Origin of the sequence: Paenibacillus sp. FSL R10-2199 (assembly GCF_038000235.1) — a bacterium.
In the GTDB taxonomy this organism is placed as follows: domain Bacteria; phylum Bacillota; class Bacilli; order Paenibacillales; family Paenibacillaceae; genus Paenibacillus_AQ; species Paenibacillus_AQ phytohabitans.
Genome location: NZ_JBBOBO010000001.1, coordinates 3,111,983 through 3,169,653, shown reverse-complemented (window position 1 = coordinate 3,169,653; position 57,671 = coordinate 3,111,983). Strand labels below are relative to the sequence as shown.

Here is a 57,671-nt window from a genome sequence, read left to right as displayed (position 1 = left end):
TAAAAGTGAATTTTATATGTTAATAGTTTAAATAACCTAAGCCGCAACTAAATTAGTTGTGGCTCAAGTTTACTAGGTCGTGTCTGAAAACTCTTCATTGAGTCAATTTGAAAATGGCAGCTACGTATACAAAAGCCAGGAATGACTTGGCCAACTTGTCGTAACGAGTAGCCACACGGCGAAAGTGTTTGATTTTATTGAAAAAGCACTCCACTAAGTGGCGTTCTTTGTAGCGGTACCAATCGACTTTCCATGGGTTTTGACTATTCGTTTTAGGCGGGATGGTGTAGGATGCCTGCTTAGCTGTAATCCAATTCCGAATCGCTTCTGAGCCATAAGCTTTGTCGCCAAGAATATGACTTCCTGTAATATCAAGCTTCTGAAGTAAAGCGATCGCTGGAACGGAATCGTAGACTTGACCACCCGTCAGAAGAAAAGCGAGGGGGTTTCCTAATCCATCGACGACGGTGTGAAGTTTGGTTGTCTTTCCGCCACGACTGACGCCGATGTGCTGATTCACTTCGTGTCCTGGGGCGTTTATTTAGCACCAGCACTATGTTGATGGGCTTTGACCGATGTAGAATCAATGCTCAAGTTTTCAAAGTCAGGTTCGACCTGAAGAGTTTGGAAGATCGCGACAAGCAGTCCGGTATCTCGCCACTTGCAGAAGCGACTGTAGACCGTTTTCCATGAACCATAGCGTTCCTCCGGTAGATCGCGCCAGGCAGCACCACTTCGAGCGATCCATAGAAAAGCGTTAAACATGGTTCTTTCACTTAATTTTGACGGACGTCCTGTTTTGTAGGGTGGAAACATGCCCTTAATTTGTTCCCACTGTTCATCGCTTATTTCGTACCGTCTTTGAATCATGCTTGACGCCCCATTCGTTTTCTCAAATCTTACCATGTTATTTAGTTTTCAGACACATCCTAGAAAACATTGAAAGACCGAATCTCCCTATCGCGTGATGTTTTTTGAAATGTTCATTTAAACTATTATTTATTGTTTGGTTTCAAATATATGTTCGAAAGTGGCTGTATTGTTCTCTATACCTTTTGATACCCACTTAAACAATAATCCAGAAGAAAGTAACAAAGAAACCGCACAGACTAAAGCAGTAATCGTTATGAGTCCCGCAGGTGTTGAAACAAATCTACTTGTTTTTCTAACAAAGAAAGCCGACACTCTTCCTCCCCTTGCTAAGTACTGATTAACAGCAAACATATGAATTAACAAATTCAGCAATAGCAAATTCGGAAATTGAATGAATACGAACCCTAATGCATAATAAGAAAATTCTAGGATTCCTTGCATACCCACTACACTTATAAACTCTGATATTGAACTAATCTGTGGCAATCCCGATAACTGACCACTCATAAGTTTCAAAGTAAAAAAATCTACTATTACTATTAAAAATGAGATTACTGTCCAATACTTGTTCAAATTATCGTATTGATTATCTAAGTAAAGCTTAATTGCAACTGTCACTGTACTTGCTAATCCCATAACAATAAAGCTTATAGTGTAATTCATTAAAACCACATGATATTTATAAAAGAAAAAAGCAGCTATCAAAGCAACAAAAAAGTAAATACCTAATGGAGTTTCATCGTCATTAGATTTGGAACTTGATTTACTTGTATTTGGGCTGTGATTAGAGGGGTAATGATTATGCGTGGTATTCATATTTTGAGTAATAATTTGTAATACTTGATTAATTCTCGTTCCATTATGGATATGAGGATCACTATTTTTGGGGGTGAATAATAATCCCAAAAATACACCAACAAAAGCAAAGACTATATCTTGGATAATTCCTGAAAAATGATTGACTATATAATCTGAAAGTGCAGACATGTTTTCCCTCCCTTTGCTATAAAAACAAATCCCCCACAAAAGTATGTGAGGGACTTATTTTCAACTAGCCTTGGATTCCTTCCGTATGGTTATAACGGATTGTGAAGAGAGGATCCAATTGGTAGGCAAACGTTACAGCTTTGCGATTAACATTAGGCATTTCATAGACAAGTTCCGTGATTTCAAGACCTTGCAAGTCACGCCCTTGCGTAGCTGTTGTATCAACCTCTACAAAGCGAGGGAGAACAACAGAAACTTCCACACGACTTCCATTAGGCATTCCAAGCCCATCAAAAGGCACACGAATCTGCAACTCATACGTGTTAGGAAGACCCTGAGTGGTGAATGGATAAATTTTATATTCATAAGTCAATTCGTATAGATTTACAGAGCCAGAAACGGGAACAAGTGTAGATTTTTTAAGGATTGAAAGAAGAAGAAGCTTGGCTGCATCTTCAAGAGTTCCGGCAGGGTTTCCATTAGCAGCTTCTTCTTGAATATCCTCGGTTCCTTGCAGCAGAGTACTCGCTTTAAAGGGAGTAACTTCAAGGTTTTGAAGACGAAGCAACTCCAAGATAGCTGGTGGTGCTGTCACACCACTCGGAACATAATATTCATCTGAAATCGGTTCATCAGTTTTAATGGTTGTCTTTACAAGAACCGTATCAAAAGCATTGCCATTGTAACGAGAAGTGCCATTAACAAAAATCATAACGTCTTGCAATTGAATGTTTGCCATGAGTGAAATCTCTCCTTTTGATTGAAAGAATTTCCACTTATCATAAGCAAGTCCGAATTATTGTTGAACCAATAAGTTCTTTATTATAGTATCCACAAATAACCATAATCACTCAAAAAAACATTGATTGATTATTACGTATACGCTATTATAAAGATACTAATTTGTTCATTTTCCACCTTAAGATGCGCTAACATCTTTTAGGTGCTTGGACTGAACCCCATGATAAGTGGTTGGTTCAAAACTCTTTTCTATTGAAGACTTCGTTGAGTCTTCTTTTTTTATTTCTCTTTTCTTACCCCTTTAAAAGGTTCAGGACTACTTGTTTTTTGGTCGAGTATGCGTCCAGTTGTTGTATCGCGTTTAGCCCAATTTCCATTAGGAGTTTGGAACTGACTGCGCTGCCGAACTTGTCCTACTCTCCCAGCACCAGGTTTGCCGTTTGTCGCCATATGTATCACCACCGCTCTCCGCTAAAGGCTGGGATATCTTGCCTAAATAAATACTAGCATATCCCCTTTTTCCATGTCAATACTATTTGATATGAATAGATAATAATGTTATCAACCCTTAACATTTACGGGTTTATAACCGATAAAAAGGGTGAATGAATAGTATTACACCACTATACATCTTTATTACTTAAATTTTTATTGATATAATATAAATATATTGACATTTCACTTTACTTTCGATTGTTTCATGGTTTGTGTCATTGACAAAACTTCGAGGTGAATAGATACTATAGATGAAACTATATTTTCTTTTACAGATTATAGTTTCTATAGATATATTAAAAACTCTCTTAAAAATAACTCAAAGGAAGCGATTAAAATGGGGAATAATTATGATGAACGAAGAATTAATTTATGGAGAAATAGGAAGAAGAATTCGTGAGGCAAGAGAAGAAAATAAGCTAACTCAAGAAGACCTAGGTAAATTAGTTAATTTAACAAGAACCTCTATTACAAACATTGAAAGAGGTAAGCAAAAGATTCCCATTGATAGTTTGTATTACTTTGCAAAAATTTTAAACGTCAATGTTTTTTCTTTGTTACCAAATGAAGGATTTCTCCTTAGTAATGTAGAACTACCTGGTAACGAAGAAGAATTACAACAATTTACTCCTGATGTTTTGAACTTCGCAAAAAAAGTATATGCTAATTCAAAGAAAGGTGAGGGAGAATCATGAGTGTTCGTACCGCTGAGAAACGTGCTGAAAAACTGTTGAGCGAGTATAGAGTCACTGCCCCTCCAATTAATGTAGAGTCTATTGCAGAAAAGCTAAGTATTGATATTCAGTATGAGCCTTTTGATGGTCAATTATCTGGAGTTTTAATTAGAGACAAAGATACTGAAACCTACGTAATTGGAGTAAATAAGAAGCATCCTATAAACAGACAAAGATTCACTATCGCTCATGAAATTGGTCACTTTTTATTGCACGGAGGACATAATACTCACATCGATACAGCTATAACAGTAAATTTCAGAAATTCACAATCATCTAATGGAACACGCAATGAAGAGATTGAGGCAAATGCATTTGCAGCCTCTTTATTAATGCCTGAAGAAATTTTAGAAGAATATATTGAAGAACACTTTGATGGTTATATTGATTATAATGATGACAAGCAAGTCCAAACTATTGCGGAAGATTTTGGTGTTAGCACACAGGCTTTAATGATTAGATTAGGAAAACTCAATTGGTTTGAATAATAATTAAAGAGAGAAGAACTATCAAAATTTAAAAATTGATGGTTCTTTTTTAATTTTTATAGACATTTTTTAGTGAATCTATGAATTGTCAGTGTATTGATACCAATATTTAAGATATCCTGTAATTTTTTTCTTTTTCCAGTGAATAAATCAAAAAAATTTTCTCCCATTGATTCTTTACTCTTACAGCTTCGTATCAATTCATCATATTCAATTATACTTTCATATCAATCCTAAATTCGATTAGTTGATTATTTACCATGAATACTCAAGTTTTCGCCTATCGCCTTGACAATGGAACACTTACAAAAAAGCTTCAGTTTATGGGGGACTATGGAGTAGAAATAGACAACAGAGGACGCCTCCATCAATAGTGGAAGAGCTACAAAAGTGAAGATGATTGGGATTTAGCAGAAGGGGTTTTCACCTGGAATACTAGTACCTTGACCGCATCAAATTTCAGGATACAAATGTTTCAATTTCCCTCTGGCCATTGGAGTGGTGAAGTGCCACTCCACGGATTTTTGTGCCTGATTCCGGTCGATTTCCCATGCCGTGATTTCGCGTTGCAATTGTTCAATAGAGCCAATGCGCCGATCCAGACATTGGATCGTCATCGAGCTCAGTTCAATTTCGGCCATGTTTAACCAGCTCCCATGCTTGGGAGTGTAGTGGATTTCTAGGCGTTTCGCTAAAGTTAAGGCCTGTTCTGGCGGAAAGGCTTCATACAACGAAGAGATCGTGTGCGTGTTCAAGTTGTCCATCACGAGCCGAACACGTTTCGCGTCTGGATAGTGAGCGTCCAGTAATTCCTGGATTTGAAGTGCCCAATCGACTTTGGTTCGTCTTTCGCTGGCCTGTACGTGACGCCATCCGGCTAACGGCTCCGTAAACAAAAACACACTACAGCTCCCCTTTCGCACGTATTCATAATCTTCGCGCTGCACTTGCCCAGGTTTAATCGGCTCGGATGGACGAGAATCGTCCAGAAGCTGAATCGGCTGTTCGTCCATACAGATCAGCGGAATTTCAGGATCGTAAGGCAAGGCATAGGTCTCCAAAACATCCTCCATTCGAGCAACAAATTCGGCGCTCGATTTCGGAGGAATGCACCATTGTTTCTTTAAGTGAGGCTTAAGTTTCGTTTTTTTAAAGTAGCTCGAATGGTCTCTCGTCCCACCGATTCCATGATATTTAGTTCGATGACTCGGTGCGTCAACAGACGAACGGTCCAGCGAGCATAGCCTTCAGGTGGCTCAGAACAGGCCAATGCTATGATTCTGGCCTCAAGTTCTCCTGTAATGATCGCAGGACTCCCTGGCTCCTGCCGCTTTTGATAACTCAGGGTAGCCTCCAAGCCGCGGGTACAATAACTTTTCACGGTATGGTGGATCGTAACGTCACTGACACCTACTCGCTGAGCAATCTCCATCTGCTTGGGAATGGCTCCTTGACTTTCATCGACCAACATGAGGATGAGACAGCGATTTCGTATTCCCCGAGAAGTCTCCTTCGTATGAAGTAGCTGCTGGATCCGTTCGCGTTCTTCGTCGTTCAGTTCAACTACATATTTTTTGTTCATTGGTAAGCCCCCCCATTTTGACTCTATATGGAGAGCTTAAAGGTAAAATTATCCTTGGTCAAGGTACTAGGATGTGTCTGAAAACTAAAAAACATGGTAAGATTTGAGAAAACGAATGGGGCGTCAAGCATGATTCAAAGACGGTACGAAATAAGCGATGAACAGTGGGAACAAATTAAGGGCATGTTTCCACCCTACAAAACAGGACGTCCGTCAAAATTAAGTGAAAGAACCATGTTTAACGCTTTTCTATGGATCGCTCGAAGTGGTGCTGCCTGGCGCGATCTACCGGAGGAACGCTATGGTTCATGGAAAACGGTCTACAGTCGCTTCTGCAAGTGGCGAGATACCGGACTGCTTGTCGCGATCTTCCAAACTCTTCAGGTCGAACCTGACTTTGAAAACTTGAGCATTGATTCTACATCGGTCAAAGCCCATCAACATAGTGCCGGTGCTAAAAAAACGCCCCAGGACACGAAGTGAATCAGCACATCGGCGTCAGTCGTGGTGGTAAGACAACCAAACTTCATACCGTCGTCGATGGATTAGGAACCCCCCTCGCTTTTCTTCTGACGGGTGGTCAAGTCTACGATTCCGTTCCAGCGATCGATTTACTTCAGAAGCTTGATATTACAGGAAGTCATATTCTTGGCGACAAAGCTTATGGCTCAGAAGTGATTCGGAATTGGATTACCGCTAAGCAGGCATCCTACACCATCCCGCCTAAAATGAATAGTCAAAACCCATGGAAAGTCGATTGGTATCGCTACAAAGAACGCCACTTAGTGGAGTGCTTTTTCAATAAAATCAAACACTTTCGCCGTGTGGCTACTCGTTACGACAAGTTGGCCAAGTCATTCCTGACTTTTGTATACGTAGCTGCCATTTTCAAATTGACTCAATGAAGAGTTTTCAGACACGACCTAAGTATTTCAGGTAAGCCAAATCCAAGATACTTTAAAAAGGATGATTATAGGCACTACCTTTATTTCCAAAAATATTATGTTTCAAGAATGTCTGAGTTGATTTTAGCGCAATCAAAAGAAGTATTAATAAAGATGTTTGAGCGTTTAATGTGTTTTTGTGACCATCTTTATTTTGATGAACTTCAAGATTTCATGGGTAAAGATTTTGAACTTTTAAAGCATTTTATTAGTGAACCTAATTTAGACGTTTTCGCTGTTGGTGATTTTCATCAGCATTCGGTTAGCAAGTCAGATTTTACAGCAAGTAAACCATATTTAAAAAATGGTAAGATATATTTGTCTAAAAATGAATACAAACTCTTGTTCAAAGGAAAGGCAACTATCGATGAAACAACATTGCTTAAAAGCAGACGTGTACCAGCAATAATATGCACATTTATTAATAGTAAACTTGGTATTTACATTGAATCAGCGAGTCCAGTTCAAGGACATTACGAGTTATTAGAGGATGAACAAAAAATAATTCATACATTAGAGGATTCTGATACTGTAAAGTTATTTTATAACAACAGTACCATGTACACTTGTTCACCAACAATAAATTTGGGGTATTCCAAAGGTGATACATACAAAAAAAGCTGCATTATTCTTACAAAAACCTTTGACTCCTTATTTGATGCAAACTTCTCATGTACCCACTTATCACCATCTCAAATAAATCCTCTATATGTAGCTATGACCAGAGCTACACATGAACTGTTTTTCATTAAAGAGAAAGACTTCAAAAAAATAAAAAGTAAGTACACTGGTTGTTGAAACCAGTGTACTTACTGAAGCCTTTCAATAAATTGATTAAAGATCATAAGTGACATCGTATTACGATGTCAAAAAAATAAACCACTCACGATCGATTCCGATTCGAATTGGTTTATTTTTACGTTATATATTTAAATTGTAGTTTCCGATTGATCACACGTAAAACAACACATTCAATATTTAGCGGAACATCCGCTAGTCCCAATTTTTTTGATATATTCCCTGGCTATTCTATAGCTTCTTTTCCTGCGGATACTTTCTTTCTACCCGTCAAGAAGGATCTTTGCATCACATCCGTAATTCGTACAGGTACCGAACACCTTGTCCTCTTCTACGAAGGCGACTTTTTCCCCAGCATGAGCTAATGTCATGATTTTATATCTGTTTCATTAACCAATTCTGTTTGCCTATCATTTTCATGCTCCCCGCAAAAAACCTTCAGGAAAGTATAACATGTTACTTTATCCCCTCCCTTTCTAGGACTACTAATTTCGCTCAAGTTCATTCCAAGTTATTGATATTGATACATTTCCACGCACAATGCTGCAGGATTGCTTCCGATTTTCAGCTTATATGCGGCTTCGTCACCATTAAGAACGCGTCCACGAATCCATTCATTTTGTACGAACTTTCCTTGCTCGATTCTTATATAGCTCACCTTACTCGAATCTCCGCGTTTCGGTAAAAACTCCACAGAAAATCCGATCCCGGCCAAAATAAATTCATGGTCGGATACTTCAATAACCAGTCCACCTGATACAGGATGCCCTTCCTTTAGACGATTGTAGGTTACTTTAATATCATATTTAGAGAAGGATAAAAGACTTCCCATATCATTATATTGAAGAAATCCAGTCATTTTCCCAGTTCCCCGATACTTTTGAAGAACTCCCGTCATATTTCCTAACAGCTCATAACTGCGTGCAAGATAAGGCCCCGTTCCATTTCGTTTAAAAGCGGCTAAATCAATATTAAGATCCATCATGATAGCCATATCAATTTCCTCTTCCGAAGGCGGTGCAAGCATATCTTCTATACCGAAAGGAGCAAAGCAAAGGGCATTATGCTTTCCGATCGCATAAAAAACATTCGTTGCTGAAGAGATATCCCGTCTTGCTTCCGGTATAAAAAGGGGGTTTTCGTTATTTGCTGTATATTCCGCACAAATTTCTGCGAAGTTGTTCACATATATATCTGGCGCATATAGACAAATGGTCGGTGCGATAGCCCTCCACAACGTCATTACCTTTGCAATGGGTCCTCCGCTTGGATATGTCCCAGGCCTCCAAGGGAATTGTTCCAACCATGAATTTACAAATAGCGGTAATGGGAATACCTCGGAGCCTGCACTTGCTATTTGTTCGATCGCGTGGGCGTAATGATACGCCATAAAGTATTCCGCAGCATCTTCTGCAAACGCTTCCTCCCATGTTCCGCTTACTCCGTAAATGGCTTCAAGCTCTGTGGGAATCCGGCCATTAAATTCAGCATTCGCATGCTCAGAGTAATCCCGGTCGCTTCCAAGCAAGCCCATTTCATTCTCCACCTGTACCATGATTACTGTATGCTGATCTCCGTCTATCTTTTTTAGGTGACTCATAAGTTGCTTGAACGCATTAGCATCAGCTTCAACCGCTTCTTTGCACAATGGTGAGATAGTGGTTGAAGATTCATTATTTTGATTCACAGCACGGAAGTATGTCTTAAAATCTTTTTTCACCCAGCCAGGAGCATAACTGGAAAGTCCATTTTTCCATAAACCAAACCATAATAACACTAATCGCAAATTTTCTTCCCGTGCTTGTTCAATGATTCCATCCACCAACTGAAAATCAAATTCTCCCTTTTTAGGCTCAATCAATTCCCATGAAACCGGCAAGATTACCGTGTTAAGATTGAGTTCCCGCAGATATGGCCATACTTTTTCCTTCATGTAGTTTAGATCAGAGGAACTGGAATTATGAATTTCACCTGCCAAAGCAGTGTAGGGTTTACCGTCTACATAAAGGGTAAAGACCCCGTCTTCTTTGATTAATTTGGGCAGTGTCATTGTATTTTCTCTCCTTTTAAGAATAATTTAAAAAAATATTTTTAACGACTCTGAAAATACTAGGTCTATCTGACTGGAATATTAATTGTTATGGGGGTGCATCCTTCTGCGGATACTGTTACTGTAATGACTCCTGCTTCTTTTTTAGAACGGACAACCGCGAGTACTTTCCTTTTTATCAGAGCTTACAGCTTTCGGGTCTCTCTCCTTCGTAATCATTACATCATGCGGTCAAGTTACCGGTTGTGATATTCCAGGACGCATGTTGGTGAAGCTTTTATGAGGTCCCACATTCCAGTCATTTTGAAAGTCAATCTAATCATCTTCATCATCCTTTCTTTACTACAAATAAACTACAATGCTAAAACATTCATATTCGAATAGAAAACTAGAATATATTTATTCTACACATTATGAAGACTCTGACGGTATACATATGACGACTGAATAGATATCCTTTTCCGACTTGATCACATCCAGCATCAGCGGTGTGGGTTCCAGACTATGAAGGATGGCTGAAAATTGCGGATGGTCTGTATGCGAGCGAATGTGTTATAGATGCTATTGGACCAGAGCCGCAAATTTATAAAGACTATCGTGCATCCATGAGGTACCAGCGTGATGCCTTTGATATGGACATGGGACCGATTGAAAACTGTGTAGTTGAAGGCAATACAGTTGCATTAGACTACAGAATGTACATGACTCCTAAAATAGATATGGACAAAATGAAAAAGGGGCATACAATCGTCCTTAAAGTTACAGGATTCAACAAATTCGACAATATTGAAAATTATGACATACCCATGGTAATGCATTTGAAATTAATTGCAACTGCTTTAGAGTAATCAATGAAAAAAGTTAGAGATCGTTGATACCCAAATTCATATTGGACCTGGTGGAATTAATGAAACACTCGCAGCCATGGATGCGATGGGAATACAAACCGTTGTAATTGATGAATATTGGTTAAAGGATTATTTGCTTAACAGGAACCAGCTTTGTGTTAGATGGAGTGGAACCGGTAGTTATGGCTACCGGTTCCACATCCTTGGATAATCTTAGCGGCATATTGGAATAGAAGGATGTATCTTTCCACATCATCAAAGATGCCTTGCATCCACGTAAAGCGCTAGAGGCCATCTATGAGGGTGTACAGGTCGGGCAAATGTTTTAAGACGCATCCTGCAGCTATGGAGCTATAGTAAAATCCACAATCCTATTGGGTTATGGATTTGTTGGATATATTAATAGGCCGTCCAGCCGCCGTCCGCTGCAATCACGGCACCATTAACAAAACGGGAATCCTCAGAAGCAAGGAAAAGGGCGACGGTTGCAATCTCAATCGGTTCCACTGGCTCGTAACGCTGAGTTCCGGCACCTTCCCTGAACGTCTGCATACCTTCCTTGTCGATGTTTCCCAAAGAGTTGGCTATTGGGGTCCGGACACCTCCGGGTGCAATGGCATTACAGCGGATCCCGGACTTGGCGTACATATAACCCACATTCTTGGTCAGGCCTACCAGGCCATGCTTGGCAGAAGTATAGGCTACGCCTCCCTTGCCCCCAGAAACACCTGCGGTTGAAGCGATATTGACGATCACACCTGTACCTTTCTCAAGCATGAGCGGAATCGCAGCGCGTGTAGTTCGCATCGGGCCGGTCAAGTTAACCGCCAGTACCCGATCCCACAAGTCATCCTGTAAGGAATCAATTAGTCTGAAGCCATCCATAATACCGGCATTGTTCACGAGAATGTCTACGCTTCCGAATGTATCCACGGCCTTGGCGACCATCGCTTGGACATCTTCTTCCTTCGTCACATTGGCAACTACACCTAGGGCTGTTCCTCCCGCCAGATTGATGCCTTCCACCACCTCAGTGATAGAATTCCCATTAAGATCCGCAACCACAACCTTGGCTCCTTCTTTTGCATAGAGCTCTGCTATAGCTCTCCCTACCCCTGATGCCGCACCTGTAACAATCGCTACTTTATCTTGTAATTTCATTATAAATTTCCCCTTTCATACTGGATTAATAGTATTAGTTCGGGCAATCTTTCCAAGATGATAAGCGCTAGGCTTAGGAGTACGCTCCTGTGTCTGACGGTCTACTTCAATTAACCCGAATCGCTTGGAGAATCCAAGCTGCCATTCGAAATTATCGAGTAGTGACCAATGCAAGTACCCCTTAACTGGAATCCCGTCAGCTATACATGCAGCTACCCCCTTTAAAGCTCGATCAATAAAAGCGACACGACGTGTATCGTCATCCGTAGCAACGCCATTTTCCGTTACGATAATAGGCTTGTTCAGATGTTTCGAAGCACATCGAATTACATTTTCTAGAGCTTCGGGGTAGAATTCGTAACCCATCTGGGTACGCTCTCTATCAGCCGGAACAGGGATAAGACCATCCGGGCCGTAGATCTCGCGCGAATAGTTCTGTAAACCCAAGAAATCATCGTCCTCCATGTAAGGAAGGAACTGAAGAAATTCCTCATGTAATTCATGAGCAGCCTGTTCTTCACCACCAGGGATTGACTGAAAATCAAAGAGCGACATGCTTAATCCGATTTTAGTCTTTGGACTAACCTGCCGGATTGCAGCCCTTGCCTCCACATGCGACTGGAAGATGATGTGCAAGCCTTTTTTGGAGCGTGGTGACAGGAAGGTATGAACCTCCTGAGGCGGTATGCCAAATGCTTTGGACAATTCAGCATAGTAGCCCTGCATTTGTTCTTGAAAATCGGTGTTCATGCCAACTTGTGCTGCTGCAGATCCACCCTGCTGAAACTGCTTCATGACTTTCGCAATTCCAATAGGAGTGTTTGCCTCATTAATTGTACATACATAAGGAATTTGATCCCCTAATTGGCTCATGACATGAGCACAATAACGTGCAAATCTTGCTGGCGTGCCTTCAGATTCCCAGCCTCCGGCGCGAATAAGCCATTGCGGGGAGGTGAAATGATGCAGCGTTACGATCGGTGTTATATTCAAGTTGCTGCAAGTTCTCAATACATCCCGGTAATGATCCATGGCTGCTTCGTCGAAGCGTCCTTCCTCCGGTTCAATCCGGGCCCACTCGATGGAGAAGCGATACGAGTTGAGGCCAAGTGCGGCTAAACGCTCAATATCCTCTCTGTAGAGTCGGTAATGATCTACTGCGACTCCTGATTTCTCCTTATACCTCGTACCTTTCAGGTTTTCCATTACCCAACTATCGCAATTTGTGTTATTACCTTCTACTTGGTGGGCAGCTGTTGAAGCCCCCCACAAAAATTTGTCAGGGAATTGATATTGCATGTTAATATTCCTCCTTATTTACAAGCTTGAATGTTAGCTGTCTTTGTCGCACAGCCTTCTGCCTCAACCGTCACTTCAATGCTTCCGGCCTCTGCAGGACGAATGACAGCCAATACTCTCCCGTCGTAAGTATAGTGAGTAGAATTGACATAGCTTTCTTCATTTTTGGGGTTTGCGCTCCCCAGACCTTGAAGGATCCCCGCGCCACTTACGGTGACGGATACCCTCCGGTCGGCAAGAGGCTTCAGTATTCCTTTATCATCCACGAGAGATATTGTAACAAAAGCCAGTTCGTTGTCATCCGCCTTAATTTGCGTACGGTCAATCTCAAGCTGGACATTCACTTCGCTTTCAGCAGAAACCAGGGTCATACGGCCGATTTCCTTTCCATCCGTATAGGCGATCGCCAACACCTCACCATGTTGATATACGGTATCAAACTCTGCTTTAAAGTCATGCGCTTCACCGGCAGCTGCTTTACCCACTGATTTTCCATTGATCAACAGTTCAACTTCCGGTGCATCAGAGTATACCTCTACCTTAACAGGCTTACCCTCGAAGCCCTCCCAGCTCCAACTGGAAATGGCGTCACTCCAGCTCCAAGGCATCATTGTAGGCTGCTCACCATAATGTGCAGGACGCTGAACGGCAATATATGGTTCTTTGCGCAATCCGAAAACAATTTCACGATAATAAGAAACGGGAAGACGATGACCTGTTATGTCAATATCGCCACAATGCGCGGTCAGCCAAGGATAAGCTCCAGAGGCCCCATGCCCCCGGCTGCCCTCACCATATTCAACCCTGCCAAGACCTGACTCCCCTAGGTAATCCCAACCCGTCCAAGTGAAATCACCAATGACATGTCCATTTTCTTTTACTAGCTTCCAGTTATTAGCGATATCTTTAGGGAAGGTTTCACTGCCGCAGATTACCCGGTTCGGAAAGAATTCTTTATCAGGTACATAGCAATTGTCAGCATAGTTATATCCTGCGATATCCACCGCCGCAAACGATTCAGCTGTTGCATTCTTTACAAATTCCAAGCCTTGAACATATTTAATCATGTCGCCAGCATTGGCCATAGCTGTGTTGACATCCCCTGATGGTTTGTTGCTCATGATATCCTTCAATTTATCCATAACGGAAACAAAGCCATTAATAGAGTTAGTTACATATCTTGTGCTATCCATACTACGAATCTTCTCTGCAAGCTTTCTGCCCCATGCAGCACCATTGGCACTCCCGGTATCTTTAATCTCATTTCCAATGGAATACATGATGACACTCGGATGGTTAAAATCCTTTTTCACCATAGACTCGATATCCCGTTCCCACCATACAGGGAAATTCAAGGCATAATCGAAATCTGATTTCGTGTTAGTCCATGTATCGAAGCTTTCATCCATGACCAGCATTCCCAGACGGTCACATGCATCCAGCATGGCCTTACTCAAAGGCTGATGCGAGCTTCGAATGGCATTAAATCCGGCTTCTTTCAAAATTTCAATACGGCGTTCTTCGGCACGATCAATCGTGGCTGCTCCAATGACACCATTGTCATGATGGATACAAGCTCCACGGAGCTTTACAACCTCTCCATTGATGGATAGACCCTGATCAGCATTTAAAGAGAGGGAGCGGATTCCAAAAGAACTAATCTCCTCATCCAGAACTTTCTCCCCATCCATCAATCTGCTCTTACAGGTGTAAAGATACGGCGACTCGACACTCCACAGCTTTGGCAACCTAACAGTTAGCCGCTGGCGCATAGTTGTAACTTCTCCCACAAAAACACTTAATGGAGAATGATCAAGAGCTACCATGTTGCCTTCAGCATCCAGGATTTCTGTGGATACTCGGGTCGTCTGAGGATTCACGCCTTCATTCTCCACAAACGTTGCCACGTTCAAAGTTGCATACTCGCTGGAAATCTCAGGCGTTGTAATTTGAAGGCCATCCACTTGGAAATGTACCAGATTCGCAACCATCATTTTTGTATTACGATAGATTCCTGTTCCTGTATACCATCGTGAATCATCACTGCTCTTGGTAACGACTTTAATCTCATTGTCTTCACCATATTTCAAGAATCGATCTGCTCTGATATAGAAGTTGGAATACCCATAAGGATGCTGCCCTGCAAAATCCCCATTGATGTAGACCATCGCATTCATATATACGCCCTCGAATTCAAAGGTGACTCTCTTGTCCTTATACGTCTCAGGTATATAAAATTTCTTCACATAATCATAAGTTCCATCAGGAAAATATCCTTTTTTGCCCCCGCTTACGGCAGTCGCACTTCTCAACTTAGAGATCATAGTATCATGAGGCAACGTAACCTGCTCCGGAAGTTGATCTGGAGCCATATTAAAGAAGCCACTGTTAGGCCCAACGGTCCAGCCCTCATTGAAAGAAATTTTAATCATCCTTTTCCCACACCTCTCATAATTTCAAACCGCATAAGTAGTTACTACTGTTATTTTAGAAAACGCTCGCAGAAAAGTATTGCATTTATGTACCTTTAAATATATATTCGTGTCAATATTGAAAGGGGTTACAAAGAAATCAAAATCTGAACATAAATAGAGTAGGCCCATGTCAACGACATGGGCCTCTCACAGATCCGTACGTGCGGGTCATCGCATACGGCTCTTCCGACAGTTATCCCCTTTGGGGATGAAGGTTATTGTAAATCTCCATCAAACTACAAAGTTTTATTTCCTCAAACCACGTATTTGGCATGGCATACTGCGCGTAGGTCGAATGGGAGCTGCGCCAGGCCGTCATCCGCAGACCCGGTAATTCCTTGTCCCAGCCCCTACGTCTCATTTCCCGATGCAGCTTTCGTATCTTCTTCCAGCTTCGCAGTTGGACCGCTCGAAGTCGCCTCCGTATCCACGCATCCCATCCTTGAAATCGCTTCTTTACATCCCCAATTCCGAAATAGTTCCCCCATCCTCGCAAGTACGGATTCAACTTCTTCTTCACTAGTACAGCGTAGCTGAATCATTCCTGCAGTTCAATAGCTCCAAAAATGTGTAAGAGATCGTAAGAAGAAAACTCTTACAAAGGAGTTGGAACGTGTGGTGACCGGTCCTAAAAAACAGAAATAGCAGTGAGCGAAGAGCAACGTTATCTATTGGAACAACTGATCCGGCGGCGCAGTACGCCTCAATATTTGGTCAAGCGTGCCCGAATCGTACTGGAATCGGTTGAAGGGATCAGTAACAGTGAAATCAGCCGACGACTTCCTCTGGATCGCCCACAAGTCACGCTATGGCGGGAACGCTGGGTGTGCCAGTATCCGCGGTTATGTCTCATCCAGCAGGAACATCCCGAAGAGCTAGAGGCCGCAGTGATTCAGGTTCTTCGCGACGAGCCCCGACCCGGCACACCGCCAACCTTCACCGAGCAACAAGTCGTGCAAATCGTTGCGATTGCCTGTGAAGATCCGAAGGCTTGCGGACGCCCCGTGAGTCACTGGACTCCGCGTGAAGTCCGGGATGAAGCGATGAAACGAGGCGTGGTGGAGACGATTTCCGTCCGGCAGGTCGGTCGTTTTTTAAAATGAGGCGGATCTTCGTCCGCACCGCTGCCAGGGGTGGCTGAATGCCAAACCGGAAGACCCCGTGGTGTTCGCCCAAAAGACCCGAGACATTTGCCGACTCTACCGGTCGACACCGCTGCTCCACTCGTTTGGCGTACACGTGGTCTCTCTTGATGAAATGACAGGCATTCAGGCGTTAGAGCGACTTCATCCCACCTTGCCGATGAAACCCGGCTTGATCGAACGTCGGGAGTTTGAGTATCTTCGTCATGGCACCCTTAGCCTCATTGCAGGTTTTGACGTGGCGACTGGCCAGATTGTGGCGTCGTCGATGGGGCCGACCCGGAACGAAACGGATTTTGCAATGCAGGTGAGGCAACTGGTGGAAACCGATCCGGAAGGGGAATGGATTTTCGTCGCTGACGGGCTGAACACCCACCACTCGGAAAGCTTGGTCCGTTTGGTGGCAGGCTACTGTCATCTGGTCGAACCTCTCGGTCAGAAGGGCTCGTTTGGCATTCTGATGACCGAAGCAAGCCGAACTGCATTTTTGGCCGACTCCAGCCACCGCATTCGGTTTGTCTATACGCCTAAACACTGTTCATGGCTGAATCAAATTGAGATCTGGTTTAGCATTCTGGTCCGTAGACTTTTAAAGCGTAGCAGCTTCAAAAATACACTGGATTTACAGAAGCAAATCTTTCTTTTTGTGGCGTATTTCAACGAAACAATGGCAAAACCCTTCAAGTGGACCTACGCGGGTAAGCCCCTCTGTGCCTAAATGAAGGTTTATTTCAGCCGTGATGTACTAGTTGCTCAATATCCACCGTTTGGTTTCTTCGCGTGATTTCTTTTATCCGTTCCTTAAACTTCTCCACGGCTTTCGGGGTCGGTCCTACATACTTGCCGGGCTTGAACTCGTGGCCCAAGAAAACAAACCTTTCTCGTTTACTATTCACGATTCGAGTCTTTTCCGGATGTACTTTCAACCCCTGTTCCTTTTCTAGCAGTTTAACGACACTTCTAAGCACGCGTTCCGCCCCTTTTTGGGTTTTGCAACAAATGACAAAGTCGTCCGCATACCGTACGAGGCGATGCCCTCTTTCGGTCATGACTTGGTCTAGTGGATGCAGATAGATATTCGCCAGTAACGGGCTTATGACTCCTCCTTGGGGAGTGCCTTGCTCATTGATATGAAAGTTTCCTCTGTCCATAATCCCGGCTTTTAGAAATCCCTCGATAAGCGTTAGCACACTTCCATCCGTCACTTCTTCCTTTACCATCCCGAGAAGTTTCTCATGAGGGATCGTGTCAAAGTAGGCTTTCAAATCCGCGTCAATGACATATCGGTATCCCGCTTGTAAGTACTCACGAATCTTTTGAATTGCCAGATGCGCACTTCGTCCCGGACGAAATCCATAGCTGCATTCCATGAATTGCGATTCGTAGATAGGCTCCAGAATACGTTTCACGGCTGCCTGTACCACGCGGTCTTCCACCGTGGGAATGCCTAACGGCCTTTCCGTCCCGTCTGCTTTTGGGATATACATGCGTCTTACCGGCTTCGGTCCATAGCTTTTCCTCTTCAGCTTCTGCTGGAGCACTTCTAGATGGTGCTCCAACTCCCTGCCGTACGCTCGAATCGTTACGCCATCCACACCCGCTGCTCCGCGGTTTCGCTTGACTTCCCGGAAGGCTTCCTCCAAATTTAACCTCGCCCAAATCTTGTCGATGAGGCTATACCACTTCCGTCCTGACGGATTCTTTACACCTCCACGTGGATGTGCGTGTTGCTCGTTTCCCTCCATATTCGTTTTCCTTCCCTTGGGCTTCCCCGTTTGGTAGCCTTTCGGCAATCTTCGGTTTTCCCCTTAGTACTCGCCCCAGACGGCCTACCCGAATGTTCGACCCCGGCTCTACGCGCTTCTTGGCTCCCCGGCTTCTGTCTGGCATATAGAGTTTTTTTTCCCACATCTCATCTTTTGCGGACAGACGGGCTTCGCGTCAAGTCTTCGCCTTTTGGGTCGAAGCTTGCACCAACGACTTTTTTTTCTAGGTTCCTCGCGTTGCTTCACTCGCCATTACGGCTTTTCCGACGAGTTTACTCACTACTATCCCCTGCTCTGACTTCTTACCGCCCGTAGCCCTATTCTTGTCTGTCACAGACTTGAGTAGAGGTTACCGCCTTGTGGGGACGATAAGATCTCCTTGGGTCACGTCATCGCCCTTTCCCCCAAATCCAGTCCTCTTAACCTGCAGAGCTACGGAATGGTATTGGACGTTCCTTTCCTTTGCAAGGTTGTCCTGCTCTGTCGGCCAACTTGGTTCTGCCGTCTGTTCCGGGGTTTGCCTTCTAATCCTCCGCACCCTTCCTCACGGACAGAGCACTATTAGTCAGCTATGTACTTCCGCCATCTCACGGTATACTCGGGACTTTCACCCGTTAGCACGATGCGCTGCCAAGCGCACAAAAGGCTGTCAAGGGGTTCTCGACAGCCTAAGGAACGCTAATATACAACTCAAATTCTAAACGTTCAGGAAGCTTGCTGTTCTTCCTTCGTTAAGAGGTTTAACTGAGTAATTAACCCGTCCAATTTCTGAAATGATATCACGATGTTATCAACCATTTTTTGTTGTTCTTCCATACTCGCCAGAATCTGTTCGACGGAAGCGCTGGACTGCTGCGTTACACTTGAAATAGAGGTGATCTCCTCGACAATATTTCCAGCGGATTGGCGGAGTAGAAGGGTCTTGTCTTCCACCTGTGAGGATTGCTGCACTACATTCTTAGTATTAAGCCTGATCTGCTCCAACAACTCGCGAGAGGTTAGGGCCAAATTTTTACTTTGGTCCATGGCAGTCCTGCTCTGGTGTATTTGCTCGGTTAATAATTGGCATGATGAGCTGATACTTCTAACAACCTCCCCAATGTCTGCAGCTGCTGCTCTGGAATTCTCGGCCAGCTTCTTCACTTCGTTAGATACAACGGCAAAACCGCGTCCATGTTCTCCCGCTCTTGCAGCTTCTATCGCTGAGTTAAGAGCCAGAAGATTGGTCTGAGTCGCAATATCGGTAACTCTTGCAAGCATACTCTCAATTTGCTTATTTTGATAATTAAGCTTATCCATGAACTCTGCCAGTTCTCTAATATTGTTATCCACCTGAAGAATTTGCCCGCTAAGTCTGTCCATATGTTCATGACCCTGGTCTGTAAATATCTCCATATCTACGGATAACTTATTCATCTCAACTGCATTATCAGCTACTATGGATATATTTTGCTCTGCCTCAGTTACGGATTCACTAATGTCTACCACACTCGAAATTTGCGATTCCATTCCCTTTGCAACCTCACCAAAACCGGCTGTCACCTCTTGTGTAAGCTTGCCGGTTGTTTCCACATTATTTCTGAGATTCGTACTAAATTCCGCCAGAAGTACTGCAGATTTACTGATCTCCTCGAACAAACGCTTGACCTGGGTGCTGCTTGCGATCGCTTGCTCCATCCGTTCTTCAGCCTGAAAGAAAAGCTGCTGGTTCAGCCGGGCAACGGTCACGGCCGCTGTTAAGGTAAAGAGTGGAATAATTATTGAAGAGGAAGCTTCTAACAACAGTTGATTTCCCCCGTTAAGAACACCCCTATTCACAGCATCTACCATAACAAAAGTGAACACAATACAACTATAAATCAACGAGAGTCTATAATTGGGATAGATCAACATGAATACAACGCCAACCATAGCAATCTGAAAAAACAATCCTGAACTGACATTGCCAACAGATACAGCCAGCATAAAAATCATAAGTACGTAAGGAATGACCTTAATAAATTTCTGGCGCTTATTGGCAATATAAATCGAGAGACTAAGGACTATAAAGCCAACCGCATTAATTAAGCTTGTTACTGAAAATTGAAGGATTACCACTGTAACGCTTATCGCTGTCAGAAACCAGAAAATTCTATTAACGAGTTTGTTGCGCTGTAAAAACACTTCTTCAAGTCTTGTCATCTAGATCACACTCATATCTGATTTATATAATTTCACCTGGCCTGTAATACCAGACAGACTGGAAATTTTGCTTGCATCCATTCTGGAATTAATGCCATGGAGGTAATAGGTTTCACGTTCCAGATTGGTCGCCACTTCAATGACAAGTTTGTTGTCTCCTTCTTTTACCAGAGCAGAAATATCATACTGGTATGGCGGTACAATCTGGATACCTGCACTGTGACCATTTACGAATACCTCAACACCCTCGGCTGCGTTCGTAACCTCCAGAACAAGCGATTCATTCCCGTTTGACATAAACATATTCTCATATCTCACTAACCCGGAGAACTCAGGCATTTCTTCTGCAAGATGATCCGGCAACTGTACCTCTACCTCATCTTTGAAATTCGGATAATCAATATTTCTGCAGATACTACGCTTCCAATTTTCTGGAAGTGCCAATTCCATCCCGGTTACTTTAACGGGTTCAACGACAAGTTCCTCACTTGCATCATCAAATATAATAATCAAGCTCTTGCGGGGGTGAAGTTCCACATGGATCTCTATTCCATTAAGAGTAGATACCGCTTCAACTGCCTCTATACGATTGTCCCAGGCATTATAGGCATTATGAATGGCTTGCATATATTCCCGTAGAACCGCTTCTTCTTCTCCATGCTGCCAAAAGAATGGAAGGATATAGTTACTTCCTCTGCCCTATAATAATTCCTCTACTTTTCGATTCATGGTAAACCCCTCCCTACCAACCTCTGTATATCTTATTTTAGTAACCGTTTGCAATTTAGTATTGCATATTTGTACCTTGAATTATAAGATTGTGTTATCTTTCTAAAAGGAGCATCAATCATGATCGATATCAACGTCTTCTGTGAATATCTCTATGCTTCTTCTTATATTCCTATTTATTTGTATGATGGTACGGAATTAACCACCAGCTATCCGGATCAGAATCCGGATACACTGCCCCCATCCGCCTACCTGTCAGAGCTGTGGGAAACAGACAAGCCAGCAACCTATACTTTGACTCAGTTTTATTCCTATTACGGGTGCATCAAGATTAATGATAGTAACTCCTGTATAGTCATCGGTCCTGTTAACGACTTCCCTTATTCCCCCGATTCCCTGTTAGCCATGAGTAAGGAGTTTTCCATTACAAAGTCCGAATTTGAAAATTTTGCTGAGTTTTTCCGGAACATCCCTACACAAAATCTGGATAATTTCATTAAGACGCTGATGTTTATCCATTACGCACTGAACCATACCCAACTTACTAGACAAGAGGTTGAGCATGCGGCAGATCACCAGACAGATAAGTCCATAGATCAGAAATATACAGAGCGATCTTATGAGGCGAAAGAAGAAGGACTCTTATATAACAGCTATGCTATTGAAAAAGAATTGGTCCGTTTCATTGAAACAGGAAATGTCGAAGGATTGAAGAAATCTGCCAGCCGGGCCAGAAACTCAAAGCTTGGCACCATTGCTCATAACAATCTCAGACAATGGAAGAATACGTTCATAGTAGCCGTCACTTTATACTCCCGTGCGGCCATGAAGGGCGGTCTCACACCCAGTCTTGCATATCAGCTGTCCAATATTTATATGCAGCAGGCAGAACGATTAATGGATGTGGAAGATGTGAAATCCCTTTTAGCCCAAGTTCAGATGGATTATACAAACCGTGTTGCTAATTCCATCGTTCCCATCACGGCAGATAAAGTCCTTCATCAGGTCGTACAATTTGTCCGCGAGAATACCAACAGGCATATTACCGTTGCTGAAATTGCTGAGCATGTAGGCTTCAGCCGCCCATCCCTTTCACGGAAAGTGAAAAAGGAACTGGGCTTTGAGCTAAGTGCTTTTATAAAGAATTGTAAGTTAGAAGAAGCTAAAGACTTATTGTCATTTACAGATAAAAGTCTCAGTGAAATCAGTAATTATCTTAGCTTTTCAAGCCAAAGCCACTTTCAGAAATCGTTTAAGGATCAATATGGCATCACGCCTCAAGCTTACCGGAAGTCTGTGCATTAGAAACCGACTATTTAACCAGCTCTGAGAATATGAAAGCCATTCAGATACTATATAAATCAACCTGGTACAATATTTATTTTCCTTTGTTATTTATACTAGTGACGTAACATTGTCATAATATGAAGGGAGATGCTTAAATGGGAAAGAAAAATATTTATCTTGATCCGGCAAAATCAATCTCTGAACGTGTTGAGGATCTGCTGTCACTCATGAGCTTAGAACAAAAGATTGCGCAGCTGCAATGTACATTTATAGGCATGAGAGGTACAGAAAAGGCTCTTGATGAAGCATTTCCTCATTCCATCGGACATGCCACGGCTATGATCGGGAAGGGAACTTTAGAAGCTAATATTGAGTTTTCCAAAGAAACCCAGGATAAGGTTCTCTCAAAGAATGATTTACGAATACCTTTATTATTGCATTGTGAATCCGTTACAGGCGCCAATCTGGCGGATGCCACTATCTTCCCCTCAGCTATAGGATTAGGGGCTACGTGGAATCCTGATACAGTTCATAGCATGGCGGATACCATTCGCAAGCAATTGCTTTCCGTCGGTATACGTCATGCACTTTCTCCGGTTATGGATGTTGCAAGAGATCCGCGTTGGGGAAGAGTAGGTGAAACTTATGGTGAAGACCCAACATTATGTGCTTCTTTAAGTGTGGCCTATACTAAGGGATTACAAAGTGATGATTTAAAGAATGGAGCGGTAGCCACTGGCAAGCATTTCTTGGGTTATGGTTTTGGTGAAGGTGGTCTGAATATGGCGGCAAACCCGATACCTTCCAGAGAACTTCGTGAAGTATATGCAAAGCCCTTTCAAGCTGCTATTACTGAGGCTAATCTTGGTTCTGTAATGAATTCATATGGCTCTATTGATGGTGAACTGATTATTACCTCAAAGGCAATTTTAAATGATCTTTTACGTAATGAGATGGGATTTGAGGGAACAACAGTAGCCGACTATATGTCCATAAATAAAGCAGTAGATTTACAGATTCAGAGCAATGCCACAACTGCTGGTATCGATGCTATAAAAGCCGGGCTGGATGTCGAACTTCCCACACCATACGGATATACAACGGAAATGATAGAGGCCGTTAAAAGCGGTTTGCTTGATGAGGCATATATTGACAAAGCTGTTCGGAGGGTGTTATCAACGAAATTTGAGCTTGGTTTGTTCGAAAATCCTAACCCCCGGGAGGATCTGGTGGAGGAAGCTTATGACCGCAAACTCACAGTTCCGTTGAGCCTGAAGGCAGCGCAGGAATCGATTGTCCTCTTGAAAAATGATGGCCTCCTCCCTCTGCGAAAAGACGTGAAGAGAATAGCCGTCCTTGGTCCTCATGCGGATTCAATTCGTTTGCTCTTCGGATGTTATACCTATCCCGCCATGCTGGATATGTTCCTCAGCGGAAGTATGTCGGATATGGCTGGATTAGAAGCTAACCGTAAGGAAACCGAAAACGAATCCAGCCACAAGTTGGAAGATTATTATGAAGGAAGTACAGTGCGCAAGGATACCCCTGCTGCAGTAGGTGCGATCAACCAGTTATTTGCCCATAAGACGCCTACTATTTTGGCCTCCATTAAGGCTAAGTGTCCGAATGCTGAGATAACGTATGTCAAAGGTTGTGACATATCTGGAACAGATCGCCGCGGCTTCGACGAAGCTGTTCATGCAGCGAGAAATGCGGATATCGCAATTGTTACAGTCGGAGGAAAATACGGGTGGGGCAACAATTGCACGACAGGAGAAGGAATCGATACCGATCATATTGGGTTAACGGGCGTACAGGAAGAGTTGGCCAAGGCTGTATTTGAATCAGGAACCCCTGCAATATTGGTCCATATGGACGCCAAACCGCTCTCCAGTGAATATATCAGCAGCAATTATCCGGCTATACTGGAATTCTGGTTCCCGGGAGAAACCGGCGGACAAGCGCTGGCTGATGTATTATTCGGAGATTACAATCCGGCAGGGCGATTAGCAATGACCGCGGCCAGAAACGCCGGCCAAATCCCTATATATTCTTCCCAAAGACATGGTAGTGGTTATGCCAAATCTCAGGGAATGGTCTTAAATAAATATGTTGAGGGAAAGAAAACTCCGCTGCATTATTTCGGGGAAGGACTAAGCTATACAACCTTCTCATATTCAAACCTGAAATGTGACCCTGCAGTTAGAGCAGAAGGAACACTTCATATTTCTGTTGACGTTACGAATACGGGTAACCTTGATGGAGAAGAAGTGGTTCAGGTCTATGTCTCGGATGTACTTTCTAGCATGCTCAGACCGAATAAAGAATTGGCTGGTTTTAGAAGAGTACTGATCCATGCAGGAGAAAAGACGACCGTTCATTTTGAAATGAAAGCCAGCCAGTTCGCCTTCCTAAATAGTGAAATGCAATGGGTAGTCGAAGCAGGACAAATGCTATTAAGTGTTGGCTCTTCATCTGAAGATATTCGCCTAAATGCTGCTTTTGAAATCGAGAATACGGCTTCTATCCTTGGTAAGAGCAGAGGATTCTACGCAAAAACCTGGTCTGAATAAAATTATTATACTGAAAACAGTTTCTTGCCTACAAGAAATTGTTTTTAGTTTTCAAGCGATAACGTTTTGGTGTAATTTTCTGATAGCGTTTAAAGACTTTAATAAAATGACTTTGATCATAAAAATTGAGATGATTTGCTATTTCAGAAATTGATAAATCAGAATGTAACAGCCATTTCTTGGATTCATGCACTTTTTCTATAAGGATGTGTTCTGAAATGGATACACCCACCTCTAGTTTAAATAATCTTGAAAGATAGCTTGGGTTTAGATTTACCATATTAGCTAGTTCATGCATCTCAATCTTCTGGTATAGATACTTATGAATATATTCTTGTGCTTTGTACACTGGCTGTGAGTATTGGGTTTGTTTGATTGTTCGCACACGCTTTGCGTACTCTATACTAACTTCCTTCAGCACCCCAAATAGATCATTAAAGTCAACTGTGGATTCAATGCGCTGAATAAAAATTTCACTTAGAGTGTAGGCCGTTTCTGAATCCAGTCCCCCGTCTATGGCCGCCCGGCATGCTAATGTTACTGCAGTAATCGCCAAATTCTTATCATTTCGAACTTTATTGTTTTTGGCTATGACCGGCAATTCAACTTGTTGTTGTTGATTGGCATCATGTAACCGTTCAATTTCTTCCAAACGTCCGCCTTTTATCAAATTCAAAAACACTTTTTCCTGGTAATATTCGTGATGGTGCTTTCCCATTAGCCGCTCTTTTAACATCGAAGATTCTATACCCGTTTCATTTACAGCAGCTTTTTTGTCAGAATAATTATGAATGGCGATTTGATTTACATCTAGCCTAACCTTATAAAGCAAGTAGTGAAATAATTGAGCGATATAAATCATTTTGGAACTATCATGTAAAGGCAGTGAAAGTAAGTATCCCTGGACGGCCTCCTTTTCACCAATAGAACCCTGACATTGATCTATTAACTGATTTATTATGTTACTAGTTATTTTCGTTGTGACAGATGGTCCCAGAGCGAAGCTGATAGATGATTTCCCTATACTGCTTGTCTTAAGGCAGATATAATGTTCGACACCATTTAAAGTCACAATGAAAGGAATGCCGCATAATTCATTTTGAGCAAAGAGTTGTTCAAATATAAGGTTACAATCGGAATACAGCGGGTGCTGTGGGACAACGGAGTTAAATGGATTATGAAGATTACCACCCATTATTTTTGTTAATACCATTCCTGTATTGAAAATTAGTAGTTGTGCAATATAGTTCAGTTCGTTTTCATCCCAGTTTTGAAGCATCTTAACTACCCCTCACCTTAGTGATAACATACAAATCTGATTAACAAATCCTGTTTAACCAAAGAACCAAGAAAAAGTCCCAGCAGGAGACATGCGCTGCTATAGCACATTCTCCCTGCTAGGACGTTGTAATGCCAACCCTATTCGTTCTTTGCGTATTCAGAGAAGTGGACAGATTCTTCCTCGTTGCTACACACAATTTGGCCTCCGGCGTAGAGAGAAGAGTCGCTATTTGCTATAGATTGCAGTAACAATTGAGTTAGAAGTGACTTCAAATTAAGCACATCGCCTTCATCGGTTTTGTAATACACATCATCCTTGCATAATTTCGCCTTGCTGATCAAATCCGACAACTTCACACCATCTTTTAAGTACATAATATATCCCTTCTTTCTATTATTATCTTATTTCGGCTCCTCGTTACGTCTCATAAAGGAGGCCGCAGCTCCCCTCATGTTCTTGATCATTTCTTGCATGAGATCCACTTGTACTTCATCCGGATATTCCGCAGGACTCCATTCTTCTTTCCATTCAAACAGGCATATCCTCATTGAATTTGATCGGCAGCCACACATTAGTTGCAAGAGCAGTATTCGTTTTACCCGTGGCTGCAACCTCCATGGTTGTACCATCCACCGATCCCCTAAGGCCATATATAACTCCTTGCCTGGAACTTTGAACACACTGCTGAACTGACAATTAAAGCTATCATTATTGCTGTCGTCTATACACGGGTTGCCAAGTACATTCCACGGTCCATGAATCAAGTCTGCTGTGGCAACCTTACTCGGGTTAGGGAAATAATCGGTAGTACCTGAGGTAATCAAATAGAACTTCCCATCTTTGCGGAACATACAAGAAGCCTCTCTTGAGAATGGGGCACCCTGATGTGGAAAATGAGCCGTGTAATGGCCAGCAACATCTGTGTAATCACTGGTATAATTTTCTATTCCTTGACATCTTCGTCTTGCTTATTTCTTCGCTCTTCGAGTTCCTTAGTAATTTGAGCTTGCTTATCCTCAGTAAGATCAAACCAATACACGGATAATGTAAACAGCATAGCAACGGCCGGCACAACACTCATTAGTATCTTAAGGCCAAGCAATGTTCCGCTGGTTTGTTCAACTCCGCTTTGATATCCGATCACAGCCAGCATTCCGGCAGTTATAGCACCCGATATAGCGGTTGCAAAGGTTTGTAAAAAACCCTGAAATGAAGCCATAAATCCGTTTACGTTCTTTTTGGTCTTCCATTCTGTATAATCCATTGCAGCAGGCATCATTGTACCCTGGGCCGGACTTGAGATTCCTGCAAAGAAAGCGATTACAGCGGCTAAAACCATATACATAATCACTCCGATAGATGAAGGGGGAAGTGCGATAGCAGCAGCCGTTCCAATGACACCTACAACGCCGGAAATAACCAGATTATTTCTGATTCCTACACGTTTCGTGAATTTTGAACTCAGCGTTACACCAAGCATTGTCGGAAGCAGACTGACCAGTCCGACAATAGCTAATAAGCTTTCATTATGAAAATAATATTTAAAATAATAAATACTTGCTCCCGATCGAATACCGTTAGTTAAATTCACGCCAAAAACAAACAGATATACAATAACAGCCGTTTTGTTAGTAAAGACAGACACAAACATTTCTTTTAATGAGGGACCTTTTTCTTTTTTGACCGGCTTGACAACATATCTTTCTTTAATCGAAATCTGCTGATACATGGCTATTAATACGCTTACAACAGCGAAGCCTCCCATAATCAGCGAAAAACCCCTGGCATCATTTCCGCCCCCTAAAGCTTTATAAAGAGGCTGGACCGCTATTTGCGACAGCAATGCTGCAATAATAACGACAAAATATCCGATTTGCCCCATGGATAATCTGTCATCAATACTTTTTGTCATAGCAGGTTTAAGTGCAGTTGTAGGCGCTGAAGTAACTGACAGGAATATACTATAAAGTACATAAGTAATGGTGGCATATACTACTTTTCCATCAAAACTTATATCCGGAACGGTATAGGTTAACCAACCCATAATACCTGTTCCAATACCAATCGCTATTACCCATGGCTTGTACTTCCCCCAAGGCGTTGTCACTTTATCAATAAAAATTCCGAATACCGGTGTCAAGACTGCATCAAGAATACGGGTACCCAAAAACATTCCTGCTACATAAGCCGGACTAATTTTCATGATGTCCGTATAGAAAAACAGTAAGAATAATTGAACTACTTGCAGGTGAAATGTTGCAGTACCGTCAAGGACGGTAGCCGAGAATTTTTCACCAAACTTTAGTTTTCGATCCAGGTCTCCTCCGACAGCATTTACATTAGTAACTTTCTCAGTTGACAGCATATGAACTTCCACTCCTTTATTCGCTATATGCTGATTTTAGCAAACGCTTTCTTAATCGGTATTGCATCTATGTAACATTGAATACACAATAGTGTCCTTCGCGAAAAAATAACTGATTTACTGCTTGTCTGCGCGCAAATACAAAGAAAAAAGCAGCCGCCTATATAGGCATGCTGCTTCATTATGATCGTCACAACCAAATCAGATATTAATAAGCTGTCCAGCCTCCATCAGCTGCAATCATAGCTGCATTAACAAAACTGGAATCCTCTGAAGCAAGGAAAAGGGCAACAGTCGCGATTTAAATAGGCTCAACCGGCTCGGACCGCTGAGTTCCGGCACATTCCCTGAACGTTTGCATACCGTTCATATCGATATTCCCCAAAGAATGGGCTATTGGGGTACGCACGCCGCCGGGCGCAATGGCATTACAGCGGATTCCGGACTTGGCGTACATATAACCGACATTCTTGGTCAGGCCTACCATGCCATGCTTGGCAGACGTATAGGCAGCGCCTCCTTTACACCTACGGCTGTGCCTCCGGCCAGATTGATCCAATACACTACCTCAGTGATGGCATCCCCATTCAGGTCCGCAACCACAACCTTGGCGCCTTCTTTTGCATAGCTCCGCTATACCCGAACAGTATCCAGAGGATTTCTCTCATCATCCCTTAATCCGGTACAGGAGTGCTCACACATACGTCCTCATTGTTTAATTGCTATTCAAGGTTTCTAGAAGTTCCTCCAGTTTTTCCCTTGGAAATCCACCATGAGCTTCCACGATCCTTAGTTTTAGGCTGTGTAACAGTGACTCCAAATCCATTCCGAATGGAGCGTCAGAATCTGAACCTCCAAACCCCATACCTTCTATGATCTTTGAAACAAGTTGTTTTCCCGCTAGTTCTGCACCTATATCGCCGAGTGTCGAATCTAACGTATATTTTTTATTTATTTTAACGGTTGAATGTACGTAAACCGTCTCACTTAGTTCAATATCCATGGACGACTTGCCCATAAGAATCTCAAATTCGCCGCTTTCCACAACCCAATCTTTTAATTCAACATGATAATAAGCAAATGCTCTTTTTCCTAATTTAAAAGTGACTACCTTCTCTTCGCCTGGTTCCAGAGCAACCTTTTCGAAGCCTTTCAATTCCTTAACAGGTCTAATGACACTGCTAACTACATCTTTCACATAAAGCTGAACCACTTCTTTACCTGATCGATTGCCTGTATTTTTCACTTTTGCGGTTACTGTTACTTCTTCTGTATCGTTAATCTCCTTTTTATTTAGACGGATATCTGAATACTCAAAGGTAGTATAGGAAAGTCCATGTCCAAATGGAAAAAGCGGTTCCATTTCCACTTTATCGTAATATCTATATCCGACAAATAAGCCTTCTCTATACTCCACTTTATCTCTTTCACCCGGAAAATTAATATAAGATGGAGAATGGCTTAGTTTTTCAGGGAATGTTTCAGCAAGTTTCCCGGATGGGTTTCTGTCACCAAACAAAAGATCTGCAACTGCACCGGCCATACCTTGCCCGCCCAGATAGGCTTCTATGATGCCCTTTACCTTATTTACCCATGGCATTTCTACTGCTGATCCGTTTAACAGAATGATAATGGTATTTCGCTGCGCTTCGGCTACAGCTTCAATTAATGCATCTTGATTTCCAGGAAGCCTTAAGTGCTTTCTGTCGACTCCTTCTGCATCGTACTTTTCAGGCAATCCGACAAACACAATTGCCACTTCCGCTTCACTTGCAGCCTTTGTTGCTTCAGCTATGATTTCATCGTTGATTTCATCACTATTCAGGGAGTAACCTTCCGCATAGACTACTTGAGCATCTGTACAAGTGCTTTTAATTTCATCATACGGAATATCCAATTTTGTTGGGTTAACCCGGGAACTTCCTGCTCCTTGATATCTTGGTTTTTTAGCGAAAGCGCCAATTACGGCAATTTCCCCCTTCTTTCCAAGTGGAAGAATTTGATCTTCATTTTTCAGGAGCACCATACTCTCCGCTGCGACTTCTCTGGCTAGTTCATGGTGAGCATTTCTATCATAGGTTGCAGTTTCTTTCTTGCTATCTAACGCTTTAAAAGTGATTTCCAAGATCCTTTCCACTGCAGTATCCAGTGTTTCAACAGACAGTGAACCGCTGCTAACAGAATCAATAATCTTCTTAGTCCCTACTCCGTTGCTTGTAGGCATCTCAAAATCCATTCCTGCTGACAATGCTGCATCCCTTTCACTTACAGCACCCCAGTCAGAAACAACGAAGCCTTTAAAACCCCATTCATCTCTAAGTACCTCCGTTAATAAATTCCTGTTCTCTGAACAAAATTGGCCATTAATTTTGTTGTAGGCAGCCATTACCGTCCAAGGCTGTGCTTCAATAATAGCCCCTTCAAAGCTTGCCAGATATATTTCTCTCAAAGTCCGCTCGTCAATAATAGCGTCAATATTAAATCTTTTAGTTTCCTGGTTATTTGCGGCAAAGTGTTTCAGAGAAGTCCCTACCCCCTGACTTTGAACTCCCTGAATATGCTTAGTTGTAAGTTCAGAAGAAAGATAAGGATCTTCTGAAAAGTACTCAAAGTTTCTTCCACAAAGTGGTGATCTCTTTATATTGGTACCTGGTCCAAGAAGAATCGATACTCCTTCAGCTTGACACTCTTCACCAAGTGCTGTCCCAACTTTTTCAATAAGTTCTCTATTCCAGGAGCTGGCAAGTCCTGCTGCAGTTGGAAAGCAGGTTGCAGGTGCACTGTTATTGAGTCCCATGTGATCTTCGGCACCCGTCTGCTTTCTCAGACCATGCGGTCCATCCGTCAACATGATAGATGAGATTCCATGTTCAGGCAAGGCTATGGTATTCCAGGCACTTATTCCTGAGCATAAGCTTGCTTTCTCTTCCAATGTCATTTTGGATATCACTTCTTTTATGTCTCTGTTCATATGAAATAACTTCTCCCTTTACCTTGTAGTTTATTTCCCAGTTTCAAAAATTAGTTATCCTTTAACAGTAAAGTCTTTGAGTAAACGTTCAATTAAATAGATTATAATTTTTATCACCATTTAAAATATGGTAGGATTAACAGAAAAAAAGTCATATTTACAGGCAATCATTAAATACTAAAAAAAGCGCTGGTATTGGTCTTATACTCCTGCTCTCCCTCTATTACTCCATTCCGTGGATCACTAGAGATATTAACCGGAATACCGTGGGGAAGTCTCTCAACACTTCTATAAAAGAAACACTTTCACCCAAATTAATGGTCCATTTTGATTTTTGTAGACCGTATAGTTCGGGTTTTCAATCTTAGAATAAACGATGGTATGTTAGCATCTCCATTTCCTATTACTGAATTCCAAACTTCTTAATGTTACCTAACGTCGTCAGACTTTCCTTTGGATATCTTGTTTGTGTTGTACGGTCAACAGAAATTAAACCAAATGTCTGAGCATACCCCAACTGCCATTCAAAATTATCGAGTAATGACCAATGGGTATATCCAACTACAGGGATTCCTTCTTCCACACACTGGAGAACACCCGATAAGGCTCTTTCGATAAACTCTACTCTTTCTTTGTCATCGGTAGTTGATAGCCCATTTTCTGTGACGATGATTGGTTTATGCCAATACTTTGACACATAGCGCAGAACTCCCGATAATGCTTCCGGGTAATATTCATATCCCATTTTAGTTAATCTGGCATCCCCCTCCAACTTTACCGGCCCGTTAGGTCCATAGACTTTTCGAGTATAGTTTTGAACACCAAGGAAATCATCATCTTGGATATAGGGGAGATAATGAAGAAAATCGTCATCCTGTAACGCTCTTACATACTCCTCGCCACCCGGCAAAGTTTGATAATCATACAAAGAAAGCGTGACACCCACTTGAATGGCAGGATTGACCGATTTAATCACCTCTCTTGCTTTTTCGTGGCATTTCATAATAATCAAATCGCCATTTTCAGTACGGGGCGCCAAAAAGGTATGCACATTCTGTGCATCTGTTCCAAAGGCTTCTGCTGCTGCTTTGTAATACTCTTCCATTCTCTTTTTCATATCCATATTGAGCCCAACCTGAACTTCTCCACTTTCTTGCTTAGACTCACCAGCCATATTGCTCATCATATCTTCCATGACTCTTTTAATCTGGATTCCCATATTAGCTTCATTAATTGTGCAAATATACGGAATCAAATCCCCTAATTCTGAAACTACAAATTTACAATATCGTCCAAAATGTTCAATAGTCGTTTCGCTTTCCCATCCACCCTCTGTAATCAGCCATTTAGGTGATGAAAAATGATGCAGTGTTACAATAGGGGTAATTTCCTGCTCATGACAAAAATTCAAAACCTCCCGATAATGCTCAATCTCCTGTTGATTATAGTTACCTAGCGACGGTTCAATTCTAGCCCATTCAATTGTAAATCGATAAGCATCTAGACCTGCATCTATTAAAAGTTTTAAATCCTCTTTGAATTTAGAATAATGCTCCATTGCATCCATAGATGACTCTTTAAATGTGGATCCGGGTATATTCTCCAATACCCAAAAGTCGCTATTTGTATTATTACCTTCTACTTGATGGGCAGATGTGGCAGCACCCATCAAAAAATCACTGTTAAACTTCCTCAAAACGTTCCCTCTTTTCTATATTTAATAAATGGCTTTTAGTTCAGAAGACAAGTACGGATCTTCAGAAAAGTATTCAAAGTTTCTTCTGCATTTCGGTGATCTTTTAATATTCGTACCGGTTCCAGGAAAAATTTGTATTTCTTCTGCCTGACACCCCTCGTCAAGTGCATTACCAACTAGTTTGAATAGCCCCCTGTTCCATGAGCTAGCAAGTCCTGCTGCGGTCGGAAACAGGTTGCCGACACACTTTGGATCAGCCCCATATGGTCTTGAGCACCCTTTTGTTTTCTTAAGCCATGCGGCCCGTCATGCGCCTATGCCAGAACATAAGCTTACTTTCTCTTCCAAGGTCATGCGTAATTACTAAATCGCCTCGTAAACTTCGCCTTCGGTTATCCCGATCTCATTAAAAGCATCCACCCGGACATATAGCGGCTGACCTTTGATCAATGCCTTAATTACCATCTGATTTCTTCCGAATATCATGTGACTATGATACAGCTTATCCGGAGTAAATCCCCAGAGCACGTTGTAACCGACCGTTTCAACACTCTTCCAGGAAACCGAAAGATCAATGTCACCTAAAAGTTCGAGTTGGATTCCGCTTGTTTTATCAGGGAGTGCTCCAACACCAATCCCGAACACGCGAAAACCCGAAATACATGCCTGTTGGTTAAAAGGAAGCTCCTTTACAATGCACCGGAGATACCTTGCCTTTATTCCGCCTTCATTCACTATGAGATCATGTGACAAATCAGTATTTGTATCCGACTTATCCTCAATTACAAAATAGTCTTTTCCGTCTACAGATCCTTCGAGAATCCATCTGGTATAGTGCTGACTTTCGTCGATGAATCGTCCCTCTGTCATAGCGGCTCCCTCTGGAAGCGAAAGATTTAACTGATCGTCGGCAAAATTGATTTGTACGGCATGTACGTCGCATGAATACTTCAAATCTACTTCAAGCCATTCTCCGGAAGCACTAGAAGCTGCTTGCCACCATGTTTGAGCATCCTCATCCATCGCTTTCGAAGCTTCTTTTCCTTCCATAAAGGATGATGCCTTAGCGGGTTTATTGTAAGACAACAGCATCCATTCCGGATTCTCCCATGGATTCATCTGTGCCTGTTCGATCCTGAAGGGCCAGTCTCCAAATCGCTGATTACAGAATAATTCCCCGTCCTTATCGAAACCTGCAGGCCATAACCCCAATCTTCTTTCAAAAATATAATTGACGCTGATTCTCATGGTTGAAGAATGCCAAAGATTCCCGTATTTATCTTCCATTGTCGATCCGTGCCCAGCACCTGGAATGAACCCCCCCGGCTTGTAGGAGAAAGGATTATTATTCGCCAGCGTAAACGGTCCTAATGGTTTATTGGATACGTAGACCCCATCCGAATAAACGTTATACTCCGCCCCAGGGCAAGAATATTGAAGATAGTATTTTCCGTTATGCTTATCCATCCATGCGCCTTCAATGTATGGATCATTCCCTACCGCCTGTCTAATCATATTCAGATGCTCATCTGTACTACCTGGATTTCCATTTGCATAGCCTTGCACTATCTCCTCAATTTGCTCAAGTGTTCTTGCGATATGATTTTCGCCTTTTCTCTCATAACCAATAACCGTATTATTGCTATAGATTAGTTCTAGCGGCTCCCCTTTGGGTTTCATATCCCTTGGATCGAGCTCGACCCCATAGATAGGCGTTTGACTGGAACATCCCCAGTAAAAATAAACCCTTCCATCATCATCTACAAATAGATTTGGATCCCAGAATGGAAATGTCCCTTCTATTTCCTCAAACTCACCGCGAATCGGATCTTTTGTTCTGTAAAAAGAGCAATTCTTCGATTGATTTGATGCAGAAAAATACATATATTCCCCTATAACCCTCACATCCGGAGCATAATCATGAATTGGCAAACCCCGCAAAGGGTAGAATTTCCAGTCATGCAGGTTATCGCTTGCAAGAAATCCCGCTGTCATTGAGGGAAACAGAAAGTATTTCCCATGAAATAGAATCATAGAAGGATCTGCGGCTTCCCTATAAGTAATCATCTTTCCTCTTTGTTCGATAAACTGATATTTGTATTCCATGTTAATCGGATTGCAAACGTACATGTTTTATACACACTCCCTAGAATTATCAATTTTTTGTTTTAAAGTACTACTATGCTTTTGCTCATATGAATCCTCCAAATGTAAATCTTTCAATTTTACTCTTTGACTGCTCCGGCCGTAGCCCCTTTAACGAACCATTTCTGGAAGATCGGGAACAACATGAGCATCGGTAAGACACCAACAACGGCAATAGCCATACGTATGGTAACTGATGGCAAATCTGCTGTCGTTACCGCTGTGCCTACATTGTTCTGCTGTAGAAATTTAATATTCTCGTTAATATTATTTAATATCGTTTGCACACTTTGAATTTTGCTGTTCGTTGAGAGAAAGTACATCCCGTTCATCCAATCGTTCCAATATGTTAAAGCAACTGTCATACCGACAGTGAAGAACATCGGCATGGACAAGGGAATCGCGATCTTGTAGAATATTTTAAATTCAGTGGCACCATCGATTCTCCCGGATTCCACAAGTGCTGCAGGCAGAGTGTACTCAAAGTAATTTTTAAACATGACTACAAAATACGCATTCATTAATAGATTAGGAAGCATCAAGCCCAATACAGTATCCTTAATATGGAATATTTGTGTATATACAATATAAGTGGCTGTCAAACCTCCATTAAACAACATCGTGAAGATCAACAGGAACATTAGCACCTTGCGTCCCGGTAGATCCGGCTTACTAAGCGTATACGCAAGCATTGAGGTTATAAAGACACCGGATACGGTACCGACTACGGTAACGAATATTGACACCAGATAGGCTTTCCCGATTACTTCCCATTGCCCGGCGATATATTTGTAAGCTTCCAGCGAGAATTTCTCTGGAAAGAAGCTATAACCGTTTCTAAGTGCAGTTGTTTCATCGGTGATCGAGGACATTAACAACAGAATAAAAGGTGCTACTGCCATAATGGACAGGATAATCATTACGACATGTCCAGTTATAGACCATTTTTTTTCTTTAATATCTATCATATTGATCACTCCATCTCAGAATAGGGAATCTTCCTTGCTATATTTGCGAAGAACAATATTTGAGGCCACAACCAGAATGAAACCGACTACTGACTGGTATACGCCTGTTGCTGTTGACATCGTGATATCACCGAGCTTCATAAGCGCCCGGAATGAATAAGTATCAATTGTTGTTGTGCTGTCATACAGTGCACCCGAATTCATCGGAACCTGATAAAATAATCCGAAATCGGAATAGAATATTCTTCCGATGGCCAAGACAGTCATCAAGATAATAACTGGCTTGAGAAGTGGTAAGGTAATATTCATAATTTGTTGAAGTTTCGTTGCTCCGTCCATCTTGGCAGCCTCATAATAATCCGAGCTGATGGTGAGAATTCTCGCTGTATAAAACAGTAAGTTGTATCCTATTGCCTTCCATATATTTACGAACAGGAGAATATAGGGCCAGTATTTAGGCTCGGAATACCAAGACACCAGATCAATTCCTAATGGTTTCAAGATGGAGTTATTGATGAACCCGGTTTCACTGCTGAGAAATGCAAAGCCTAAATAACTGACGACGACCATTGAAATAAAATAAGGAATCAATATGGCAGATTGATAAGCCTTGGCAAACTTTTTATTAATGATCTCATTAAAGAGAATCGACACCACAATGGCAACGACTGTGCCTACCACAATAAATAAAAGATTATACAGAACCGTATTCCTTGTCATCATCCAAGCATCGTCGGTTGTGAAGAGGAACTTAAAGTTGTCAAACCATACGAACTTACCCTCGAAAATGCTACCGGAAAAATCAAGATCCCGAAACGCGATTTGCATTCCGTACAAAGGCAAATAATTGTTGATGAACAGGTAAATTAACGCCGGCAAAGCCATCAGATACAAAGGAATATAGGACTTCCAATTTATCTTTTTTTTACGTGCGTTGGGCAAATTCACATCTGTTGTTACTTTCACTCATTCCGCCTCCCAATTTGTGCATTCTGTGAAGTATTTGATCTCCTACTGGACTTCCCTATCCTATCTTACACAGGGAATGAAACCTGACGTTATACATATGACGACGCAAAAGATATCCTTTTCCGACTTGATGATTTCTTCATGTCTGGAAATAAAAAAAGAGCTGTCCGCCTGTAAAAACACTACAGAAAGATAGCTCCAGTTCTTATTACACCAGATTCTATGACAATAGAAAAAGTTTACTTACCGTTTGCTGCGAGCCAAGCATCTAATTGTTGCTGTTTTTCGTCAATAACTTTTTGCAGGCCTGCAGAATAAAGACTCTCGTTAAATTTCTTTATCAACTTATCCGGATCTACAGAACCATTGCCGATCACCTTCGAATATTGTTCGGAAACCGCATCCAATGCCGCGATTTCCGTTTTCACCGGCGTTGGATCGAATAGAAAACCATAAGCTGGAGACTTCACCGTATTGTCATTCCATTCTTTCAGTTTTATCTTATAATCTTCAGGGCTAAATCCACTCGATTCTACAAATGCTGCACTAAGCGGTTTTTTATCATAATCGCCGAACATCAACCAGTTGTTCTGATTGTAATTCGCATTTTTGGTTTCGTCCACGGTCCCATCTGCGTTAAGCTCGTAATGTTCACCTTCTATGCCAAATTGTAACAACGTGGATAGCTCTGCGCTGGAATTCAGCAAGTTAAGAAGTTGTATCGCTTTATCTGGTCGTTTACTGGACGATGCTACTGCCCAAAGGAACAGCTGTGAGTCAGTGGTAGTAAGAACAGGCGGATGCAAAGCTACAGTTTTTTGCTCGATTGGTTTTAAACTGCCTCCATTAAATCCCACAGAACTAGCCGACGTTGCAAAAACCTTTCCATTGTACAACAAAGTGCTGCCATCGTCTTGTGAGGTGCTTACGTCCTTGGAAATGTACCCTTTCAGGTACCATTCCCGAACTTTTTTCACCACATTAATCCATTGCTCCGACTCGTACTCATTTATGACTTTCATACCACTGTCATCCATAAGCCCTCCATATTGATTGCCGAATCCATCGAAATAAACTAAGCTACTCGCAATATTGGATGAGCTTACTTCTGGCGCAATCATGGTCATGTCGGGTTCGCCTTCATTAATTTTCGCAAAAATCGGGTCCATGTCAGCGACCGATTTGATCGAGGTAATATCGATGTTGTACTTATCCATGATGCTTTTATTCATATTGAAGCCAAATGTATTTTTTTGTTCCACTTTTTGAGGAATAGCAAATTGTTTCCCACCAAATTGGCCGGCACCAAGTAGGTTGCCAAGTGTTTCTTTCAGCGCTGGCCCCCACTTCTCAAGCTCTTCGTCAATCGGACGAATCATTTTATTGTTAGCAAAAGGAGCAAGATATCTGTTTCCCGGCATGAGCATCAAAAGATCTACTTTCTCTCCGCTTGAAGCTTTGAGGGCATAAGTATTCGCCATGTTGTATAAGCTAACGCCTTCGAGATCGACTTTCGCATTAATTTCTTTTAAGGTAACCTCATTTAACTTTTCTTCAATTTTCGGGAGGTCTGGTTGCTCTTGCCCCAGAACCGCATAGTTAACTTTGATCGTATAAGGCTCTTCATTAAAATCAATTTTTCCGGATAATTCACTATCACTTTCGTTTGAAGCGCTTACATTATTTGGAGCCGGATTTGTCCCATTGTTGCTGTTACCGCTACTCTTGTTGTTACTGCACCCAACTAAAGATACCGCCAGTAAGGCAGCCAATAACGCTGGTGTGATTTTCTTTTTCATTTAAGTTCCCCCTTATAGTGAATAATCTCTTGCCTGTCTTCTCTTTATTATAGAAAACAGGTGGCAGTTAACGTTATACATGATCCGACTTAATAGATTCCGAATTCCGACCAATTACTGTGTGACGTTGCTAATTTTGAACTTCTGGGGAGACATTCCAGTCTCTTTGGTAAAGATGCGATTGAAACTCGAATAATTATAATAACCGACCAGCATGGCAATTTCACCAATACTTTTGTCCGTATGAATGAGAAGTTCTTTGGCTACTTCCATTTTTTTATTAATCATGTATTTACTGATGGATAAGCCAACTTCTTTTTTGAATATTCTTGTTAAGTAATCTGCATTCAGATGAACATTGTTAGCAATATGCTCCATCGAAAGCTCCTCCGATAAATGAAGATGAATATAATCCTTCGTTCTATCGACTGGATTAACGCAGTTTGTGTTCATCTTATCAAAGTTCTGCATACGATCCATGGCGTAAGTCACCCAATGAAGAAGGGCTGCCAACGACTCTGAAGCTTCCCCTAGTATTTGGTTTGATAGCTCATCACCAAACAGTTCATTCACAAAAATATGGCGGCCTCTGGCAAATTCAAAAATCAAAAAGTAAAATTCCATCGTAAATTTTTTAAGAAAATCACGTGTGATCCTCTGACCATGAGATAATAATTGTTCCCTTATTTCATTCAAAATCTGGACATATCTGCCTTGTAGCATCCAATCTCTCCATCGATTGATAAGTGTATCGGTAAGTATAAAGCCTTTTTGGTTACGTTCTTGATATAGAAAAAATATATCCGACTCATGAATCACATTGTTAAAATCCATCTCTTGCAGTGACTCAATAATAGCCGGCATTTCGTAAATATTGTTTTTTCCTCCTATATAACAACAGATGATTTCCTTAATATGCCATTTTACCATATCAGTCAATTGGCGGCAAGATGCGTCAATCTTTTTAAATAGATACTGTTCCTCTATACCCGCTTCCATATTCAGCATAACCAGAATTGATGTATCAGAAAAAGGAATGACCTCTTTTTCAGTTTCCGGAATAACGAGAAATTCCTCCGTTATGTTTCTCAATGCATACTGCAGTAACTTCTGATCTTCTTTCGTAACTTGTTCAGTCCATTTCTTGGTAACAATTAAGATGGGAAGATAGGAATTCTCGAGATCAATACCAAGTCGTTTCTGCCGCAAGTAATTCGTCAAGCTATCTTTATTGGGTGCAATATCACCAAGAAAAAAATCTTTCCAAAACTGTTTAATTACTGATTTCTTGTTTTGAATCCAAGAGTTGCTATTCTCTTTTAAAATTCTCTCCATTCGGATTTTCTCCATTGTATTTTCAAGAACGACCTCCACTTTAGGGAAGTCCAACGGCTTCAGAATATAATCAACACTGCCCAATTGCAGGGCATTTTGCAAAAACTGAAAATCAGCATGGCATGTCATAAAAACGCATTTTACATGCGGGTGGTGCTCGTTAACCCATTTCAACAGTTCCAACCCTGAACCCATTGGCATTTCAATATCGCTAAGTAAAATGTCAATTGGACATTCACTGAATCTATGAATCGCTTCTTGTAAACTGGCAGCTACATAAATATTCTGGACCCCTACCTTGTCCCAATGAATTCCGTTTCTCACAGCTTCAATCGCACTTAATTCGTCATCTACGATTAACACATTCATGTTCGGTACCCTCCTGCTGCCGTTTTGACATCCATTCCTCTAAGAGTATAATTGTAATAGCCCATTCGGGTTAAATTTCACATTATGGAGCTTGGTTATGAAACGACTTCGACACAAAGGATTTTACAACTCAATATTCTTTAAGTTATTAGCTATTTTCGCTATTTTACTTCCAGTGATTGCAATGTTTATCTACACCAACTATCAATCCCGTTCTACGCTGGTTAAGCAGGTCGAGAACACCCACCAGAATATGCTACAGTCCTATTGGATTCAAATAGACAACGAGCTTAATAATGCGGTAACCTTTGCTGTCAATACTGCCTGGTTCCAAAGTGATCTTCTACTCACGTTAAGCAACGACGAATCCGAATCTGAATTAGCCAAGCAAAGGATTTCCTTGAATCTTTCTAAGCAAATTCTTTATGGCACTAATATAGTCGACACTCTTTTTGTCTATACCGACAATGCTTATTTATCAGCTAGCACCAGCCAGACAAGCCAGAAATCGGAAGAGCGGAGCGCCGTTAAATCCTACGTTATGCAAGTTGCAGAATCTGTGCAGAAAAGTGACTTATCATTAAAAACGGACTGGAAATTCATAAAGATCTATAATCATTCTAGTATGATTCACTTTAGCAAAGGTGACAATGGCGTGCTAACCGGAGTTTACGTTAATCTAGACAGATCTTTAAACTATTATTCAAAAAATAATCCGAATTTCACCTTATACCTTATACCGAATAAGGACTTACAACGTGCAATTTCTGATATCCCTAAGAACAACCTAATTATTACAGCCCCTTCTTCTTCGGCACCAATCTCGTTCGTGGAAGTTATACCTAAAGACACCATTTTGAAAGCACTTCCTTTTATGCAAAAGTATACGCTAGCGATTTCGATAATTGTAGCAGCGCTGCTTCCGGTCCTGTTCTTCCTAGTAAGATTGACTGTGGTTCAACCGCTCCAAAAGCTGAACAAAGCGATGAGACATATTCAACGCGGAGACCTGCAGTACCGGATCTCACCTTACCGGGTATCAAATGAGATTGCTATTGTAAATCAAACCTTTAATCAGATGATGGATGAAGTCCAGCACTTAAAAATAAGCGTATACGAAGAGGAAATCAAGGTTCAGAAGTCCCTCCTTCGAAGTCTCCAAATGCAAATACAGCCGCATTTTATTATTAATTCACTGAATATGGTTTACAATTTGCTTGAGAACAAAGATCCACAGACGGCCAAACAGCTTATTGTTCATTCCGTTGATTTCTATCGGTACATGATCAAAGTAGATAACGACTTTGTCCCGCTTCATGAAGAAATTAAACACGTGGATACATATCTTCAGATTCAATCCATTCGTTACATGGATAAATTCACCTATTCAGTTGACATCAACAAAATGATAGCAGATATGCTTGTTCCCCCTATGCTTATTCAAAACTTTGTAGAAAATTCAATCAAGTATGCTGTGCAATTTAGTAAGTGCATTCATATAGCGGTGAATGTGGACTCATTCGAAATCGACTTCTATCCGTTTGCCAAAATCATCATTTCCGATACAGGAAACGGCTACCCGATAAACCAACTGGAGCTATTAAATCAGGGTAAAATTATTGCCGGCAGAGACGGCGAGCATATTGGTATCCGAAACACCGTGCAACGTCTTTCCTTATTATACGAAGGAAAGGCCAATTGGAGATTTTATAACGATAACGGTGCCGTAAGTGAGTTGATGCTCCCCGCTCTTTTCCCAGAGCTTGCAGAGCCCAGGGAGGGAGACGAAGAATAAGCCATTCCGAGGAATGACTTATTCTTTGCGGTAAAGCAATTAGAGCATTCTATTTCTTGGGATACGGTAAGGCGCCATTTAATAGAAAGTTTTGCTTCAGGCAAACCTTCAACGCTGATAGATAATACAATTTCCCCGACGGAACGGTAGTAGTTCTCCATAACGCTCATATCCATCCTTATTCCCACCTGAACATCACCATACTCTGGGTTGTTCTTGCTGTTCTTTTGACTCATGAAGTATTCCATAATTCTCTTGATTTGGACTCCCATATTGGCTTCATTGATTGTACAAATATAAGGGATCAAATCACCCAGTTCGGAAACCACATAATGAATGTATTCCCGGAAGAAATCAATTGTCGATATACTTTCCCAGCCACCCTCGGAGATGAGCCATTTTGGTGACGAAAAGTGATGCAGCGTTACAATCGGTGTTACACTATTTTCATGACAGCAATTTAAGACATCCCGGTAATGTTCAATTTCCTTCTGATCAAATTGCCCTTTGATTGTTCAATTCTTGCCCATTCAATTGTAAAACGATATGCATTCAGTCCTGCACCTGCCAACAATTTGATGTCCTTGCGATATCAGTTAAAGTGATCTGCAGTTTGAAGAGAGGGCTCCTTATACGTCGATCCCGTCATATCACCCAAAAATCATTATGGATATTATCCCCTTCTACTTGGTGAGCAGAAGTAGCAGCACCTAACATAAAATCACTGTTGAAACTCTTCATTTTATATTCCCCCTTTTACTAATTGATGTGTCAAGCCGTTTCACAATACGAGCCGGCATTCTGAATGCTCTGGTGCAGGTTGGCGACTCCGTTTGCAAGCATTAAACGGAGTACGCCGCCTTCAACCGGAAAAGTATGACGAAGTCCTCCCAACAAGCACAAAAAAGCACTCGTTCTTTCTGCATGAAAATTGACCCGGATCGTCTTCATGCAACTGAAGACGAATACGCGGTCCCCCCCCAGAAGGAGGAATCCTTAAGTTACCGGATTCCTGCTTGTTTTACAGCTGACCCACGTGCGATATGGTATTCATAAAAACGAAAACATTATGGATCTAGTGCAGCATATATTCTATTTTACAAAAGATATTGATTGTAACGGTATACATTAGCCGACGCGTTGATATCCATTATTTTGCTTCTACTTTTTAGCATCATGTTTGTATCTTCAGAAATGGTTAATAGAGTTTACAAACATAAGCTTGTATAACGTATAGCACTAATACAAGATCTCCATAATCTAGCCTATTAGAATTTATCTTTGGCTTCCTGCTTGGTCTTAAATCTGGGTTTATAGTAGATTAATTCACGCTTGAGAATGCTGGTGAAAGGATTCCATGCAGGCTTTGTAGTATCAATTTCCTTTTCGGCTCATACTGGCTTTCATTTTGGACCCACGGTCAGAATGGTGTAGCAGACCCTTACCCGGTTTCTTGGCTGCCTACGCTTGTTTGAGTGCATCCAGCACCAAGACCGTGGTCATCCGAACATTGAGACTTCAGCCTGCAATTTGCTTCTTGTACAGATCCAGGACGCTGGCTAAGTAAATTTTCCTTCGCGGCTAGGGATATACGATTACTGTTAAAAATGGAGTTGAGCATTCTATCAGGTGTCTCGGCCAACCTGGATACTTCGACACGCCCCAAAGCTATGATGTCATCTTCAAAGGCTTCAATAGACTGCTTCATACTGGTATCACTATGGGCGTCAATGCAATCGGCGATATCGCCATTATCAGCCTGATCCATAAAACAGGCCCGACAGATACCGCAACAAGAGATCTGGTGCACGATCTTCACGATCCGTCTTCCAGCCTCGCTTCCGGGAATAATGTCATGCTCGGCGTGACCGGTTTCACCGCTATCAATATTGAAATGTCATCCAAGCTTTCCGATGCATTCCCTGTTTATATCGGAATCATTGTAATTCTGTCGCTGCTCATCCTACTGCTTGTCTTCCACTCGGTCATCGTTCCCATCAAAGCAACCGTTGGCTTTATTCTCAGTGGCTACCTTCGGTCTGACTATAGCTGTCTATCCCTGGGGATGGCTGCACTCCCTGCTTGGTTTCGATACAGGAAGACCGCTGGTCAGCTCCACGTGAGGCTTACGTCCATGGACGCCATGGCAATGATTTCGTCGTTTACGGCTACGATCTCGCCAGCCGCGTCGTACTTGCCTCAGGCGTAATCATGTTTCCCTCTTCGCACCTGATGCGATGATCAAGCAAATCGGCTTCGCACTGGTCTTCGGTATCCTGATCGATGCCTTTATCATCCGTATGACGCTCGTTCCGGCCGAAATGACGATCTTCAGCGACAAAGCTATTCTAACAAAGTCTTCGAAAAGGTAACGGGAGTCACGCCTAAGTTTTATAGGGAAAAATATCATTTTCTGAACCAGTAATGTGCAGCGTTGACAAGAAATAATTTCAAATTTAGACCAAAACATACACCTGTATGTTTTGGCTTAAAAGGAAGTCTCTCATGACGGATTTTTCAAGTGTAAAAGGTAAAGTAGCCATTGTAACGGGAGCTGCGGACGGTCTTGGCAAGGCTATTGCACTGTGCTACGCCGAGAACGGCGTGAAGGTTGTCGTATCGGATATTCATGCTGAAAAAGGGTTAAAGGTTGTTGAAGAACTGGATGCGAACGACGGAGAAGTATCCTTTTTTCAAACGGATGTAAGCAAAGAGGATGAGGTAAAGGAACTGGTCGACTTTGCCGTTAAAACTTATGGCCGGTTGGACGGACTGGTAAATAACGCCGGTATCGCTGCCGACAACAGACCTGCACATGAATATTCAACAGCGGAATTTGAAAAAGTGATGGCCGTGGACTTAAAGTGCGTCTTCCTGGGGATGAAGTTTGCCGTGGAATCGATTCTGAAGTCCAGATCGGTGGGTGGTTTCATCATTAACATCGCTTCCTTGGCCGGAATATTGGGCAACAGTTCCATGTCCCTGTATGCTTCCGCTATGAAAACGTCAGCATCAATATCATTTATAGCCAGCTAAGCGTAACTCGCGGCTCATTCTATCATCACTTCAGCAACAAGAATGATTTATTGTTATATTGGTTTTCTTCTCAAATCAAACAGAATATTGTGATGGATGAAAGTTTGGATCTCCCAGGCAAACTCTAAAAAAACATGCGCTGGATTATGCGAAGATCATCGCCAAAGTCGGCCTTGATTTGATGTATCATATTCTAATGGCGGAGTTCGAGCTTGAGGGGAAGCACTTTTATACTTATTTCGAGGCAATGGGCTCTTCTATTGAATTAACAATCAATCGACCAAAAGGAATGAGATTCATTCCCGGAAATCTGCCAAAGAGTTAATGGATACATTCATTGCTGCTATGATTGGCGTCATTGTGCCATGGAAGTTTGACAACGGTAAGTTTGCTATCTCAGAGAAAATCAATTCCATATTCGAAACGATACACCGATAATTTTTCTAAACTCAAGATTCTGAAATCCGGAAGCGTTCTCGCCAGAGCGAAGCTTCCGGACTGCAGAATCTTTTCTATTGCTGGACTTTAATGTGATAAGAGTCGCTGCCTACTTCCAATATGACACGCCCATCTTTATAGTATACACTTTCAAAGTCCGCCAACAAACGTTTCGTGTCCTCTTCACTTCCTTCCAGCATGACGGTTGCTGTTGTGTTGACAGGTACAACAATCCGATAGTCCACCCCTTCATCGGTCTTTTCCCAACTGGATTCGATTTGGCCATAGGGAGATTCATATGTCGCAGAAGCATACGTTAATGTACCACCGATCCAAGGCTTAATAACAAAATGCTCATCTCCCGGCTGCTCTGTGACAGGTCGAATACCGGCCACATCGGCAAAAGGAAATTGCATACCGCCCCATAGGAGTAGTGATTCAGCGAATAAGCCAGCTCTCCCTCCGGCGATACTCCATTCCAGCTTTCCCAAATGGTTGTTGCGCCTTTGGTCACGGCATACAACCAGGACGGACATGACTCCTGTTCCAGGAGTCGGTAAGCGACATCCAGATATCCGTATTCAGCCAGGACGTGGAGAAAAAACGGTGTGGACAGGAAACCTGTATTCAAATGGTAATCCTGTTCGATAACAAGTTCCGCCAGCCGATTGGTTACGGCTTCTTTCCGCTCCTCATTGGCTAGGTCGAAAGCCAATGCGCGAACATGTGAGCTCCTTCCCTCCCCAAGGTTATGTTGTCCTTAGGTTCTTCGGTACTATTAGCCTCTCGGACTCCCTACCTGCAGACGGTTCACTTCGCCTTTTGGACTTATAGAGTGTCTCTTTACGGGTTTCTAAAAAAAATCCCGTGCAGGGGAGGGTCTCCCCAGTATAGTATTAGCGGGTTACCACAAATAAGTTCAAACGACTTACCAATCGATTACATGCTTTCAGGATTGAGCTCAATTTCATAGATAAGCGTTATATTTAAACAACTCGATTAGAAATACATACGGCATCATTATCAATGAACAGATTTAAAAAAAGGAATCTCTAGGAATCTCTAGGAATTTCTAGGAATTTCTTAAAAATCGTAAAATATTCCCCTTACACATACATCCGATACATAGTATAAATCGGTAAGTCCTTCATAGTGTTTGTACATCCATTCTACCAAGTTAGTGCTGGAAAGAAATCTGGCTTACATTAAAAAAGTAGTATCTTTTTTGAAATGATGGAGCCGCTGCTTCTCTGCCTGCTTCCCTACACAATATATCAACCTTTACTATCCTCTATTCATATTTATACAATTCTATTTTTAAAGCTGAAGGTTTATTTCCTACCGAGATTCTGCTACCCTCATCTCCATTAAGCCTTCTGTTCATGATCCATTCATCATTATTGAATGTCCCCTCTTCAATACTAATATAATCAACTTTTGAGTTCTCTCCTCGTTTTGGAAGCCACTCTGCAGTAAATCTTATCCCTGCCAAGATAAATTGATCTTCTGAAACTTCAATGACAAGCCCACCAGAAATCGGGTAGTTTTCTTCCTCTCGTTGATAAGTAATTTTTAGATCATATTTCTCCAAGGATAAAATAGTGCCCCGGTCATGATTCTGCAAAAAGCCTGTCATTTTACCGGAGCCTCTATATTTACAAATTGTACCTGACATATTCCCTAATAACTTATAGCTCTCTGCAAGAAAAGGACCCGTACCATTCAGAGTAAAGCCTGACTTGTCTATATTTAATGCCAGAAGCAGAGCAGGATCAATCGAATGTGCCCATTTTGTCGGCTCCTTGAGAAACTCTTCGATTCCAAAGGGCGCAAAACAAATTGCGTTATGCTTGCCGACTGCATAAAAAACATTGGTTGCAGAAACAAGATCTCTTCGTGCTTCAGGTATAAACAGAGGATTTTTATCTGTTGTATATTCCTCACAAACCTCAGCGAAGTTGGGCAAGTAAATGTCAGGAGCGTATAAAGCTATTGATGGTGCAGCAAGTCTCCAAATTTTCATTACTTTGGCGATAGGTCCTCCACTTGGATACGCACCCGGCCGTTTTGGAAACTGTTCTAACCAGGCATTTACAAACAATGGCAAATCATACTCTGCAGCTCCAGATTTCGCGATCTTTTCTACTGCACAGGCATAATGATATGCCATAAAATATTCATCAGCATCTTCACCAAATAATTCACTCCATGTTCCAACCCTACCAGATGCCTCACAAATCTCTTGTGGAGCAACTTTTCCAAAAAGTGCTTCTGCCAAGGCAGAGAAGTCTCTCGCGCTGTTTAGAAAACCAATTTCATTTTCGACTTGCATCATAATTACTGTATTCTGTTCACCATCAATATCTTTTAAATGTTTCATTAAGCTGCTGAAAGCTTCTGCATCCGCTGTAACAGCGGCTTCACACAACGGGGAGATTGTATTTGAAGGAATACTTCCTCTGTAACAGGCCCGAAAATACGTTTTATAATCTCGTTTAATCCATCCTGGAGTGTACATGGAAGTGCCATTCTTCCAAAGTCCAAACCAAAGTAATACTAGACGAACTTTCTCTTCCCTCGCTTGTTTAACAATTCCGTCCACGATTGAAAAATCAAAATCACCCTTGGTCGGTTCAATTTGTTCCCAGTATACTGGGACAATTACCGTATTTAGATATAATCCCTTTAAATAGGGCCATACCTGTTCTGACATATAAGTTAAGCTGGACGAACTGGAATTATGAATCTCTCCTGCAAATGCGATATAAGGTTTCCCGTCCACAAATAGTGTCGAAAGCCCTTCTTCATTAATTTCAAGATAAGGTATTGGCTTCATATTTAAAGTTCCCTCACAATTTTTACATATAGAACACATTTAAGAAACTGCCAAAATCATTTTAGTCACCAAATCGAGTAAAGAATAGTAATAACCTACCCGCAGGCGGCGATGAAAATAAGAAACGAAGAAATCGAGTAATTGAATGCAGCAATGAAACAATCATCGGATAAACAACTCTACGAAAGGTACCTGGCAGTCCGTCTTCGTCTGGAAGGACACACATTTGAAGAGATCAATGATCTACTAAGTCGCGCGAGTCAAACCATCGGTCTCTATTGGAAAGCCTACCAAACGCAAGGTCTGTCCGGCCTGAAGTTGGATCATTCCCCTGGACAACCGACAAAGCTCACGCAGGAACAGCGTAACAGTTAGCGGCGATGCTGGAACAGCAACAACCGGTAGATATGGGGTTTTGAAGCTCGGTATACCTGGACTCTCCCGCTTGTGGCGGAGTAGATCGAACAGGAATTTGGTATCTAAATGAGCGTACGTTGGATCAGCGCGATGCTAAAATGGATGAATTCCAGTTTTACCAAAGCAACCTATACGCTTGCCTATGCGGACGAGGACACTCAAGCGTATTTCAAAAAGCATACCTTTGCATTGCTCAAGAAACAGGTTGAAGTCGAAAAAATCGATCATTTGCTCTTTGAGGACGAATTAATTCGTTCCTATCAAGCACTGCAATATAATTGGTTCCCTCGTGGCAGACAACGTAAAGTGTCAAGTATAGCAAACATGAAGCAGCCAATTTATGAAGCAAATCAATAAGCATCCGCTGGGGACCGTACATTGTCTGCTCGTCAGGTTATGATCTCAATTGCGGTCTATATAGTTAAATTCTCAACCATTAAACAACTCCAATTTAGCATACATGTCTTCCAAAATAAACCGCGCATCGATATCTCGATATACTCTGATTAATCTCTTCGTTTGATAATGGATATAAGTCATGTCTGGAGATATGCGGGGGGCAGGTTTCAATTCATAATCATAGGGTTGATCATTCATTAGCAACCCTACCGCAGGCGAATCTCCTAAAGTCCATACTTCCCCCCTTGGCCAATCCGGATTGTTTTCCCATTTCTCATATGTCTCCAATAATTGGCGAACTAAATATCGACCAATTGCGCCGTGTGGTTCTACTCTTTGTTTTAATTCAGTGATGCTGACCCGCATCTTGCTGTACACATTTCTAGGAACCTGCCAAAGCGGAATTGTAGAGTTGAATATGATATTTGCTGCGTGAATATCGTTACCCAGATTGTATTCCACCCCCCCGTTTGGCCAGGCTCCACCACCTATCCATACAGCTGTCAAACGATCGGCAATCGCCGGATTCATGAGGTAGGCCGTAGCCAAATCAGTGATAGCCCCTAGAAAAATCACGAACAAAGGTCTTTGATCATCGGACATGGCTTCACGAACAATAAATTCTGCACCGTCGGATAAAGAAGGCGTCCTCTCGTCTTGCATGGCGCGCTCGGCTCCACAAAGAACAGGATACTCGCCAGACAAGCCCATGAGGTCCAAAAGAAGTTCAATTTCCTTCACACTGTCTATCATTGAGGATGTGCTCCTCTCTTCGCCGAAATGGGCACCAATCAAGCCTTTCACGATAAATTGAGACGTTAGCAGTACATGAACGATTGCATACTGGTCGTCCGCTTCATTCTTGGCATCACTGTTGACAATCAAACGAATTTTTTTGAGATCTGACACTTTAAATGCATGCTTCACTAAATCGCTCCTTTCTTGAAATCCTTCAGCCATCCTACATCACTCATGGACATCAATCTCCTCAACATTCTATGGATGCAAAACAATTCGCCCCTGATAAATGTTATTGTTAAGCAAGCTGTGAGGGTGGCTGTCAGGCAAATCTATTCTCTGCTTGGTACCGCTGTGACGTACATGACTGACCGGAGTGGTAAACTAGGATGGACTGGCCAACGCTATCGTGGCCAATTGTGAGGATGATAGTTTGCCCCTATGTAAATTACATAGACTTCCTCCTATCAATTTTTTAATCACTCCACTTTAATGTCACATAGAGGCCAAATTAAGCTATCCGCTCGTTATTTTGATGAATCCGTTTACAATTTAACTATACAATTGATGAATTCCACACTCAATCGGGCATTTTTAAGTTCCTACACGGTTATTTTAATGATTCTTACTGATTCTTCACCACCAAACTGGTAACGTCAAGAAGTTTGTGTAAGAGAACAGCTACTCGGGTGTTTGTTTGTAGGTGTGGTTGTTACCCCACCCCCAGGAACAAGGGAATTAGGCGGGTTCTTCATGCCCTTCCTGCACCGGGTATCGCGAATCAAACATCTCTTTCTTTCTTTTTAACCTCCAGATCGCAAAGCCGCGAATCACCCGTTTGCTAAATCGTTAATTGTAATCCATCACGTCGAGGTAGACGATTTTTTCTCTGCCGCATCCATATTTGTTCGGCCACTTTGACTCCTTCTGCCGCAAGCTTTTCTTTTTCTTCCATAAGGATGGATTTTGCTTCCCTAAATTCAGAAACGGTTGCAATCATTGGGAACATAATTTTCAGATTACCATAGACGCCCGCACGCAATAATGCACGTAATTGTGTACGGAAAACAGCTTGTTCTTCCAAACATAAACGAATTTCCCTAAAGCCTAGAAAAGGGTTCATTTCTTTAGGCAGCTTTAAATAAGTCTCCTCCAATGTCCAAAGTACGGACAACCACCGGTTTCCCTGAGCTGGAATGGTAAGACTCTCCTCCGTTCGCGCTTTTCCAATATAACTGATAGGATCCCGTCTTGGAGTCAAACATGATTTTAGGGTCTTCAACCGCCAACCCTTCCGTATTTATCTAAACACACCGCTGGTTCTTAAAGGAAAGCAGATCGTCCGAATCCCACAAATAGATGGAAGTGCCACAGTTGTTCCCCAATGCAACCAAGCCATATGTCCCATCGAGCTTACGGAATAGGCTGGGCGAACCCATCTGCGCATGGGGATCAGCCTCCACCGAATCCATCCATTTAATACTTTAAATCCAGTCTTAGCGTGGATTCGCTGATAAATAGAGATTCGCTTAAATCATAAACATAAATCGGTTGTTTGGTTTGCACCAATTTTTTCAGAATATAAGCCATTCGTTCAGATTGAGTTTGCGGAATGGCTTTTTGTTCGTTGGTTATAAAGGTATTAGGCCTGTTGATTAACCAAAAAAAGGTAGAAAAAAGGCCGCTCATTCGGTAAAGTGTTTGTACCCCTACAAACGTCGGAAACGAGGCGACCTCATGAAAAAGTCTACTTCATTATCGAATATTCTGCAATTGGTGATTCCCGAAGAAAAAGTACGTTCTCTCCTCGAAGAATTGAATTATATCGATGTTGCACGTAAGTTTACGGTTTATGATTTATTTCTTTTTTTGAGCGAAGCCGCCTTCCAACAGTGGAGGGGTATCGGGACGGAGAACAGCGAATGGCCCTTTGTGGGCAACGTTCTGTAGATCACTCGACGCTCTCGAAAAAAGCCGAAGATATTCCATTTAAATTATTCATGCGTTTGCTGGATCTCATGATTGGGCTGTGTAATCGTAAGACTTGGCCTTCGATCGCGTCCGCCACTTCACACGGAACTGTTACCGGTTTAATCGTAGACATTACGCACGCACCTCCGTATCGTTGACGCCGGGGATAACGATGTTTAACGTGTTAAGCGTGAACTTAATTCCTTGCGCATAAGCTGAGTCCTGTGCAGCGTGACTACGCGCTCCTCTTCCGTTGGCGCAATAATCGTATGCCTCCGCGATTCTCACGTAAGCCTGCTCTTCCTCCGTTAGCTCGCGTTCATATCCGTCAAGCAGAGCGCGCATTAACGTGTTGAACGGGATAGATCGCAAGTGCGTGAGCGTATCGTTGTAACCACGCGTTGGGTTAATAACCTCGTATATTAACGTTTCGTTATCACGCCCCGCTCTCCGTAGAAACTCGATTGCGTCCGCCACCTCGCGTGGAATTGTTACCGGTTTGACTAACGTTGACATTGCACGTTCACTCCTTCGATTTTTATACCAAGCGTATTCAATACGTACATCATTCCGTTAGCGTACGCGATACTCTCCGTACGAAAGCGTTGATGCTCCGGCTCAGGGTAATAGCGGCTTACATAGGTTTAACGTATCATTTCGTGCGCTTCCTCTTCGTGTGGCGGACCGTCGGCGGCCTCGTACGTTTGCGCGAATATCTCCGGCTTACACGGATAGCGCTCGCCGGCAATACCGGTAATAATCCAATCGCCCGCGCTGATTTCGTGGAATCCTTCGAGCGTTCGGATTGCGGGAACCTTGCGGAATCCCGGCGGTATCGGCGTCCTTTTATCGTGATAGCCGACGAATCGGCCGGCGCGGGACCCTCCTTCAATTGCGTAACATGCGTAGCCGTCTTCGAGTCCCGGCGTGTATTGGACCGCGTCGACAATAACGGCTTTCTTGCGGAATTTCATAACGTAGCCCCCTTCGTTTAATATGACGTACGCCAAATTCATAACGTACACTCTACGCGCTAATTTTATCGTAAGCTTCGTAATCCGCGCGTACACGGAGGATTACTGAGCGGATGGCCTGGCGCGACATATCGAGTGAGCGCGCGACCTCCGACTGCGTATAGTCCGCCATTAACATGTGGATAACCCGCTGCGGCTTTGGCTTTAATCGCGCGATAAACTCGTCAGCGGCCAGGTGCGTATAGTCGTCCGTACTGCTGCGCTTATCTTCATCCGCCAGTCCGTCCGTCTTCGCTATACGTATACAGCGGAGGGCTTGGCGCGCTTGCTTAACAGTGATGCCGAGTTCCAGCGCTACGACTTTGGCGCTTGCATCCGCCAGGCCAGCGCGGTTAATCCGTTTAATCAGCGGATACAGCCAGTTCGGTATGCGGATGCCGGTAGATGGCCGCCGGGATAGTGCGTTTCGGATTTCTCCGTATATATGCGGAAAGGCGAACGAGCCGAACGGGACGGATGCGTCGTTATAGCGATCGTATGCGTTAATGAGTCCGATAGCGCCATCGTTCATCGCGTCGGTGCGCGGCGTATGTGTGGCGGCGAGTTGACCGCGAAAATAGCGCACGATTATCTTTTCTATGAGCGGCGTGTTAGCGGTAATGAAGTCTGCGCGGGATAGCGGACCGAGTAGCGGATTATCCGGGAATTTAGCGTTCATGTGCGTGATACCTCCGTTGGTTTAGATAATGAAAGTTTAGCGCGAGAAAGGGGCAGAAATAGGCGGACGCGGCGATAGTCGTAGAAATTAGCGGTTTACATTTGCGCGCACTTGGGTTATTTCTTTTAATTCTTTTAAAGATTTAATATCTTTTAAGTTCTTTTAATAATAGGGATCACGCGGATTAAGCACTGTATTACACATAGACTGGATTAACCCGTTCACCGCTATCCAGCTGCTGTTCATCAACCTGGCGAACGATTCCCTGCCCGCTATTGCCCTGGGCATGGAGAAGGCTGAGCCGGATGTAATGAGCCGCAAGCCACGGGACATTGGCGAAGGCATCTTCGCCGGAGGCATGATGCAGGCTGTCATTACCCGCGGTCTGCTGATCGGGATTGCCGTCATTGTCTCCCAGTACATCGGGCTGCAGCATTCCGATGAAATGGGCATTGCCATGGCCTTCACCACGCTGATTCTGGCGCATACGCTCCAGACCTTCGCAGCCCGCTCCAACAGCCAGACCTCTGTGGAAGCCGGCTTCTTCAGCAACAAATATGTGATCGGCGCTGTCATGGTCTGCTTTGCCTTCTACGGCATTGCCGTCCTGCCCGGCGTCAGAGACATTTTCTCCATCCCCGCTTCCTTCGGGATGGACCACTGGCTCACAGCCACTGGCCTTGCCGTTGGCTCGGTCATCGTGATGGAGCTGGCGAAGCTTGTCCGCCGCGCATTGCCGTCTAAGCAGGCCGCTTAGGCTTAGCTTAGAGGATTGGAAATAACAAAAAGCCTGCACGCCCGGTATGGGGTGCAGGCTTCTTTTATGAAACCAGCCTAATGTATGAAACATATTACTTCTTCAAATGATAAGGAACAGTAGTGACAATAACATCGCTGCGGAACAGTAACCGGGCACGTATTAGCAGACTCGATTGATTATGAAGGATGTTATGCCAGCCTTTCTTCGGAATGAACTGTGGAATGATGACTGTTACCCTATGGTTCAGCTCTGCGGCCTTCCAATTGATCGTATCAATGAATTTGGTCAACGGTTGTACGATGCTTCTATAAGGAGTATACAGTGTCACTAATCTTATTTCCGGCTGCCACTTTCTCCATTTCTCCTCGAATATTGCTTCCTCTTCTCTTTCGAAAGGCACATACACGGCGATAATCTGCTGCGGATTCAGCGATTTGGCATATTCCAGGGAGTTCATCACCACATGAGTAATTCCGGCAACCGGCACGATGATTACATTGCCTTCAATCTTAATCGTTTCCTCACAGGTGGTTATTCTGAGCTGGTCGGCAACGGCCTCGTAATGCTTATGAATCCGGTGGAACACCAGAAGGAGAATCGGCAAAAATACAAATACCGGCCAGACCTGTGTGAACTTGGTCAAGAAGAACATCATCGTAACGATGAGGCTGATTAGAGCACCAACGGTGTTGATGATGAATTTTTGCAGCCAGCCCGCCTGTTTTTCCCGGAGCCACTTAACCATCATTCCTGTCTGTGACAGCGTAAAGGGAATGAACATACCTACAGCATATAATGGGATCAATTGCTCTGTCTTCCCTTCAAATACATAAATCAGGAGCATAGACAGAACACCCAGGATAATAATACCGTTAGAGTAACCCAGCCGGTCTCCACGCATGGTGAACATCTGCGGAATGAACTTATCCTTGGCCAGATTCACAGCCAGCAAGGGGAATGCGGAATACCCGGTGTTGGCAGCCAGAATCAGTATTAATGCAGTGGTTCCCTGTATGAAGAAATACATCGCATTCTGGCCGAACGTTTGCTCGGCTATTTGCGACACGACCGTCACATCAGCACGGGGAGCTATACCATAGTAATAGGCTAGCACAACAATTCCTGAGAACATAACAGCAAGTAAGGCTCCCATGGCCACTAAGGTTTTGGCGGCGTTAGAAGCCTCCGGACTTTTGAAATTCGGAATGGCATTGGATATCGCCTCTACACCCGTTAACGCAGAGCTCCCGGAGGAAAATGCGCGCAGCAGCAGGAATAGACTGATCCCCGCTACCGGCGTGCCCAATGAGGTATGCAGCTCTGCCGGAACGTTACCGGTTAAAATGTTATACAAGCCTGTACCAATCAGAATGAATAAAGCCAGCACGAATAAATAAACCGGATAAGCAAGTACGGAAGCGGATTCCGTTACCCCTCTTAAGTTTAGAATCGTAATCAGGATCACGAAGACAATAGCGATAACTACTTTATGCTCATGCAGGCTTGGAAAAGCTGAGGTAATCGCGTCCGCACCGGCCGATATACTTACTGCCACCGTCAAAATATAGTCCACCAACAACGAACCGCCGGCAATCAGTCCGGGGTATTTCCCCAAGTTTTCCTTGGATACCACATAGGCTCCACCACCATGCGAATAAGCAAAAATTATCTGCCGGTAGGACAAAATGAGTGCGGTCAGCAATACTAATACGCCAATCGCAATCGGGATGGAGTACCAGAAGGCAGCGGCCCCAATTGTAACGAGAACAATTAAGAATTGTTCCGGCCCGTACGCAACGGAAGACAAGGCATCTGAAGACAATATAGCCAGCGCTTTCTTTTTATTTAGCTTTTGTTCTCCTAATTCGGTAGACTTTAAGGGCCTGCCGATCAGAAATCGTTTTAAAAATGAGATCACGTTCCGTTTCAAGATTCACATTTAATCGTTCAAAGATAGAATTTATAATAATATGCAAAAAAACACCTCTTTCTCTAAGCAAAATGAATAGAGCTAGTTGATGTCATTACTTGGCTATTTAGTTGGATTACTATTTTTTTGTTCCATTAATTCAGTAATTTCAAAAACCATGCTACCATCCCTTCCATTGGGTATAAGCATTAATCCCTTATCAATGATTCCATAGTATTTCTATTTTAACCGCATATGACTCACGTTATTCTAATACGGATAGTTTGCGCTGCATAATCCTCTATTAAGTTGAAAGCGATAAGCCATTAAACGATCTAAGGCAAAGTGTCCTAAACATCATAGAACAGGAATAACGAGTTATTGACGATACTGGGAGGGGGTACAATTGACAGCAAAAATTTACTTATTCTCTTATCAACCTGCTAAACCAGGCTGGACAGATCATTGTGTAAATTCACATCTGGATAGTCTATATGACATTAAACATGTCCATGATCGTATTTATCTGATCAAAACTGATGATGATATCGATTTATTGGTAACCGCTAAAACGGTTTCTTTTTTTAAAAAAGTTAAGTCGAGCAAACACATGAGAAGAAAAAAGGTTG

50 protein-coding genes and 5 pseudogenes (1 of these 55 cut by a window edge) are annotated in these 57,671 nt (G+C 42.6%); 18 read left to right on the top strand and 37 right to left on the bottom strand.

Translation table 11 applies throughout. From position 1 onward, the window contains the following. Positions 1 to 94 precede the first annotated feature (94 nt). From NYE33_RS13795 to NYE33_RS13785, 3 genes are all read right to left on the bottom strand, one after another. A protein-coding gene (locus NYE33_RS13795) for an IS5 family transposase (protein ID WP_197074278.1) occupies positions 95 to 870 on the bottom strand; the annotation gives its coding sequence in 2 pieces (ribosomal slippage) (positions 95 to 540 and positions 540 to 870; 777 coding nt in all). A 129-nt stretch (positions 871 to 999) separates the two neighbouring features. After that, positions 1,000 to 1,860, bottom strand: a complete 861-nt coding sequence (locus tag NYE33_RS13790; RefSeq protein ID WP_042139163.1) for a hypothetical protein — start codon at positions 1,858 to 1,860, stop codon at positions 1,000 to 1,002. Positions 1,861 to 1,924: 64 nt separating this feature from the next. Beyond that, entirely contained in the window at positions 1,925 to 2,599 is a 675-nt protein-coding gene (locus NYE33_RS13785; protein WP_042139164.1) for a hypothetical protein, read from the bottom strand. A gap of 847 nt (positions 2,600 to 3,446) precedes the next feature. On the opposite strand from NYE33_RS13785, the gene NYE33_RS13780 reads away from it, so the two are divergent. Continuing rightward, positions 3,447 to 3,791, top strand: a complete 345-nt coding sequence (locus NYE33_RS13780; protein WP_197074279.1) for a helix-turn-helix domain-containing protein — start codon at positions 3,447 to 3,449, stop codon at positions 3,789 to 3,791. Then, positions 3,788 to 4,318 carry an ImmA/IrrE family metallo-endopeptidase gene (locus tag NYE33_RS13775; protein ID WP_042139166.1) on the top strand — a complete coding sequence of 177 codons (531 nt, stop codon included), beginning with the start codon at positions 3,788 to 3,790 and terminating at the stop codon, positions 4,316 to 4,318. The genes NYE33_RS13780 and NYE33_RS13775 overlap by 4 nt, the downstream gene beginning before the upstream one ends. 452 nt (positions 4,319 to 4,770) lie before the next feature. On the opposite strand, the gene NYE33_RS13770 is transcribed toward NYE33_RS13775, so the two are convergent. Next, positions 4,771 to 5,427, bottom strand: a complete 657-nt coding sequence (locus NYE33_RS13770) for an IS630 family transposase (protein WP_231575439.1) — start codon at positions 5,425 to 5,427, stop codon at positions 4,771 to 4,773. Between the two features lie 14 nt (positions 5,428 to 5,441). Further along, positions 5,442 to 5,900: a helix-turn-helix domain-containing protein gene (locus NYE33_RS13765; RefSeq protein ID WP_042139168.1), complete on the bottom strand. Its 459-nt coding sequence runs from the start codon at positions 5,898 to 5,900 to the stop codon at positions 5,442 to 5,444. Between the two features lie 129 nt (positions 5,901 to 6,029). Here NYE33_RS13765 and NYE33_RS13760 point away from each other — a divergent pair. Together NYE33_RS13760 and NYE33_RS13755 are read left to right on the top strand one after the other, a co-directional pair. Continuing rightward, positions 6,030 to 6,805, top strand: a protein-coding gene (locus NYE33_RS13760) for an IS5 family transposase (RefSeq protein WP_197074280.1) whose coding sequence is annotated in 2 segments (ribosomal slippage) — positions 6,030 to 6,357 and positions 6,357 to 6,805 — 777 coding nt in all. Because the reading frame shifts where the segments join, the coding sequence is not laid out codon by codon here. A gap of 108 nt (positions 6,806 to 6,913) precedes the next feature. Continuing rightward, a complete protein-coding gene (locus NYE33_RS13755; RefSeq protein WP_156118697.1) occupies positions 6,914 to 7,642 on the top strand; it encodes a hypothetical protein in 729 nt (242 codons plus the stop codon). A gap of 511 nt (positions 7,643 to 8,153) precedes the next feature. Here NYE33_RS13755 and NYE33_RS13750 read toward each other — a convergent pair. Beyond that, positions 8,154 to 9,692 (bottom strand): DUF5597 domain-containing protein, encoded by a 1,539-nt coding sequence (locus NYE33_RS13750; protein ID WP_042139172.1) that lies wholly within the window; start codon positions 9,690 to 9,692, stop codon positions 8,154 to 8,156. Between the two features lie 488 nt (positions 9,693 to 10,180). Here NYE33_RS13750 and NYE33_RS13745 point away from each other — a divergent pair, with 488 nt between their 5' ends. Then, positions 10,181 to 10,540 (top strand): hypothetical protein, encoded by a 360-nt coding sequence (locus NYE33_RS13745; protein ID WP_042139173.1) that lies wholly within the window; start codon positions 10,181 to 10,183, stop codon positions 10,538 to 10,540. A 399-nt stretch (positions 10,541 to 10,939) separates the two neighbouring features. Here the strand turns inward: NYE33_RS13745 and NYE33_RS13740 are convergent, their stop codons facing one another. The 4 genes from NYE33_RS13740 to NYE33_RS13725 form a co-directional block, all read right to left on the bottom strand. Beyond that, positions 10,940 to 11,701 (bottom strand): glucose 1-dehydrogenase, encoded by a 762-nt coding sequence (locus NYE33_RS13740; RefSeq protein ID WP_042139174.1) that lies wholly within the window; start codon positions 11,699 to 11,701, stop codon positions 10,940 to 10,942. A 15-nt stretch (positions 11,702 to 11,716) separates the two neighbouring features. Beyond that, positions 11,717 to 13,000, bottom strand: a complete 1,284-nt coding sequence (locus NYE33_RS13735; RefSeq protein ID WP_042139175.1) for a glycoside hydrolase family 1 protein — start codon at positions 12,998 to 13,000, stop codon at positions 11,717 to 11,719. 14 nt (positions 13,001 to 13,014) lie between these two features. After that, positions 13,015 to 15,432, bottom strand: coding sequence for a glycoside hydrolase family 2 TIM barrel-domain containing protein (locus NYE33_RS13730; RefSeq protein WP_042139176.1), 2,418 nt, complete (start codon positions 15,430 to 15,432; stop codon positions 13,015 to 13,017). A 235-nt stretch (positions 15,433 to 15,667) separates the two neighbouring features. Continuing rightward, positions 15,668 to 15,994 (bottom strand): group II intron maturase-specific domain-containing protein, encoded by a 327-nt coding sequence (locus NYE33_RS13725; RefSeq protein ID WP_081970132.1) that lies wholly within the window; start codon positions 15,992 to 15,994, stop codon positions 15,668 to 15,670. 127 nt (positions 15,995 to 16,121) lie between these two features. On the opposite strand from NYE33_RS13725, the gene NYE33_RS13720 reads away from it, so the two are divergent. Then, the gene (locus NYE33_RS13720; RefSeq protein ID WP_231575201.1) at positions 16,122 to 16,577 is read left to right on the top strand and encodes a helix-turn-helix domain-containing protein; all 456 of its coding nucleotides are present in this window, start codon (positions 16,122 to 16,124) and stop codon (positions 16,575 to 16,577) included. Positions 16,578 to 16,713: 136 nt separating this feature from the next. Continuing rightward, on the top strand, positions 16,714 to 17,334 hold the full coding sequence (locus tag NYE33_RS13715) for a transposase (RefSeq protein ID WP_341066102.1): 621 nt from the start codon (positions 16,714 to 16,716) through the stop codon (positions 17,332 to 17,334). Positions 17,335 to 17,347: 13 nt separating this feature from the next. Here the strand turns inward: NYE33_RS13715 and ltrA are convergent, their stop codons facing one another. From ltrA to NYE33_RS13700, 3 genes are all read right to left on the bottom strand, one after another. Beyond that, positions 17,348 to 18,361 carry a group II intron reverse transcriptase/maturase gene (ltrA, locus tag NYE33_RS13710; protein WP_081970552.1) on the bottom strand — a complete coding sequence of 338 codons (1,014 nt, stop codon included), beginning with the start codon at positions 18,359 to 18,361 and terminating at the stop codon, positions 17,348 to 17,350. Positions 18,362 to 19,087: 726 nt separating this feature from the next. Further along, the gene (locus NYE33_RS13705) at positions 19,088 to 20,563 is read right to left on the bottom strand and encodes a methyl-accepting chemotaxis protein (protein ID WP_042139179.1); all 1,476 of its coding nucleotides are present in this window, start codon (positions 20,561 to 20,563) and stop codon (positions 19,088 to 19,090) included. Then, a complete protein-coding gene (locus NYE33_RS13700; RefSeq protein WP_042139180.1) occupies positions 20,564 to 21,190 on the bottom strand; it encodes a hypothetical protein in 627 nt (208 codons plus the stop codon). A 222-nt stretch (positions 21,191 to 21,412) separates the two neighbouring features. Between NYE33_RS13700 and NYE33_RS13695 the strand changes: the two genes are divergently transcribed. Next, entirely contained in the window at positions 21,413 to 22,597 is a 1,185-nt protein-coding gene (locus tag NYE33_RS13695) for a helix-turn-helix domain-containing protein (RefSeq protein WP_042139181.1), read from the top strand. Between the two features lie 137 nt (positions 22,598 to 22,734). Then, on the top strand, positions 22,735 to 25,152 hold the full coding sequence (locus tag NYE33_RS13690) for a glycoside hydrolase family 3 N-terminal domain-containing protein (RefSeq protein ID WP_042139182.1): 2,418 nt from the start codon (positions 22,735 to 22,737) through the stop codon (positions 25,150 to 25,152). Positions 25,153 to 25,180: 28 nt separating this feature from the next. Here the strand turns inward: NYE33_RS13690 and NYE33_RS13685 are convergent, their stop codons facing one another. The 14 genes and pseudogenes from NYE33_RS13685 to NYE33_RS13625 all read right to left on the bottom strand — a co-directional run bounded on the left by NYE33_RS13685 (position 25,181) and on the right by NYE33_RS13625 (position 41,051). Continuing rightward, entirely contained in the window at positions 25,181 to 26,431 is a 1,251-nt protein-coding gene (locus NYE33_RS13685) for an AraC family transcriptional regulator (protein ID WP_341066099.1), read from the bottom strand. A 140-nt stretch (positions 26,432 to 26,571) separates the two neighbouring features. After that, positions 26,572 to 26,808: a hypothetical protein gene (locus NYE33_RS13680; protein WP_042139184.1), complete on the bottom strand. Its 237-nt coding sequence runs from the start codon at positions 26,806 to 26,808 to the stop codon at positions 26,572 to 26,574. A gap of 27 nt (positions 26,809 to 26,835) precedes the next feature. After that, positions 26,836 to 27,285: a hypothetical protein gene (locus tag NYE33_RS13675; RefSeq protein ID WP_042139185.1), complete on the bottom strand. Its 450-nt coding sequence runs from the start codon at positions 27,283 to 27,285 to the stop codon at positions 26,836 to 26,838. 92 nt (positions 27,286 to 27,377) lie between these two features. Continuing rightward, complete coding sequence (locus tag NYE33_RS13670) at positions 27,378 to 28,799, bottom strand: MFS transporter (protein ID WP_042139186.1); 1,422 nt, start codon at positions 28,797 to 28,799, stop codon at positions 27,378 to 27,380. A 208-nt stretch (positions 28,800 to 29,007) separates the two neighbouring features. Continuing rightward, a pseudogene (locus NYE33_RS13665) lies at positions 29,008 to 29,316 on the bottom strand (SDR family oxidoreductase); the annotation flags it as partial. Then, positions 29,280 to 29,402: a hypothetical protein gene (locus NYE33_RS36505; protein WP_269323287.1), complete on the bottom strand. Its 123-nt coding sequence runs from the start codon at positions 29,400 to 29,402 to the stop codon at positions 29,280 to 29,282. The gene NYE33_RS36505 and the pseudogene NYE33_RS13665, both read right to left, overlap by 37 nt. A 112-nt stretch (positions 29,403 to 29,514) precedes the next feature. Beyond that, the gene (locus tag NYE33_RS13660; protein WP_042139187.1) at positions 29,515 to 31,770 is read right to left on the bottom strand and encodes a glycoside hydrolase family 3 C-terminal domain-containing protein; all 2,256 of its coding nucleotides are present in this window, start codon (positions 31,768 to 31,770) and stop codon (positions 29,515 to 29,517) included. Between the two features lie 403 nt (positions 31,771 to 32,173). Continuing rightward, positions 32,174 to 33,466 carry a glycoside hydrolase family 1 protein gene (locus tag NYE33_RS13655; RefSeq protein WP_042139188.1) on the bottom strand — a complete coding sequence of 431 codons (1,293 nt, stop codon included), beginning with the start codon at positions 33,464 to 33,466 and terminating at the stop codon, positions 32,174 to 32,176. A 30-nt stretch (positions 33,467 to 33,496) separates the two neighbouring features. Further along, positions 33,497 to 33,820 (bottom strand): annotated as a pseudogene (locus NYE33_RS13650) (glycosyl hydrolase); the annotation flags it as partial. 9 nt (positions 33,821 to 33,829) lie between these two features. After that, complete coding sequence (locus NYE33_RS13645) at positions 33,830 to 35,572, bottom strand: family 43 glycosylhydrolase (RefSeq protein ID WP_341066093.1); 1,743 nt, start codon at positions 35,570 to 35,572, stop codon at positions 33,830 to 33,832. A gap of 119 nt (positions 35,573 to 35,691) precedes the next feature. Then, positions 35,692 to 36,579: a carbohydrate ABC transporter permease gene (locus NYE33_RS13640; protein ID WP_052422021.1), complete on the bottom strand. Its 888-nt coding sequence runs from the start codon at positions 36,577 to 36,579 to the stop codon at positions 35,692 to 35,694. Between the two features lie 15 nt (positions 36,580 to 36,594). Next, the gene (locus NYE33_RS13635; protein ID WP_331281682.1) at positions 36,595 to 37,545 is read right to left on the bottom strand and encodes an ABC transporter permease; all 951 of its coding nucleotides are present in this window, start codon (positions 37,543 to 37,545) and stop codon (positions 36,595 to 36,597) included. Between the two features lie 242 nt (positions 37,546 to 37,787). Further along, a complete protein-coding gene (locus NYE33_RS13630) occupies positions 37,788 to 39,347 on the bottom strand; it encodes an ABC transporter substrate-binding protein (RefSeq protein ID WP_052422022.1) in 1,560 nt (519 codons plus the stop codon). Between the two features lie 114 nt (positions 39,348 to 39,461). Beyond that, positions 39,462 to 41,051 (bottom strand): response regulator transcription factor, encoded by a 1,590-nt coding sequence (locus NYE33_RS13625; protein ID WP_042139190.1) that lies wholly within the window; start codon positions 41,049 to 41,051, stop codon positions 39,462 to 39,464. 97 nt (positions 41,052 to 41,148) lie between these two features. Here NYE33_RS13625 and NYE33_RS13620 point away from each other — a divergent pair, with 97 nt between their 5' ends. Then, the gene (locus NYE33_RS13620; RefSeq protein ID WP_042139191.1) at positions 41,149 to 42,846 is read left to right on the top strand and encodes a sensor histidine kinase; all 1,698 of its coding nucleotides are present in this window, start codon (positions 41,149 to 41,151) and stop codon (positions 42,844 to 42,846) included. Here the strand turns inward: NYE33_RS13620 and NYE33_RS13615 are convergent. Continuing rightward, positions 42,759 to 43,331 (bottom strand): family 1 glycosylhydrolase, encoded by a 573-nt coding sequence (locus tag NYE33_RS13615; protein WP_231575440.1) that lies wholly within the window; start codon positions 43,329 to 43,331, stop codon positions 42,759 to 42,761. The genes NYE33_RS13620 and NYE33_RS13615 overlap by 88 nt on opposite strands. A 1,235-nt stretch (positions 43,332 to 44,566) precedes the next feature. Between NYE33_RS13615 and NYE33_RS13610 the strand changes: the two genes are divergently transcribed. The 4 genes from NYE33_RS13610 (at position 44,567) to NYE33_RS36500 (ending at position 46,010) form a co-directional block, all read left to right on the top strand. Then, positions 44,567 to 45,055 carry a hypothetical protein gene (locus tag NYE33_RS13610; RefSeq protein WP_156118698.1) on the top strand — a complete coding sequence of 163 codons (489 nt, stop codon included), beginning with the start codon at positions 44,567 to 44,569 and terminating at the stop codon, positions 45,053 to 45,055. 28 nt (positions 45,056 to 45,083) lie between these two features. Beyond that, complete coding sequence (locus NYE33_RS13605; protein WP_269323133.1) at positions 45,084 to 45,218, top strand: hypothetical protein; 135 nt, start codon at positions 45,084 to 45,086, stop codon at positions 45,216 to 45,218. Between the two features lie 133 nt (positions 45,219 to 45,351). Continuing rightward, positions 45,352 to 45,882 carry an SDR family NAD(P)-dependent oxidoreductase gene (locus NYE33_RS13600; protein ID WP_052422023.1) on the top strand — a complete coding sequence of 177 codons (531 nt, stop codon included), beginning with the start codon at positions 45,352 to 45,354 and terminating at the stop codon, positions 45,880 to 45,882. Beyond that, positions 45,807 to 46,010, top strand: coding sequence for a helix-turn-helix domain-containing protein (locus NYE33_RS36500; RefSeq protein ID WP_081970554.1), 204 nt, complete (start codon positions 45,807 to 45,809; stop codon positions 46,008 to 46,010). The genes NYE33_RS13600 and NYE33_RS36500 overlap by 76 nt, the downstream gene beginning before the upstream one ends. A 384-nt stretch (positions 46,011 to 46,394) precedes the next feature. Here the strand turns inward: NYE33_RS36500 and NYE33_RS36495 are convergent, their stop codons facing one another. The 3 genes and pseudogenes from NYE33_RS36495 to NYE33_RS13590 form a co-directional block, all read right to left on the bottom strand. After that, positions 46,395 to 46,736, bottom strand: coding sequence for an alpha-L-rhamnosidase C-terminal domain-containing protein (locus NYE33_RS36495; protein ID WP_442950234.1), 342 nt, complete (start codon positions 46,734 to 46,736; stop codon positions 46,395 to 46,397). Further along, positions 46,637 to 47,044 (bottom strand): annotated as a pseudogene (locus NYE33_RS13595) (alpha-L-rhamnosidase-related protein); the annotation flags it as partial. The pseudogene NYE33_RS13595 and the gene NYE33_RS36495, both read right to left, overlap by 100 nt. Before the next feature lie 567 nt (positions 47,045 to 47,611). Beyond that, entirely contained in the window at positions 47,612 to 49,156 is a 1,545-nt protein-coding gene (locus NYE33_RS13590) for a DUF5597 domain-containing protein (RefSeq protein ID WP_042139195.1), read from the bottom strand. A gap of 483 nt (positions 49,157 to 49,639) precedes the next feature. Here NYE33_RS13590 and NYE33_RS13585 point away from each other — a divergent pair, with 483 nt between their 5' ends. Continuing rightward, entirely contained in the window at positions 49,640 to 49,930 is a 291-nt protein-coding gene (locus NYE33_RS13585; protein ID WP_052422025.1) for a hypothetical protein, read from the top strand. 72 nt (positions 49,931 to 50,002) lie between these two features. Here the strand turns inward: NYE33_RS13585 and NYE33_RS13580 are convergent, their stop codons facing one another. Beyond that, positions 50,003 to 50,932 carry a nucleoside hydrolase gene (locus tag NYE33_RS13580; protein WP_042139196.1) on the bottom strand — a complete coding sequence of 310 codons (930 nt, stop codon included), beginning with the start codon at positions 50,930 to 50,932 and terminating at the stop codon, positions 50,003 to 50,005. Between the two features lie 679 nt (positions 50,933 to 51,611). Next, positions 51,612 to 51,897, bottom strand: a pseudogene (locus NYE33_RS13575) (putative PEP-binding protein); the annotation flags it as partial. A gap of 550 nt (positions 51,898 to 52,447) precedes the next feature. Here NYE33_RS13575 and NYE33_RS13570 point away from each other — a divergent pair. Beyond that, positions 52,448 to 52,660, top strand: coding sequence for a hypothetical protein (locus NYE33_RS13570; RefSeq protein ID WP_042139198.1), 213 nt, complete (start codon positions 52,448 to 52,450; stop codon positions 52,658 to 52,660). A gap of 153 nt (positions 52,661 to 52,813) precedes the next feature. Here NYE33_RS13570 and NYE33_RS13565 read toward each other — a convergent pair whose 3' ends face one another. The 3 genes from NYE33_RS13565 to NYE33_RS13555 form a co-directional block, all read right to left on the bottom strand. Further along, positions 52,814 to 53,026 (bottom strand): hypothetical protein, encoded by a 213-nt coding sequence (locus NYE33_RS13565; RefSeq protein ID WP_341066085.1) that lies wholly within the window; start codon positions 53,024 to 53,026, stop codon positions 52,814 to 52,816. Positions 53,027 to 53,325: 299 nt separating this feature from the next. Then, positions 53,326 to 53,655 carry a hypothetical protein gene (locus tag NYE33_RS13560; protein ID WP_042139200.1) on the bottom strand — a complete coding sequence of 110 codons (330 nt, stop codon included), beginning with the start codon at positions 53,653 to 53,655 and terminating at the stop codon, positions 53,326 to 53,328. Positions 53,656 to 53,707: 52 nt separating this feature from the next. After that, positions 53,708 to 54,373 carry a sigma-70 family RNA polymerase sigma factor gene (locus tag NYE33_RS13555; RefSeq protein ID WP_042139201.1) on the bottom strand — a complete coding sequence of 222 codons (666 nt, stop codon included), beginning with the start codon at positions 54,371 to 54,373 and terminating at the stop codon, positions 53,708 to 53,710. A 196-nt stretch (positions 54,374 to 54,569) separates the two neighbouring features. On the opposite strand from NYE33_RS13555, the pseudogene NYE33_RS13550 reads away from it, so the two are divergent. Beyond that, a pseudogene (locus tag NYE33_RS13550) lies at positions 54,570 to 55,130 on the top strand (cation transporting ATPase C-terminal domain-containing protein); the annotation flags it as partial. Between the two features lie 94 nt (positions 55,131 to 55,224). On the opposite strand, the gene NYE33_RS13545 reads toward NYE33_RS13550, so the two are convergent. Next, positions 55,225 to 57,051 carry an APC family permease gene (locus tag NYE33_RS13545; protein ID WP_042139203.1) on the bottom strand — a complete coding sequence of 609 codons (1,827 nt, stop codon included), beginning with the start codon at positions 57,049 to 57,051 and terminating at the stop codon, positions 55,225 to 55,227. Positions 57,052 to 57,448: 397 nt separating this feature from the next. Between NYE33_RS13545 and NYE33_RS13540 the strand changes: the two genes are divergently transcribed. Continuing rightward, on the top strand, positions 57,449 to 57,671 hold the 5' portion of the coding sequence (locus tag NYE33_RS13540; RefSeq protein ID WP_042139204.1) for a hypothetical protein. Its footprint extends 5 nt past the window's final position; the window shows 223 of its 228 coding nt (coding positions 1–223); its start codon is at positions 57,449 to 57,451; its stop codon lies beyond the right edge, outside the window.

Excerpts from the sequence above, each read along its gene's own strand:
- NYE33_RS13630 (WP_052422022.1), bottom strand. The coding sequence starts at position 39,347 with ATGAAAAAGAAAATCACACCAGCGTTATTGGCTGCCTTACTGGCGGTA.
- NYE33_RS13705 (WP_042139179.1), bottom strand. The coding sequence starts at position 20,563 with ATGACAAGACTTGAAGAAGTGTTTTTACAGCGCAACAAACTCGTTAAT.
- NYE33_RS13640 (WP_052422021.1), bottom strand. The coding sequence starts at position 36,579 with ATGATAGATATTAAAGAAAAAAAATGGTCTATAACTGGACATGTCGTA.
- NYE33_RS13645 (WP_341066093.1), bottom strand. The coding sequence starts at position 35,572 with ATGGAATACAAATATCAGTTTATCGAACAAAGAGGAAAGATGATTACT.
- NYE33_RS13695 (WP_042139181.1), top strand. The coding sequence starts at position 21,413 with ATGATCGATATCAACGTCTTCTGTGAATATCTCTATGCTTCTTCTTAT.
- NYE33_RS13735 (WP_042139175.1), bottom strand. The coding sequence starts at position 13,000 with ATGCAATATCAATTCCCTGACAAATTTTTGTGGGGGGCTTCAACAGCT.
- NYE33_RS13730 (WP_042139176.1), bottom strand. The coding sequence starts at position 15,432 with ATGATTAAAATTTCTTTCAATGAGGGCTGGACCGTTGGGCCTAACAGT.
- NYE33_RS13785 (WP_042139164.1), bottom strand. The coding sequence starts at position 2,599 with ATGGCAAACATTCAATTGCAAGACGTTATGATTTTTGTTAATGGCACT.
- NYE33_RS13680 (WP_042139184.1), bottom strand. The coding sequence starts at position 26,808 with ATGTACTTAAAAGATGGTGTGAAGTTGTCGGATTTGATCAGCAAGGCG.
- NYE33_RS36495 (WP_442950234.1), bottom strand. The coding sequence starts at position 46,736 with ATGCAATTTCCTTTTGCCGATGTGGCCGGTATTCGACCTGTCACAGAG.
- NYE33_RS13755 (WP_156118697.1), top strand. The coding sequence starts at position 6,914 with ATGTCTGAGTTGATTTTAGCGCAATCAAAAGAAGTATTAATAAAGATG.
- NYE33_RS13740 (WP_042139174.1), bottom strand. The coding sequence starts at position 11,701 with ATGAAATTACAAGATAAAGTAGCGATTGTTACAGGTGCGGCATCAGGG.
- NYE33_RS13580 (WP_042139196.1), bottom strand. The coding sequence starts at position 50,932 with ATGGCTGAAGGATTTCAAGAAAGGAGCGATTTAGTGAAGCATGCATTT.
- NYE33_RS13670 (WP_042139186.1), bottom strand. The coding sequence starts at position 28,799 with ATGCTGTCAACTGAGAAAGTTACTAATGTAAATGCTGTCGGAGGAGAC.
- NYE33_RS13780 (WP_197074279.1), top strand. The coding sequence starts at position 3,447 with ATGATGAACGAAGAATTAATTTATGGAGAAATAGGAAGAAGAATTCGT.
- NYE33_RS13660 (WP_042139187.1), bottom strand. The coding sequence starts at position 31,770 with ATGAACAGAGACATAAAAGAAGTGATATCCAAAATGACATTGGAAGAG.
- NYE33_RS13625 (WP_042139190.1), bottom strand. The coding sequence starts at position 41,051 with ATGAATGTGTTAATCGTAGATGACGAATTAAGTGCGATTGAAGCTGTG.
- NYE33_RS13590 (WP_042139195.1), bottom strand. The coding sequence starts at position 49,156 with ATGAAGCCAATACCTTATCTTGAAATTAATGAAGAAGGGCTTTCGACA.
- NYE33_RS13765 (WP_042139168.1), bottom strand. The coding sequence starts at position 5,900 with ATGAACAAAAAATATGTAGTTGAACTGAACGACGAAGAACGCGAACGG.
- NYE33_RS13560 (WP_042139200.1), bottom strand. The coding sequence starts at position 53,655 with ATGAAATTCCGCAAGAAAGCCGTTATTGTCGACGCGGTCCAATACACG.
- NYE33_RS13700 (WP_042139180.1), bottom strand. The coding sequence starts at position 21,190 with ATGCAAGCCATTCATAATGCCTATAATGCCTGGGACAATCGTATAGAG.
- NYE33_RS13790 (WP_042139163.1), bottom strand. The coding sequence starts at position 1,860 with ATGTCTGCACTTTCAGATTATATAGTCAATCATTTTTCAGGAATTATC.
- NYE33_RS13605 (WP_269323133.1), top strand. The coding sequence starts at position 45,084 with ATGATCAAGCAAATCGGCTTCGCACTGGTCTTCGGTATCCTGATCGAT.
- NYE33_RS13620 (WP_042139191.1), top strand. The coding sequence starts at position 41,149 with ATGAAACGACTTCGACACAAAGGATTTTACAACTCAATATTCTTTAAG.
- NYE33_RS13750 (WP_042139172.1), bottom strand. The coding sequence starts at position 9,692 with ATGACACTGCCCAAATTAATCAAAGAAGACGGGGTCTTTACCCTTTAT.
- NYE33_RS13570 (WP_042139198.1), top strand. The coding sequence starts at position 52,448 with ATGAAAAAGTCTACTTCATTATCGAATATTCTGCAATTGGTGATTCCC.
- NYE33_RS13775 (WP_042139166.1), top strand. The coding sequence starts at position 3,788 with ATGAGTGTTCGTACCGCTGAGAAACGTGCTGAAAAACTGTTGAGCGAG.
- NYE33_RS13555 (WP_042139201.1), bottom strand. The coding sequence starts at position 54,373 with ATGAACGCTAAATTCCCGGATAATCCGCTACTCGGTCCGCTATCCCGC.
- NYE33_RS13565 (WP_341066085.1), bottom strand. The coding sequence starts at position 53,026 with ATGCGCGCTCTGCTTGACGGATATGAACGCGAGCTAACGGAGGAAGAG.
- NYE33_RS13585 (WP_052422025.1), top strand. The coding sequence starts at position 49,640 with ATGAGCGTACGTTGGATCAGCGCGATGCTAAAATGGATGAATTCCAGT.
- NYE33_RS13690 (WP_042139182.1), top strand. The coding sequence starts at position 22,735 with ATGGGAAAGAAAAATATTTATCTTGATCCGGCAAAATCAATCTCTGAA.
- NYE33_RS13675 (WP_042139185.1), bottom strand. The coding sequence starts at position 27,285 with ATGTTCCGCAAAGATGGGAAGTTCTATTTGATTACCTCAGGTACTACC.
- NYE33_RS13610 (WP_156118698.1), top strand. The coding sequence starts at position 44,567 with ATGGGCGTCAATGCAATCGGCGATATCGCCATTATCAGCCTGATCCAT.
- ltrA (WP_081970552.1), bottom strand. The coding sequence starts at position 18,361 with ATGGAGGGAAACGAGCAACACGCACATCCACGTGGAGGTGTAAAGAAT.
- NYE33_RS13685 (WP_341066099.1), bottom strand. The coding sequence starts at position 26,431 with ATGCTTCAAAACTGGGATGAAAACGAACTGAACTATATTGCACAACTA.
- NYE33_RS13600 (WP_052422023.1), top strand. The coding sequence starts at position 45,352 with ATGACGGATTTTTCAAGTGTAAAAGGTAAAGTAGCCATTGTAACGGGA.